The organism is Streptomyces sp. NPDC101160, assembly GCF_044768205.1.
In the GTDB taxonomy this organism is placed as follows: domain Bacteria; phylum Actinomycetota; class Actinomycetes; order Streptomycetales; family Streptomycetaceae; genus Streptomyces.
The window spans coordinates 1-55,936 of record NZ_JBIWPJ010000006.1 but is presented as its reverse complement, the minus strand read 5'-3'; the positions used below and the strand labels follow the sequence as shown (position 1 = coordinate 55,936).

The 55,936-nt window shown below is 72.7% G+C and carries 52 protein-coding genes and 2 pseudogenes (1 of these 54 cut by a window edge); 34 read left to right on the top strand and 20 right to left on the bottom strand.

Features of this window, described 5'->3' with window-relative positions:
* Positions 1-668, bottom strand: the 5' portion of a protein-coding gene (locus ACIRSU_RS19625) for an ABC transporter ATP-binding protein (protein ID WP_403793732.1). It extends 334 nt beyond the left edge of the window; only the first 668 of its 1,002 coding nucleotides appear in the window; the start codon lies at positions 666-668; its stop codon lies beyond the left edge, outside the window.
* Positions 669-823: 155 nt separating this feature from the next.
* On the opposite strand from ACIRSU_RS19625, the gene ACIRSU_RS19620 reads away from it, so the two are divergent.
* The 4 genes from ACIRSU_RS19620 to ACIRSU_RS19605 all read left to right on the top strand — a co-directional run bounded on the left by ACIRSU_RS19620 (position 824) and on the right by ACIRSU_RS19605 (position 4,423).
* Entirely contained in the window at positions 824-1,528 is a 705-nt protein-coding gene (locus tag ACIRSU_RS19620) for an ABC transporter permease (RefSeq protein ID WP_403793730.1), read from the top strand.
* Position 1,529: 1 nt separating this feature from the next.
* Positions 1,530-2,195, top strand: a complete 666-nt coding sequence (locus ACIRSU_RS19615) for an ABC transporter permease (RefSeq protein WP_403793729.1) — start codon at positions 1,530-1,532, stop codon at positions 2,193-2,195.
* Positions 2,196-2,228: 33 nt separating this feature from the next.
* Positions 2,229-3,227, top strand: a complete 999-nt coding sequence (locus ACIRSU_RS19610) for an ABC transporter substrate-binding protein (RefSeq protein ID WP_403793727.1) — start codon at positions 2,229-2,231, stop codon at positions 3,225-3,227.
* A 131-nt stretch (positions 3,228-3,358) separates the two neighbouring features.
* Positions 3,359-4,423 carry a hypothetical protein gene (locus ACIRSU_RS19605; RefSeq protein ID WP_403793726.1) on the top strand — a complete coding sequence of 355 codons (1,065 nt, stop codon included), beginning with the start codon at positions 3,359-3,361 and terminating at the stop codon, positions 4,421-4,423.
* 89 nt (positions 4,424-4,512) lie between these two features.
* On the opposite strand, the gene ACIRSU_RS19600 is transcribed toward ACIRSU_RS19605, so the two are convergent.
* Together ACIRSU_RS19600 and ACIRSU_RS19595 are read right to left on the bottom strand one after the other, a co-directional pair.
* Positions 4,513-5,655 (bottom strand): NADH-quinone oxidoreductase subunit D, encoded by a 1,143-nt coding sequence (locus tag ACIRSU_RS19600; RefSeq protein ID WP_403793724.1) that lies wholly within the window; start codon positions 5,653-5,655, stop codon positions 4,513-4,515.
* A 5-nt stretch (positions 5,656-5,660) separates the two neighbouring features.
* Positions 5,661-6,677: an SAM-dependent methyltransferase gene (locus tag ACIRSU_RS19595; protein ID WP_403794868.1), complete on the bottom strand. Its 1,017-nt coding sequence runs from the start codon at positions 6,675-6,677 to the stop codon at positions 5,661-5,663.
* A 187-nt stretch (positions 6,678-6,864) separates the two neighbouring features.
* Between ACIRSU_RS19595 and ACIRSU_RS19590 the strand changes: the two genes are divergently transcribed.
* The 3 genes and pseudogenes from ACIRSU_RS19590 to ACIRSU_RS19580 all read left to right on the top strand — a co-directional run bounded on the left by ACIRSU_RS19590 (position 6,865) and on the right by ACIRSU_RS19580 (position 9,396).
* Positions 6,865-8,067, top strand: a complete 1,203-nt coding sequence (locus ACIRSU_RS19590) for a sensor histidine kinase (RefSeq protein ID WP_403793722.1) — start codon at positions 6,865-6,867, stop codon at positions 8,065-8,067.
* A gap of 18 nt (positions 8,068-8,085) precedes the next feature.
* On the top strand, positions 8,086-8,760 hold the full coding sequence (locus ACIRSU_RS19585) for a response regulator (protein ID WP_403793720.1): 675 nt from the start codon (positions 8,086-8,088) through the stop codon (positions 8,758-8,760).
* A gap of 1 nt (position 8,761) precedes the next feature.
* Positions 8,762-9,396, top strand: a pseudogene (locus ACIRSU_RS19580) (AAA family ATPase).
* Positions 9,397-9,569: 173 nt separating this feature from the next.
* Here ACIRSU_RS19580 and ACIRSU_RS19575 read toward each other — a convergent pair.
* Positions 9,570-10,799, bottom strand: a complete 1,230-nt coding sequence (locus ACIRSU_RS19575; RefSeq protein WP_403793718.1) for a threonine aldolase family protein — start codon at positions 10,797-10,799, stop codon at positions 9,570-9,572.
* A 164-nt stretch (positions 10,800-10,963) separates the two neighbouring features.
* Here ACIRSU_RS19575 and ACIRSU_RS19570 point away from each other — a divergent pair, with 164 nt between their 5' ends.
* The 10 genes from ACIRSU_RS19570 to ACIRSU_RS19525 all read left to right on the top strand — a co-directional run bounded on the left by ACIRSU_RS19570 (position 10,964) and on the right by ACIRSU_RS19525 (position 18,977).
* Positions 10,964-11,914, top strand: a complete 951-nt coding sequence (locus ACIRSU_RS19570) for a Rossmann-like and DUF2520 domain-containing protein (protein ID WP_403793717.1) — start codon at positions 10,964-10,966, stop codon at positions 11,912-11,914.
* On the top strand, positions 11,911-12,921 hold the full coding sequence (gene panC / locus ACIRSU_RS19565; RefSeq protein WP_403793716.1) for a pantoate--beta-alanine ligase: 1,011 nt from the start codon (positions 11,911-11,913) through the stop codon (positions 12,919-12,921). Before ACIRSU_RS19570 ends, panC begins: the two co-directional genes overlap by 4 nt.
* A gap of 13 nt (positions 12,922-12,934) precedes the next feature.
* The gene (locus ACIRSU_RS19560; RefSeq protein ID WP_403793715.1) at positions 12,935-14,650 is read left to right on the top strand and encodes an L-aspartate oxidase; all 1,716 of its coding nucleotides are present in this window, start codon (positions 12,935-12,937) and stop codon (positions 14,648-14,650) included.
* A complete protein-coding gene (gene nadC / locus ACIRSU_RS19555) occupies positions 14,647-15,663 on the top strand; it encodes a carboxylating nicotinate-nucleotide diphosphorylase (RefSeq protein ID WP_403793713.1) in 1,017 nt (338 codons plus the stop codon). Before ACIRSU_RS19560 ends, nadC begins: the two co-directional genes overlap by 4 nt.
* Positions 15,663-16,469: a type III pantothenate kinase gene (locus ACIRSU_RS19550; RefSeq protein WP_403793711.1), complete on the top strand. Its 807-nt coding sequence runs from the start codon at positions 15,663-15,665 to the stop codon at positions 16,467-16,469. Before nadC ends, ACIRSU_RS19550 begins: the two co-directional genes overlap by 1 nt.
* Before the next feature lie 120 nt (positions 16,470-16,589).
* Positions 16,590-17,210 carry a hypothetical protein gene (locus ACIRSU_RS19545; protein WP_403794865.1) on the top strand — a complete coding sequence of 207 codons (621 nt, stop codon included), beginning with the start codon at positions 16,590-16,592 and terminating at the stop codon, positions 17,208-17,210.
* Positions 17,211-17,224: 14 nt separating this feature from the next.
* Positions 17,225-17,404, top strand: a complete 180-nt coding sequence (locus ACIRSU_RS19540; RefSeq protein ID WP_403793710.1) for a hypothetical protein — start codon at positions 17,225-17,227, stop codon at positions 17,402-17,404.
* Positions 17,405-17,525: 121 nt separating this feature from the next.
* A complete protein-coding gene (locus ACIRSU_RS19535; protein WP_403793708.1) occupies positions 17,526-17,963 on the top strand; it encodes a BlaI/MecI/CopY family transcriptional regulator in 438 nt (145 codons plus the stop codon).
* A gap of 9 nt (positions 17,964-17,972) precedes the next feature.
* Positions 17,973-18,494, top strand: coding sequence for an amino-acid N-acetyltransferase (locus ACIRSU_RS19530; protein ID WP_403793706.1), 522 nt, complete (start codon positions 17,973-17,975; stop codon positions 18,492-18,494).
* Positions 18,495-18,638: 144 nt separating this feature from the next.
* Entirely contained in the window at positions 18,639-18,977 is a 339-nt protein-coding gene (locus ACIRSU_RS19525; RefSeq protein WP_403793704.1) for an Lsr2 family protein, read from the top strand.
* Here the strand turns inward: ACIRSU_RS19525 and ACIRSU_RS19520 are convergent.
* Positions 18,956-19,654, bottom strand: coding sequence for an SCO3374 family protein (locus ACIRSU_RS19520; protein ID WP_403793702.1), 699 nt, complete (start codon positions 19,652-19,654; stop codon positions 18,956-18,958). The two genes, ACIRSU_RS19525 and ACIRSU_RS19520, sit on opposite strands and share 22 nt — an antisense overlap.
* A gap of 452 nt (positions 19,655-20,106) precedes the next feature.
* Between ACIRSU_RS19520 and ACIRSU_RS19515 the strand changes: the two genes are divergently transcribed.
* A complete protein-coding gene (locus ACIRSU_RS19515) occupies positions 20,107-22,626 on the top strand; it encodes an ATP-dependent Clp protease ATP-binding subunit (RefSeq protein WP_403793700.1) in 2,520 nt (839 codons plus the stop codon).
* 94 nt (positions 22,627-22,720) lie between these two features.
* Here ACIRSU_RS19515 and ACIRSU_RS19510 read toward each other — a convergent pair whose 3' ends face one another.
* Entirely contained in the window at positions 22,721-25,504 is a 2,784-nt protein-coding gene (locus tag ACIRSU_RS19510) for an NACHT domain-containing protein (protein WP_403793699.1), read from the bottom strand.
* Entirely contained in the window at positions 25,501-25,842 is a 342-nt protein-coding gene (locus ACIRSU_RS19505; protein ID WP_403793697.1) for a trypco2 family protein, read from the bottom strand. The genes ACIRSU_RS19510 and ACIRSU_RS19505 overlap by 4 nt, the downstream gene beginning before the upstream one ends.
* A 465-nt stretch (positions 25,843-26,307) precedes the next feature.
* Between ACIRSU_RS19505 and ACIRSU_RS19500 the strand changes: the two genes are divergently transcribed.
* Entirely contained in the window at positions 26,308-27,033 is a 726-nt protein-coding gene (locus ACIRSU_RS19500; RefSeq protein ID WP_403793695.1) for a M23 family metallopeptidase, read from the top strand.
* 52 nt (positions 27,034-27,085) lie between these two features.
* Here ACIRSU_RS19500 and ACIRSU_RS19495 read toward each other — a convergent pair whose 3' ends face one another.
* Positions 27,086-27,649, bottom strand: coding sequence for a TetR/AcrR family transcriptional regulator (locus ACIRSU_RS19495; protein WP_403793693.1), 564 nt, complete (start codon positions 27,647-27,649; stop codon positions 27,086-27,088).
* Between the two features lie 105 nt (positions 27,650-27,754).
* Here ACIRSU_RS19495 and ACIRSU_RS19490 point away from each other — a divergent pair, with 105 nt between their 5' ends.
* The 3 genes from ACIRSU_RS19490 to ACIRSU_RS19480 all read left to right on the top strand — a co-directional run bounded on the left by ACIRSU_RS19490 (position 27,755) and on the right by ACIRSU_RS19480 (position 30,473).
* Positions 27,755-29,362: an MDR family MFS transporter gene (locus ACIRSU_RS19490; protein ID WP_403793692.1), complete on the top strand. Its 1,608-nt coding sequence runs from the start codon at positions 27,755-27,757 to the stop codon at positions 29,360-29,362.
* Between the two features lie 165 nt (positions 29,363-29,527).
* Positions 29,528-29,998 (top strand): helix-turn-helix transcriptional regulator, encoded by a 471-nt coding sequence (locus ACIRSU_RS19485; RefSeq protein ID WP_403794863.1) that lies wholly within the window; start codon positions 29,528-29,530, stop codon positions 29,996-29,998.
* A 25-nt stretch (positions 29,999-30,023) separates the two neighbouring features.
* Complete coding sequence (locus ACIRSU_RS19480; protein ID WP_403793691.1) at positions 30,024-30,473, top strand: VOC family protein; 450 nt, start codon at positions 30,024-30,026, stop codon at positions 30,471-30,473.
* A 12-nt stretch (positions 30,474-30,485) separates the two neighbouring features.
* Here the strand turns inward: ACIRSU_RS19480 and cseC are convergent, their stop codons facing one another.
* From cseC to ACIRSU_RS19450, 6 genes are all read right to left on the bottom strand, one after another.
* Positions 30,486-31,799 (bottom strand): two-component system sensor histidine kinase CseC, encoded by a 1,314-nt coding sequence (gene cseC, locus ACIRSU_RS19475; protein ID WP_403794860.1) that lies wholly within the window; start codon positions 31,797-31,799, stop codon positions 30,486-30,488.
* A gap of 121 nt (positions 31,800-31,920) precedes the next feature.
* Positions 31,921-32,622, bottom strand: coding sequence for a two-component system response regulator CseB (gene cseB, locus ACIRSU_RS19470; protein ID WP_403793689.1), 702 nt, complete (start codon positions 32,620-32,622; stop codon positions 31,921-31,923).
* A gap of 67 nt (positions 32,623-32,689) precedes the next feature.
* A complete protein-coding gene (locus ACIRSU_RS19465; protein ID WP_403793687.1) occupies positions 32,690-33,367 on the bottom strand; it encodes a hypothetical protein in 678 nt (225 codons plus the stop codon).
* Between the two features lie 43 nt (positions 33,368-33,410).
* Positions 33,411-33,992, bottom strand: coding sequence for a SigE family RNA polymerase sigma factor (locus tag ACIRSU_RS19460; RefSeq protein WP_403793685.1), 582 nt, complete (start codon positions 33,990-33,992; stop codon positions 33,411-33,413).
* A 184-nt stretch (positions 33,993-34,176) separates the two neighbouring features.
* On the bottom strand, positions 34,177-35,157 hold the full coding sequence (locus ACIRSU_RS19455) for an A/G-specific adenine glycosylase (RefSeq protein ID WP_403793683.1): 981 nt from the start codon (positions 35,155-35,157) through the stop codon (positions 34,177-34,179).
* A gap of 33 nt (positions 35,158-35,190) precedes the next feature.
* Positions 35,191-35,853, bottom strand: a complete 663-nt coding sequence (locus tag ACIRSU_RS19450; RefSeq protein WP_403793681.1) for a phosphatase PAP2 family protein — start codon at positions 35,851-35,853, stop codon at positions 35,191-35,193.
* Positions 35,854-36,093: 240 nt separating this feature from the next.
* On the opposite strand from ACIRSU_RS19450, the gene ACIRSU_RS19445 reads away from it, so the two are divergent.
* Positions 36,094-36,960 carry a hypothetical protein gene (locus ACIRSU_RS19445; RefSeq protein WP_403793680.1) on the top strand — a complete coding sequence of 289 codons (867 nt, stop codon included), beginning with the start codon at positions 36,094-36,096 and terminating at the stop codon, positions 36,958-36,960.
* A gap of 80 nt (positions 36,961-37,040) precedes the next feature.
* On the opposite strand, the gene disA is transcribed toward ACIRSU_RS19445, so the two are convergent.
* Positions 37,041-38,099 (bottom strand): DNA integrity scanning diadenylate cyclase DisA, encoded by a 1,059-nt coding sequence (gene disA / locus ACIRSU_RS19440; protein WP_403794858.1) that lies wholly within the window; start codon positions 38,097-38,099, stop codon positions 37,041-37,043.
* A gap of 269 nt (positions 38,100-38,368) precedes the next feature.
* Complete coding sequence (gene radA / locus ACIRSU_RS19435) at positions 38,369-39,772, bottom strand: DNA repair protein RadA (protein WP_403793678.1); 1,404 nt, start codon at positions 39,770-39,772, stop codon at positions 38,369-38,371.
* Between the two features lie 174 nt (positions 39,773-39,946).
* Between radA and ACIRSU_RS19430 the strand changes: the two genes are divergently transcribed.
* A complete protein-coding gene (locus ACIRSU_RS19430) occupies positions 39,947-41,680 on the top strand; it encodes a hypothetical protein (RefSeq protein ID WP_403793676.1) in 1,734 nt (577 codons plus the stop codon).
* Between the two features lie 70 nt (positions 41,681-41,750).
* On the opposite strand, the gene ACIRSU_RS19425 is transcribed toward ACIRSU_RS19430, so the two are convergent.
* The gene (locus ACIRSU_RS19425) at positions 41,751-42,527 is read right to left on the bottom strand and encodes a hypothetical protein (RefSeq protein WP_403794855.1); all 777 of its coding nucleotides are present in this window, start codon (positions 42,525-42,527) and stop codon (positions 41,751-41,753) included.
* A 149-nt stretch (positions 42,528-42,676) separates the two neighbouring features.
* Between ACIRSU_RS19425 and ACIRSU_RS19420 the strand changes: the two genes are divergently transcribed.
* From ACIRSU_RS19420 to ilvD, 4 genes are all read left to right on the top strand, one after another.
* The gene (locus ACIRSU_RS19420) at positions 42,677-43,603 is read left to right on the top strand and encodes a Ppx/GppA family phosphatase (protein WP_403793674.1); all 927 of its coding nucleotides are present in this window, start codon (positions 42,677-42,679) and stop codon (positions 43,601-43,603) included.
* Between the two features lie 129 nt (positions 43,604-43,732).
* Entirely contained in the window at positions 43,733-44,557 is an 825-nt protein-coding gene (locus tag ACIRSU_RS19415) for a sugar phosphate isomerase/epimerase family protein (RefSeq protein WP_403793672.1), read from the top strand.
* A complete protein-coding gene (locus tag ACIRSU_RS19410) occupies positions 44,554-45,180 on the top strand; it encodes a TetR family transcriptional regulator (protein WP_403793670.1) in 627 nt (208 codons plus the stop codon). Before ACIRSU_RS19415 ends, ACIRSU_RS19410 begins: the two co-directional genes overlap by 4 nt.
* Positions 45,181-45,314: 134 nt before the next feature.
* Positions 45,315-47,168, top strand: a complete 1,854-nt coding sequence (ilvD, locus tag ACIRSU_RS19405) for a dihydroxy-acid dehydratase (RefSeq protein WP_403793668.1) — start codon at positions 45,315-45,317, stop codon at positions 47,166-47,168.
* 83 nt (positions 47,169-47,251) lie between these two features.
* Here ilvD and ACIRSU_RS19400 read toward each other — a convergent pair whose 3' ends face one another.
* Positions 47,252-49,441 carry a PQQ-binding-like beta-propeller repeat protein gene (locus tag ACIRSU_RS19400; RefSeq protein WP_403793666.1) on the bottom strand — a complete coding sequence of 730 codons (2,190 nt, stop codon included), beginning with the start codon at positions 49,439-49,441 and terminating at the stop codon, positions 47,252-47,254.
* 138 nt (positions 49,442-49,579) lie between these two features.
* Between ACIRSU_RS19400 and ACIRSU_RS19395 the strand changes: the two are divergent.
* The 5 genes and pseudogenes from ACIRSU_RS19395 to proC all read left to right on the top strand — a co-directional run.
* Positions 49,580-49,822, top strand: a pseudogene (locus ACIRSU_RS19395) (SH3 domain-containing protein); the annotation flags it as partial.
* Between the two features lie 46 nt (positions 49,823-49,868).
* Entirely contained in the window at positions 49,869-50,375 is a 507-nt protein-coding gene (locus ACIRSU_RS19390; protein ID WP_403793664.1) for a hypothetical protein, read from the top strand.
* 83 nt (positions 50,376-50,458) lie between these two features.
* Positions 50,459-51,259 (top strand): ABC transporter ATP-binding protein, encoded by an 801-nt coding sequence (locus tag ACIRSU_RS19385; RefSeq protein ID WP_403793662.1) that lies wholly within the window; start codon positions 50,459-50,461, stop codon positions 51,257-51,259.
* Positions 51,259-51,996 (top strand): ABC transporter permease, encoded by a 738-nt coding sequence (locus ACIRSU_RS19380; protein ID WP_403793660.1) that lies wholly within the window; start codon positions 51,259-51,261, stop codon positions 51,994-51,996. Before ACIRSU_RS19385 ends, ACIRSU_RS19380 begins: the two co-directional genes overlap by 1 nt.
* A gap of 85 nt (positions 51,997-52,081) precedes the next feature.
* Entirely contained in the window at positions 52,082-52,891 is an 810-nt protein-coding gene (gene proC, locus ACIRSU_RS19375) for a pyrroline-5-carboxylate reductase (RefSeq protein WP_403793659.1), read from the top strand.
* Positions 52,892-52,896: 5 nt separating this feature from the next.
* On the opposite strand, the gene ACIRSU_RS19370 is transcribed toward proC, so the two are convergent.
* Positions 52,897-53,490, bottom strand: coding sequence for a cysteine hydrolase family protein (locus ACIRSU_RS19370; protein ID WP_403794852.1), 594 nt, complete (start codon positions 53,488-53,490; stop codon positions 52,897-52,899).
* 84 nt (positions 53,491-53,574) lie between these two features.
* On the opposite strand from ACIRSU_RS19370, the gene ACIRSU_RS19365 reads away from it, so the two are divergent.
* Entirely contained in the window at positions 53,575-54,585 is a 1,011-nt protein-coding gene (locus ACIRSU_RS19365; RefSeq protein WP_403793658.1) for a GlxA family transcriptional regulator, read from the top strand.
* Here the strand turns inward: ACIRSU_RS19365 and trpS are convergent.
* Positions 54,543-55,553: a tryptophan--tRNA ligase gene (gene trpS / locus ACIRSU_RS19360; protein WP_403793657.1), complete on the bottom strand. Its 1,011-nt coding sequence runs from the start codon at positions 55,551-55,553 to the stop codon at positions 54,543-54,545. The two genes, ACIRSU_RS19365 and trpS, sit on opposite strands and share 43 nt — an antisense overlap.
* Positions 55,554-55,936: the final 383 nt, after the last annotated feature.

Genomic DNA, 55,936 nt, shown 5'->3' with positions numbered 1-55,936 from the left:
CGGGCGGGGGTGTCGAACTGCTCGATGCGGCCCTGCCCGTAGACGGCGATGCGGTCGCCGAGCCGGACCGCCTCGGCCAGGTCGTGGGTGACGAGCAGCACCGTCTTGCGGACGGTGGCCTGGAGGTTCAGGAACTCGCTCTGGAGCCGTTCGCGGACCACGGGGTCGACGGCGCCGAAGGGCTCGTCCATCAGGAGGACGGGCGGGTCGGCGGCGAGCGCGCGGGCCACGCCGACGCGCTGGCGCTGGCCGCCGGAGAGCTGCTCGGGGTAGCGGTGCCCGTGGACGGCGGGGTCGAGGCCGACCAGGTCGAGGAGTTCGGCGGCGCGCTCGCGGGCCTTCGCCTTCTTCCAGCCGAGCAGGGCGGGCACGGTGGCCGTGTTGTCGAGGACGGTGCGGTGGGGGAAGAGGCCGACCTGCTGGATGACGTAGCCGATGGTGCGGCGCAGCCGGACCGGGTCGACTGCGGCGACGTCCTCGCCGCCGAGCAGGACGCGGCCCGAGGTGGGCTCGACGAGCCGGTTGACCATCTTCATCGTGGTGGTCTTGCCGCAGCCGGACGGTCCGACCAGGGTGACCAGCTCTCCCTCGGCGACCTCGAAGGAGAGGTCGTCGACCGCCGTGGTGCCGTCCGCGTACCGCTTGGTCACGTGCTCGAACCGGATCATGGTTCCCCATTCTTACCGTTTGCGGCCCGCAATGTGTGAAGGAAGTATTTCCACACGGTGGCACTTCCGGCGGGAAGCCCGGCGATTGTCAGTGGCGGAGGTTAGGGTCGCAGACGGATGTTCGACGAGCGCGCGGCGACGGGGGGTGCATGCGCATGGCCGGGGCGAACTGCCTGGTGACGAACGACTGGATCTGCGGGGAGTATCTGCGCACCCGCTCCCAGGAGTTGACCGACGCCACGATCCAGCATGTGGGAATCACCGTCGTGTCGGTGCTCCTCGGGATCGTCGTCGCCTTCCCGCTCGCGCTGCTCGTGCGGGCCCGGCCGCGGCTCGCCGGACCCGTCCTCGGGCTCACCACCCTGCTCTACACGATCCCTTCGCTCGCGATGTTCTCGCTGCTCCTGCCCTTCCTGGGGCTGTCGTCGGCGCTGGTCGTCACCGGACTGGTGCTGTACTCGCTGACGATCCTGGTGCGCGGCGTGCTGGCCGGGCTCGCGGCCGTGCCCGCCGAGACCCTGGAGGCGGCCCGGGGCATGGGGTACGGGCCGGGGCGGCTGCTGTGGGAGGTCGAACTGCCGCTGGCGCTGCCCGCGTTGATGGCCGGCATACGGACGGCGACGGTCTCCACGATCGCGCTCACCACCGTCGGCTCGCTCGTCGGCCGCGGTGGCCTCGGCAATCTCATCGAGGACGCGCTGCCCTCGTTCTTCAAGGCGCAGGTGCTCACCGCCGCGGTGCTGTGCGTGCTGCTCGCGGTCACCGCCGACCTGCTGCTCCTCGGACTCCAGCGGCTCCTGACGCCCTGGACGCGGATACGGGCGGCGGGCGGCTGGGCGCCGGCGGGCGGGGGTGCGTGAGATGGGCTTCTTCGCGGACACCTGGACGTGGCTGACCACCGGCGCCCACTGGTCGGGCGAGAGCGGTGTGTGGCACCGGCTCGCCGAGCACCTGTACGTGAGCGGGGCGGCGCTGCTGCTCGCCTGTGCCGTCGCGCTGCCGCTGGGCCTGTGGCTCGGGCACCTCGGCAGGGGCGGCGCGCTCGCGGTCAACGTCTCCAACGCCGGCCGGGCCGTGCCCGTCTTCGCGGTACTCGCCCTGTTCATGGTGTCGCCGCTGCGCAACGCCGGTGACATACCGACGGTGATCGCGCTCGTCCTGTTCGCGATACCGCCGCTGCTCACCCACGCCTATGTGGGCGTACGGGAGGTGGACCGCGCGGTCGTCGAGGCTGCCCGCGGCATGGGCATGAGCGGCGGGCAGCTCTTCCGCGGGGTCGAACTGCCCCTCGCGCGGCCGATGCTGATGACCGGTCTGCGCTCGGCCGCCGTGCAGGTGGTCGCCACCGCGACCATCGCCGCGATGGCCGGCCAGGGCGGCCTCGGCCGGATCATCACGGCCGGCTTCAGTACGTACAACACACCGCAGGTGGTCGCCGGAGCCCTGCTCGTGGCCCTGCTCGCGCTCCTCGTGGAGGCGCTGCTGGTGGCCGCCGACCGGCTCCTGGGCCACCGGGCACCGCGGTGACCCCCGCCCGCCGGAACGACGTCGAACAACGAAATGGGTGATCTTGTGAGCAGGAACTCGCGCATCGCGGGTGCGGTACTGGGCCTCGCGGCCCTGACGGTGTCCCTGACCGCCTGCGGCGGCGACAGCCTGGAGAAGTCGAAGGACGGCGGCTCGGCGGCGACCGGCGGCAGCGGCGGCGGCAGCAAGGGCTCGATCGTCGTCGGCGCCGCGTCCTTCACCGAGTCGAAGGTCCTCGCCGAGCTGTACGCGCAGCTCCTCGACGACGCCGGATACGACGCGAGCGTCACCACGGTGCAGAATCGCGAGCTCTACGAACCGTCCCTGGAGAAGGGCGAGATCGACGTCGTACCGGAATACGCGGCGACGCTCGCGGAATTCCTCAACGCGAAGGTGAACGGGCCGAAGGCGCCCGAGGAGAAGCCGGTCGCCTCCGGAGACCCGGCCGCCACCACCGAAGCCCTGAAGAAGCTCGCCGAGCCGCGCGGACTGAAGGTGCTCGCGGTCGGCGGGGCCGTCGACCAGAACGCCTTCGCCGTGAGCCGGGAATTCGCGGAGAAGAACAAGCTGAGCACGCTTTCCGATCTCGGCCGCGCCAAGCTGAAGGTGAAGATCGCGGCCGGTGACGAATGCGCGATACGGCCCTTCTGCGCGCCGGGTCTGAAGAAGACCTACGGCATCGACGTCGCCGGTGTCGATCCCAAGGGAGTCGGCACCCCGCAGGCCAAGCAGGCCGTCAAGGACGGGGTCGACCACCTCGTCCTCACCACCACCACGGACGCCACCGTCGACTCCTTCGGACTTGTCTTCCTCACCGACGACAAGAAGCTCCAGAACGCCGACAACGTGCTGCCCGTCGTCAATGCCAAGGACGCCGGATCGCCGCAGATAGCCGCCGCCCTCGACAAGATCACCAAGGTCCTCACGACGGCGGATCTCGCCGAACTGAACCGCAAGGTGGACGCCGAGCGTGCGAAGCCCGAGGACGTCGCCAAGAGCTATCTGGAGTCGAAGGGGCTGCTCAAGAAGTAGGCGCCGGACAAGGAGAGTCGGCCGGGCCCGGCCGGGAAAGGGGACGGCCCGGGCCGGCTACGGCGAGAACTCGCCAACAGATTGCCGGGGCGGCCCCCCATACGGCGCCTACGCACGGTAAATTTCAGGCCATGCCACGTGGACGTCACCGCCATTCCCCACCCCTGCACAAGCTCCTGCCGCCCTCCGCGGTCGCCGGGGCTTCGGTCGTCTGTGCCGCGGGCGCCTGGCTGATCGGTGACGCCGTGGTGCTGCGGCTGCTCGTCGCCGCCACGGCGGCCGCCGCCGTCACCGGCGCCGTCCTCATGCGCAGTTGGGACCGGAGCGCCGGCCGCCAGGTCGCCGAGCTGACCCGGGCCCGCACCGCCGACCAGTGGAAGCACGACGAACGGATCGCCGAGCTCGAGGCCGACCTGGAGGAGTCGCGCGAGCTGCGCACCCGCCTCGACGCCAAGCTCCGCGCCAAGCGCGTGGAGCTGGCCGGCCTGCGCAGCGAGCACGCCGACCTGCTGCGCCGCTACGCCACCGCCGAGACCGAACGCGCCAGCGCCCTGGAAGGCCGCCGCGTCCTCGCCCTGGAGAGCAGCTCGGCCACCGCCTCCCCGGCCAAGGCGCTGCCCCCGGCCGGCTCCACGCCGACCCCGGAGGCGTACCGCAGGGCCGCGGAGGCGCTGCGCAACCTGGAGGCCCGCGCGGAGCAGCAGCACGCGGAGGCCGAGGCGGAGGCGGAGACGGAGCCCGAGGCGCCGACGGCCGAGCCCGAGACAGCCGAGCCCGAGACAGCCGAGCCCGAGGCCAGGGCCGAGGCAGGGGCCGGGGCCGAGGCCGTCGAGCCGAAGGCCGCACCGACCCCGGCCGAGCAGCACGCCCGGACCGTGGGCCTGCGCACCGTGCCCGCCGCCGCCGCGATCGTCCCGTACGCCGCCCGCCGCCCCGTTCCGCGCCCCGCCGGCGGTTTCGACTACTTCGGCACGCACGCGGGCGCCGGCGCGAAGAAGGCGGCGGCCGCGATCGAGGCCGTGCAGAACACCGACCTCGCCGACGTCGTCGGCGAGGAGGTCCTCGCGGAGGCCGCGGAGGCCGCCGAGCGGCGCCCGGCCGGGCAGCGGGCGATCGGCCAGGTCATCGACCTGACGGCGCACGACGAGACCGAGCAGCTGGACGTGACGGAGCTGCGCGGCGCGGTCAACTCGTAACCGCACCACGTACGGCGAAGGCGCCGGCGGACCACGGTCCGTCGGCGCCTTCCGCGTAGATGCCCGCCTCAGGTGTCTGCTTCGGGTGCCTACTTGTCGATGTCGCCGACGACGAAGAACATCGACCCCAGGATCGCCACCATGTCCGCGACCAGCGTCCCCGGCAGCAGCTCGACCAGCGCCTGGATGTTGTTGTACGACGCCGAGCGCAGCTTGAGCCGGTACGGGGTCTTCTCGCCCTTGGAGACGAGGTAGTAGCCGTTGATGCCGAGGGGGTTCTCGGTCCAGGCGTAGGTGTGGCCCTCCGGCGCCTTGAGGACCTTCGGCAGGCGCTGGTTGATCGGCCCCTGCGGCAGCTGGTCGAGCCGGTCCAGGCAGGCGTCGGCCAGGTCAAGCGAGTTGTGCGTCTGGTCGAGCAGGCACTCGAAGCGGGCCAGGCAGTCGCCCTCCGACCGGGTCACCACCCGCAGCACGTCCGCCAGCTCCCCGTACGCGAGGTACGGCTCGTCCCGGCGCAGGTCGAAGTCGACGCCGGAGGCGCGGGCGATCGGCCCCGACACCCCGTACGCGTGCACGGTCTCCGGGCGCAGCACCCCGACCCCGCGGGTCCGGCCGCGGAAGATCTCGTTGCCGAGCACCAGCCGGTCGTACACGTCCATCCGCGACCGCACGTCCGCGACGGCCTGCCGCGCCCGTCCCAGCCAGCCCGCCGGCAGGTCCTCCTTGAGGCCGCCGACCCGGTTGAACATGTAGTGCATGCGGCCGCCGGAGACCTCCTCCATCGCGGCCTGGAGCTCCTCGCGCTCGCGGAAGGCATGGAAGACCGGGGTGATACCGCCCAGTTCGAGCGGGTACGAGCCGAGGAACATCAGGTGGTTGAGGACCCGGTTCAGCTCGGCGAGCAGCGTCCGCGTCCACACGGCCCGCTCCGGCACCTCCATGCCCAGCATCCGCTCGACGGCCATGACCACGCCGAGCTCGTTGGAGAACGCGGACAGCCAGTCGTGCCGGTTGGCCAGCATGATGATCTGCCGGTAGTCCCGCGCCTCGAACAGCTTCTCGGCCCCGCGGTGCATGTATCCGATGACCGGCTCGGCCTCGCGCACCACCTCGCCGTCGAGCACCAGCTTCAGCCGGAGCACTCCGTGCGTGGAGGGATGCTGCGGCCCGATGTTCAGCACCATGTCGGTGCTCTCCGCCGCGCCGCCGATGCCGACCGTCGTCTCCGTCATGCCGCTCAGTATCCCCCGTGCCCGGAATCGCCCGGGACCCCCGGGACCCCTTGGGCACCCTGCGCCTCATGGGCCCCACGCGCCTCGCGGGCCCCCGGCACCCGCTGGACGAGCCATAGGAAGTCGCCGAGCCCGCCCGCCGCGGTCAGCTCCGCTGCCTCGCCCGCCGCGGCGAGCGCGCGGACGTAGCCGGCCGGGTCCGTCGAGGCGAGGGAGAGCGGCGGGCGGGTGCCGGTCACGCCGAGCCCGTGCAGCGCCTCGCGCTGGGTGCGCAGCTCGGTGTCGACGGACGGCACGGCGGCCGCGCAGGCGTCCAGGGCCACATGAGCGGTCAGGTCGCGGCTGCCGTCGGGGGCCGGGGGGAGCTCGCGGCCGGCGCGGAAGGCGGTGAGGGTGCCGAAGGGGGGACGGGCGGCGCGCAGGTGGGCGTAGTCGACGGCGATCGCCGTGCCCGCCGCGAGGGAGCCGACGGCCGCGGCCCAGGCGGCGTCCCGGGGACGGCCGATCTCGGCGCGCTCGCCCGGTTCGCGCAGCGGCCACCAGCGGTCCAGCCACGCGGCGTCGGCGCCGGTGACGAGCGCGCCAGGCCGTTCCGTACCGTCGGCGCGCACCAGCACGTACCGGACGGTCCCGTCCTCGTCGACCATCGCGATGTCGACCGGCACGTTGTCGAGCCACTCGTTGGCGAAGAGCAGCCCGCGCACCCCGCCCTCCGGGATCCGGTCGGTCCAGGTGATCCGCGGGTCCAGGCCGTCCGGCCGGCCGGCCCGCTCGACCCCGTACGCCCGGATCCGCAGCCCCGGCGGCGCGGCGGCGAGCACGCCGGTGATCAGCTCGCCGCGTCCGGCGCCGACGTCAATGAAGTCGACCTCGTCCGTGTCCAGCTCCTCGGCGATCGTGGCGAGCAGCCGGGCGACGGCGCCGGCGAAGAGCGGGGAGGCGTGCACCGACGTACGGAAGTGGCCGGCGGGGCCCTCGGGGCGCAGGAAGAAGCCGTCGGGGCCGTACAGGGCGCGCTCCATGGCGGCCCGCCACCCCTGCCACTCACCCGCCCCGTCGGGCGTCCCGCCCGGCGTCCCGGCCGCTGCCTCGTCCGTCTCGTCGTCCGTCACGTGCCCCAGTCTCCACCTTGGGGAGTAGGTGCCGTAGCGGAAGGATGGGACCCACGGTTGACCCCTGCACCTATCTCTCTTCCCTACGCTTTGCTGTGTGCAGCGTCTCTACGACTTCCTCCGCAGACACCCGACAGGCGTCGACACCTTCTGGGCCGTCGTCCTCTTCGGGATGTCCGCGCTCTGGGTGGACACGTCCGCCCCGAGGATCGGCCAGCCGCTCGTGTACGGCGTCGTGGCCGCGCTGTTCTCGCTGGTCGTCGCGTTGCGCCGGCGCATGCCGGAGAAGATGCTGCTGCTCGCGGTCGTGCTCGGGCTCGTCCAGCTGGCGCTGGGGATCGTCCCGTTCATGCCCGACTTCGCGATGCTCGTGATCATCTACACGGTCGCGGCGCACGACGGCCCCCGCTGGGCCTCCCGGCTCGCGCTCGCCGGCGGGCTGAGCGCGGCCTTGCTGTCCCAGCTGCGCTGGCCGGTGGAGGCGTCGCACACCTCCGCCGGCACCGTCTTCTTCGTCGTCATCATGACCGTGCCGTTCGCGCTCGCCTGGGTCCTCGGCGACTCCGTGCGCACCCGCCGCGCCTACTTCGCGCAGCTGGAAGAGCGGGCCTCGCGCCTGGAGAAGGAGCGCGAGGCGCAGGCCAAGGTCGCCGTCGCCGCCGAGCGGGCCCGGATCGCCCGCGAGCTGCACGACGTCGTCGCCCACAACGTGTCGGTGATGGTGGTGCAGGCGGACGGCGCCGCGTACGTCATGGACTCCTCGCCGGAGACCGCCAAGCAGGCCCTGGAGACCATCTCCTCCACCGGCCGGCAGGCGCTCGCCGAGATGCGGCGGCTGCTCGGCATCCTGCGCACCGGTGAGCACCAGGAGGCGGGGGAGTACGTGCCCCAGCCGGACGTCAAGCAGATCGAGGACCTGGTCGAGCAGGTCCGCGGCACCGGCCTCGCGATCGACTTCAAGATCGAGGGCAATCCGCGCCCGCTGCCCAGCGGCGTCGAGCTCACGGCGTACCGGATCGTGCAGGAAGCCCTCACCAACACGCGCAAGCACGGCGGCCCCGACGCGGGCGCGAGCGTGCGGCTCGTCTACTTCGACGACGGCCTCGGGCTGCTCGTCGAGGACGACGGACGCGGGGCGCCGCAGGAGATGTACGAGGACGGCGGCGCCGACGGCCGCGGTCACGGCCTGATCGGCATGCGGGAGCGGGTCGGCATGGTCGGCGGCACCCTGGACGCCGGTCCGCGCCCCGGCGGCGGCTTCCGCATCAGCGCTCTGCTCCCCCTCAAGACCGCTCACTGACGACCTTTAAGGATCTCCATGTCCATCCGCGTGATGCTCGTCGACGACCAGGCGCTGCTGCGCACCGGTTTCCGCATGGTGCTCGCCGCCCAGCCGGACATGGAGGTCGTGGCGGAGGCCGGTGACGGTGTGGAGGCGCTGCAGGTCCTGCGGTCCGCGGAGGTCGACGTGGTCCTGATGGACGTGCGCATGCCCAAGCTGGACGGGGTGGAGACGACGCGCCGGATCTGCGCCGAGCCGGACGCGCCGAAGGTGCTGATCCTGACCACCTTCGACCTCGACGAGTACGCGTTCTCCGGGCTGAAGGCGGGCGCCAGCGGCTTCATGCTGAAGGACGTGCCGCCGGGCGAGCTGCTCGGCGCGATCCGCTCGGTGCACAGCGGCGACGCGGTGGTGGCCCCGTCCACCACCCGCCGCCTGCTCGACCGCTTCTCGCCGATGCTGCCGTCGACGGGCCGGGAGCGATCCGCCGACAGCGCGGTCGACAAGCTGACCGAGCGCGAGCGCGAGGTCATGCTCCTGGTCGCACAGGGCCTGTCGAACGGCGAGATCGCGGCCCGGCTCGTGCTGTCCGAGGCGACCGTGAAGACGCACGTGGGCCGCATCCTCACCAAGCTGGGCCTGCGCGACCGGGTGCAGGTCGTGGTCCTCGCGTACGAGACCGGGCTTGTGCGGGCGGGCGGCGGGCGCTGACGTGCTGCTCTGGATCAACGGGCCGTTCGGCGGCGGCAAGACCCAGACCGCGTACGAGCTGCGGCGCCGCCTGCCGGGCAGTGTCGTCTGCGACCCGGAACACATCGGCTTCGGCCTGCACCGCACCCTGCCGGCGGAGCTGCGCGGTGCCCGCGGCCGGAGGCCGCTGATAGATGCCGCCAGGACCTGCCGGCCTGGCGGCAGGGCGTGTACGAGGTCCTGGACCCGGCGCTGCGGCGGCACGACGGCCCGGTGCTCGTGCCCATGACCCTCGTCGAGCCCGCCTACTTCGCCGAGATCGTCGGCCGCCTGCGCGACGCGCACGGCGAGGCCCGGGTGCGTCACTTCGCGCTGCTCGCGGAGCGCGAGACGGTGCTGCGGCGGCTCACCGAGCGGGGCCTCGGGCGCGGGCTGAAGCGGGAGAGCTTCGCCGTGCGGAAGCTGGACGGCTGCCTGGCCGCCCTGGCCGGCCCGGAGTTCGCCGACCACATCCGTACGGACGAGCTGACGGTCCCCGAGGTCGCCGACCGGATCGCCGGACTCGCCGGCCTGCGGATCGCCCCGAACACGGACGGCCCGCTGCGCCACCGGCTGCGCCGCGTGCGGATCGGGCTCTCCCACATCCGCTTCGACTGACGTCGGCCACCTCGGCACCGGCTCCAGGAAGTCGCTGCCGAGCCGGGCGACCACGGAGAAGTCCCGCTGGTGCAGCACACAGCGACCCCGGCGCCGGGTGGTGAGCGGTCCGGCCTTCTTCAGGACGGAGAGGTGGCGGGAGACCTCGGGGGCGACTCCCCGTCCCTCCGGGCTCAGTCCGGAATCCGCGACAGGAACTCCCGCGTCGCCTCCTTCACGTCCTCCTTCGTCCACTCCAGCCCCGGCGCGCCCACCGTCACCTCCGTCATCGCCATGCCCGGCGGGCCGCCCACGGGGGCGGGGAACCAGCGGCGGAAGAGGGTGGTCCCGGTGTCCTCGGCGAGGGAGAGGGCGGCTGCGGTGAGGGTGTCGGGGTCGTAGGGGAGCCAGACCTGGAACTGGTGGGTGTGGGGTATCCCGGGGTGGACCCGGAACCAGCCGACGCCCGCCTCCGTGAAGGCCTCGCGCAGCGCGTCCGCGACGACGCGCGCGTGCGCCACGTACGAGGGCAGCGCGGGCAGCTCCGTGTCCAGGCCGCGCAGGGCGGAGAGGGCCGCCGGGTACTGCGAGAAGATCTGGCCGCCGTACCGGTGGCGCCACAGCTTGGCCTCCGCCACCAGCTCCTCGGGGCCGGCCAGGACCGCACCGGACATGCCGCCCAGCGACTTGTAGAACGACACGTACACGCTGTCCGCGAGGCCCGCGATCTCCGGCAGGCTCCGGCCGAAGTGGGTCGTGCACTCCCACAGCCGGGCCCCGTCGAAGTGGACCACCGCGTCCCGCTCCCGGGCCGCCTCGACGACGTCGACGAGCTCGTCCCACGTGGGCAGGACGAAGCCCGCCTCGCGCAGCGGCAGCTCCACCATCAGCGCCCCGAACGGCTCCGGGAGGTCGCGCACCTCGTCGGCCGTGGGCAGCCGGGGCTCGCCCGTGGGGTGGATCGTGCGCAGCCCGCTCACGGTGCCGAAGGCGTCGCTCTCGTGGCCCTCCGGATGGGCGAGCGGGTGCAGCGCGACGACCGCGTTGCCGGTGCGGCCGGCCCAGCTGCGCAACGCGACCTGCTGGGCCATGGTGCCGGTGGGGAAGAAGGCGGCGGCCGGGAAGCCCAGCTCCGCCGCGACCCGCCGTTCCAGCTCCTCGACGACCAGGTCGCCGTACGTGTCGACCGGCTGGTCCGCGTACGGCGTGGCCGCGGCCCAGTCGGCCAGCTCGCGCAGCCGCGCGGCGACGGTGCCGTCCGGCGAGGCGTCCTGCAGCTTGCGCGCCGCCCCGCCCCACACCCGGGCCCGGTGGACCCGGGCAGGCAGCTCCTGCTCCGGACCCTCCCTCTGATCGTCCCGCTGCTCCCGCACGTGCTCCTCGGCGCCCTGCTGTTCCATGTCCATGGCCCGATCATGGGCCATGGACGACTCCCCCTCCACGGAGATATCCCCACCCCCGGTCCGATCGTCATACCGCCACCCACACCCTGTGGACAGCCCGCGGGATGGCGTCGAAACGCTGGCGTAGCATGACCAGAAATCGTCCGGTACCCCCCGCGGACTGGAACGGAAGGCCGATCCGAACAGTGAACGCACCACCACCCGAGCCCGCCGAGCCCACGGCGCACCCCCGGCACGCGGACCGCGCCGAGGACCGCCCCGCCCGGCTCACCGTCGGAGTCGTCGGCGCCGGCCGCGTGGGTCCCGCCCTCGCCGCCGCCCTCCAGCTCGCCGGACACCGCCCGGTCGCCGTCTCGGCGGTCTCCGACGCCTCCCGCCGCCGCGCCGCGGCCCTGCTCCCCGACGTGCCCGTCGTCGAGCCGGCCCAGGTGCTCGCGCTGGCGGACCTGGTCCTGCTCACCGTCCCCGACGACGCCCTGCCCGGTCTCGTCGAGGGCCTCGCCGAGACCGGCGCCGTGCGGCCCGGCCAGCTCCTGGTGCACACCTCGGGGCGGTACGGGGTGCGGGTCCTCGACCCGGCCCGGCGCGCCGGCGCGCTGCCGCTCGCGCTGCACCCGGCCATGACCTTCACCGGCACCTCCGTGGACGTCCAGCGGCTCGCCGGCTGCTCCTTCGGCGTCACCGCGCCCGAGGAGCTGCGGCTGGCCGCGGAGGCCCTGGTGATCGAGATGGGCGGCGAGCCCGAGTGGATCGCCGAGGAGAACCGGCCGCTCTACCACGCGGCCCTCGCCCTCGGCGCGAACCACCTGGTCACCCTGGTGGCCCAGGCCATGGAGCTGCTGCGATCGGCCGGCGTCGCCGCCCCGGACCGGATGCTCGGCCCGCTGCTCGGCGCGGCCCTGGACAACGCGCTGCGGTCCGGCGACGCGGCCCTCACCGGGCCGGTCGCCCGCGGCGACGCGGGCACCGTCGCCGCGCACGTCGCCGAGCTGCACAAGCACGCGCCCGGCACCGTCGCCGGCTATCTCGCGATGGCCCGCGCCACCGCCGACCGGGCGCTCGCGCACGGCCTGCTCAAGCCCGAGCTGGCCGAGGACCTGTTGGGCGTGCTCGCCGAGAAGGACGACCACCGATGACTCTCACCCCGGTCCGTACGGCCGCCGAGCTCCGCTCCCTGAAGGGGGGCGAGGGCCGCCGCGCCGTGGTCATGACCATGGGCGCCCTCCACGACGGGCACGCCACCCTGGTCCGGACCGCCCGCGAGCGGGTCGGCGCCGACGGCACCGTCGTCGTCACCGTCTTCGTCAACCCGCTGCAGTTCGGCGCGGGCGAGGACCTCGACCGCTATCCGCGCACCCTGGACGCCGACCTGGCCCTCGCCGAGGAGGCCGGCGCCGACGCCGTCTTCGCCCCGGCCGTCGACGAGGTCTACCCGGGCGGGGAGCCGCAGGTGCGGATCACCGCGGGCCCCATGGGCGAGCGCCTTGAGGGCGCATCCCGGCCCGGCCACTTCGACGGCATGCTCACCGTCGTCGCCAAGCTCCTCCACCTCACCGCGCCCGACCTGGCCTTCTTCGGCCAGAAGGACGCCCAGCAGCTGGCCCTGATCCGCCGGATGGTCCGCGACCTGAACTTCCCGGTCGAGATCGTCGGCGTGCCGACGGTCCGCGAGGCCGACGGCCTCGCCCTGTCCAGCCGCAACCGCTACCTGTCGGCCGGGGAGCGCCGTACGGCCCTCGCGCTGTCCCGCGCGCTGTTCGCGGCCCGCGACCGGCTCGCCGCCCAGGAGGCGCTGCGTGCCCGCGCGGAGTCGCTGCCCGGCGCCCAGGGGCGGGGCGAGACCCGCGCCGAGGCGCTGTCCCGGCTCGGCGAGGCCCGCGCCGCCGCCGACGCCCACGCGATCGCCCAGGCCGCCGAGGCCGGTGGCGCCGACGCCGTACGGGCCGCGGCCCTCGCGGTGCTCGACGACGCGGGGAAGGCCGAGCCGCCGCTCACCCTGGACTACCTGGCCCTGGTCGACCCGGCCGACTTCACGGACGTCGCCGACGGACACGAGGGCGAGGCGATCCTCGCCGTCGCCGCGCGGGTGGGGACCACGCGGCTCATCGACAACATCCCCCTGACCTTCGGAGCCACGAAGTGATCGGAGTTGCCAAGTGACCGGAATACGGCTGCACGCGCCCGCCCCCGGCTGGTCGATCGACGCCGACGTCGTCGTGGTCGGCTCCGGCATCGCCGGTCTGACCGCTGCCCTGCGGTGCACGGCCGCCGGGCTGCGCACCGTCGTCGTCACCAAGGCGCTGCTCGACGCCGGCTCCACCCGCTGGGCCCAGGGCGGCGTCGCCGCCGCGCTCGGTGAGGGCGACACCCCCGAGCAGCACCTCGACGACACCCTCGTGGCCGGCGCCGGGCTCTGCGACGTGCAGGCCGTGCGCGCCCTGGTCACCGAGGGCCCCGACGCGGTGCGCCGGCTCATCGAGACCGGCGCCGCCTTCGACCTGACCGCCGACGGCGCGATCGCGCTGACCCGCGAGGGCGGCCACCACCGCCGCCGGATCGTGCACGCCGGCGGCGACGCCACCGGCGCCGAGATCTCCCGCGCACTGGTCGAGGCGATACGGGCGCGGGGCGTACGCACCATCGAGCACGCCCTCGTGCTCGACCTGCTCAAGGACGACGCCGGACGCACGGCCGGCGTCACCCTGCACGTGATGGGGGAGGGTCAGCACGACGGCGTCGGTGCTGTCCACGCCCCCGCCGTGGTCCTCGCCACCGGCGGCATGGGCCAGGTCTTCTCCGCGACCACCAACCCGTCTGTCTCCACCGGCGACGGCGTCGCCCTCGCGCTGCGCGCCGGGGCCGAGATCTCCGACCTGGAGTTCGTCCAGTTCCACCCGACGGTGCTGTTCCTCGGCGCCGGCTCCGAGGGCCAGCAGCCGCTGGTCTCCGAGGCGGTACGCGGCGAGGGCGCCCATCTCGTCGACGCCGACGGGGTCCGCTTCATGCTCGGGCAGCACGAGCTGGCCGAGCTGGCGCCGCGCGACATCGTCGCCAAGGCGATCACGCGCCGGATGCAGGAGCAGGACGCCGAGCACATGTACCTCGACGCCCGGCACTTCGGCGCCGAGATGTGGGAGCAGCGCTTCCCGACGATCCTGGCCGCCTGCCGGGCGCACGGCATCGACCCGGTCACCGAGCCGATCCCGGTCGCCCCGGCCGCCCACTACGCCTCCGGCGGCGTCCGCACCGACCTGCACGGCCGCACCACCGTGCCCGGCCTGTACGCGTGCGGCGAGGTCGCCTGCACCGGCGTGCACGGCGCCAACCGGCTCGCGTCGAACTCGCTCTTGGAGGGCCTGGTCTTCGCCGAGCGGATCGTCGCCGACATCGCCGCGCACGGCCCGCACCGCGAGGGCACCCCGGTCGTCGACGACACGACCACCATCCTGACCCTGCTCGCCCCCGAGGCCCGCCGCGAGCTCCAGCTGACCATGACCCGGGGCGCGGGCGTGCTGCGCTCCGCCGCGAGCCTGGCCGAGGCGGCCGGCGCCCTCGAAGGGCTGCGCCAGGGCGCGGAGGACGGACGCAAGGCCGCCGAGCCGGGCGTCGAGTCCTGGGAGACCACCAACCTGCTGTGCGTGGCCCGGGTCCTGGTCGCCGCCGCGCGCGAGCGCGCCGAGACCCGCGGCTGCCACTGGCGCGAGGACCACCCCGACCGCGACGACGCGACCTGGCGGCGGCATCTCGTCGTACGCCTGAGGCCCGACCGGAGCCTGGCGGTCACCCGTACCGCCACCGCAGACTTCCCGCCCGTCACCCCCGAGGCGGGCGCCCCCGTAACCCCCGACGCACCCAGGGAGCAGCTGTCGTGAGCACGCCCGAGGAAGCACGTCCGACGCCCGTGGACGTCCCCCTGATCCACATCAACGCCCCGGCCGAGCCGGCCGGTGGCTGCGGCGACGGCTGCGGCTGCGGCGAGGCCGACGAGTTCGAGTGCGGGCTCGACCCGGCGCTCGCCGAGCTGCTCGCCGACGCCGGGCTCGACCCGGTCCAGGTCGAGGACATCGCGCACCTGGCCATCGCCGAGGACCTGGACGGCGGCGTGGACGTGACGACCGTGGCGACCGTCCCCGAGGACGCCGTCGCGACCGCCGACTTCACCGCCCGCGAGGCCGGCACGGTGGCCGGCCTGCGGGTCGCCGAGGCGGTGCTCTCCATCGTCTGCACCGACGAGTTCGAGGTCGAGCGGCACGTCGAGGACGGCGCCCGGGTCGAGGCCGGCCAGAAGCTGCTCAGCGTCACCGCCCGCACCCGCGACCTGCTCACCGGTGAGCGCAGCGCCCTGAACATCCTGTGCCGCCTGTCCGGCATCGCCACGGCCACCCGCAAGTGGGCCGACGCCCTGGAGGGCACCGGCGCGAAGGTCCGCGACACCCGCAAGACCACCCCGGGCCTGCGTGCGCTGGAGAAGTACGCGGTGCGCTGCGGCGGCGGCGTCAACCACCGCATGTCGCTGTCGGACGCGGCCCTGGTCAAGGACAACCACGTGGTGGCGGCCGGCGGTGTGGCGCAGGCGTTCAAGGCCGTGCGCGAGCAGTTCCCGGACCTGCCGATCGAGGTCGAGGTCGACACGATGCACCAGGTCCGCGAGGTCCTCGACGCGGGCGCCGACCTGATCCTGCTCGACAACTTCACGCCGGTCGAGACCGAGGAGGCGGTCGCCCTGGTCGCCGGCCGGGCGGCCCTGGAGTCCTCCGGCCGGCTCACCCTGGAGAACGCGGCGGCCTACGCGGCCACCGGCGTCGACTACCTCGCGGTGGGCGGCCTCACCCACTCCTCCCCGATCCTCGACATCGGCCTCGACCTGCGCGAGGTCGACGCCTGATGCTGCTCACCATCGACGTCGGCAACACGCAGACGGTGCTCGGGCTCTTCGACGGCGACGAGATCGTCGAGCACTGGCGGATCTCGACGGACCCGAGCCGCACCGCCGACGAGTGGGCGGTCCTGCTGCAGGGCCTCATGGGCATGCATCCCCTGCTCGGCGCCGAGCTGAGCGACGGCATCGGGGGGATCGCGATCTGCGCGACGGTCCCCTCGGTGCTGCACGAACTGCGCGAGGTGACCCGCCGCTACTACGGCGACGTCCAGGCCGTCCTCGTCGAGCCGGGCGTCAAGACTGGCGTCCCGGTCCTCACGGACAACCCCAAGGAGGTCGGCGCCGACCGCATCATCAACTCGGTCGCGGCCGTCGAGCTGTACGGCGGACCGGCGATCGTCGTCGACTTCGGCACGGCGACGACCTACGACGCGGTCACCCGGCGCGGCGAGTACGCGGGCGGCGCGATCGCCCCGGGCATCGAGATCTCCGTCGAGGCGCTGGGCGTGAAGGGCGCGATGCTCCGCAAGATCGAGCTGGCCCGCCCGCGCAGCGTCATCGGCAAGAACACGGTCGAGGCCATGCAGTCCGGCATCGTCTTCGGGTACGCGGGCCAGGTGGACGGCGTCGTCGCGCGGATGAAGCGCGAGCTGGCCGGCCCGGACGGGAACCCGTCGGACGTGACCGTGATCGCCACGGGCGGCCTGGCGCCGATGGTGCTCGCCGACTCGAAGGAGATCGACGCGCACGAGCCGTGGCTGACCCTGATCGGCCTGCGGATGGTCTACGAGCGGAACACAGCGCGGCAGTAGAGCCCGGCCCGGGAGTCCGGGGCGGGCACCGACCCGCCCGGGAAGATCGAAAAGCGGCAGATTTGTCCGATTAGCGCGTATCTTCGGCCCATGCCCACGCCCTACGGACCCCGCGGCGGCATGGCGTTCAGCGCGGACGAACTGCGCGTGCTCCGCCGCGCCCTCGCCACCGCACTCAACCCTGCCCCTTTGCCGGACGACGACGTCCAGGACTGCCTGCGCCTGGCCGATTCCGTGGACGAGGCGGTGCGCGAGGCCGGCCGGCTGCGCGCCTTCCTCCTCGCCGACCTGGTCCGCTACCGCCAGGCCCTGCCCGGCTCGCTGGCCGGCTATCTGGAGCTGCTCCAGAACGCCCTGGCCGCCGGGTACGACCCCCAGGCGGACGACCTGGCCGCCCTGCGGGCGCTGCGCGGCAACCCGGCCGCGGCGGCGCTGCTCGCCCGCTGCCAGGTCCTGGCGGAACGATCCGTCAGAGCCCGCCTCGCCCGCGTCGCCCAGGCCCAGGCCCGTACGCCGCTGGTCCCCGCGCCCGCCCCGCGCGTCCGGCTGCTCGCGCTGCCCGGCGGCCGGGCAGCCGCCGACGACCAGGGCCAGGGCCCCAGGCCGCCCGCGCCCGCCAAGCCGGCCGCCCCCGGCCCCAAGGCGCCCGCGCCCGGACGCCCGGCACCCAAGCCCTCCGAGGTGTTCCCGCCACGCCGCCCCGTACCCCCGCCCCCGCCCGAGGAACGCGCGGCCGGATAGCTACTCTGGACGCCATGGACTACGTATCCGCGCTCCTGCCCCCCGTCGTGATGGCCGCGTTCTTCATCGGCCTCGTCGTCACGATCGTCAAGAGCCAGGGCGGCCCGAACAAGGCCAAGGAGGATGCGGCCGTGGACGCCGCCCTCGCCCGCGCCGAGGCCGCGCAGCAGCAGGGCGGCGCCGCCGCCTCGTAGCGGGGTCCGCGCCCCCGAGGACGTACGGCCGCCGCCAGGCCGTGCGTCCTTTTTGCTGCCTTCCGGGGCGTTTTCTCCACTAAAAGACATGTATGCGGTGATCTCGCACTAAGGTGGCATTGTGCCCCGTCCATTGGGAGAGCTGGAAGACGCCGTCATGACCCGCGTCTGGCAATGGAACCGCCCGGTGACCGTCCGGGAAGTCCTGGAGGATCTCCAGCAGGAACGGTCCATCGCCTACACCACCGTCATGACGGTATTGGACAATCTCCATCAGAAGGGCTGGGTGCGCAGGGAAGTCGAAGGCCGCGCCTATCGATATACGGCGGTCTCCACGCGGGCCGCCTACTCGGCCGCACTGATGAACGAGGCGTGGGGGCAGAGCGACAACCCGGCCGCGGCCCTCGTCGCGTTCTTCGGGATGATGTCGCCCGAACAGCGCGAGGCGCTGAACGACGCCATCCGCATCGCCCAGCGGGACACCCCCGAGCCGGCGGCCGCCCCCGCAGCCGCCGAAACCGCAGAGGGGGGCGGGGGAAGCGCGGAGTCCGGGCGATAACGTCCCCCCATGTCATCCGCTTCCACCAATGCCGTGACCGTGCGCCGTGCCCGCACCTCCGACGTCCCCGCCCTGCGCCGGCTCGTCGACCCGTACATCCGGCGCGGCATCCTCCTCGACAAGGCCAATGTGACCCTTTACGAGGACATCCAGGAGTTCTGGGTCGCCGAACGCGACGAGGACGCCACGGTCGTCGGCTGCGGCGCCCTGCACGTGATGTGGGAAGACCTCGCCGAAGTGCGCACGCTCGCGGTCGATCCCGACTTCAAGGGCGCCGGAGTGGGGCATCAGGTGCTCGACAAGTTGCTGCACACCGCGCGGTGGCTCGGTGTACGCCGGGTTTTCTGCCTGACCTTCGAAGTCGACTTCTTCGCGAAGCACGGCTTCACCGAGATCGGGGAGACTCCCATCGACGGAGATGTCTACAGCGAGCTCCTGCGTTCCTATGACGAGGGAGTCGCGGAGTTCCTCGGACTCGAACGAGTGAAGCCGAACACCTTGGGCAACAGCCGGATGCTTCTGCACCTGTGAGCCGCGCGTGGATCGGAGCGTCTATGTCCGAATCGCGCACGTTTCCCGCGTTCCCAGGGTTCTGAACCTCTCCCAGGGGTTTGTGTTTTTCCGGGAAAAGCGGTTTCCTTTCCGCGTACTGCATTTTCGATGAAGGGAAATCCGGTGGCACAGAAGGTTCAGGTCCTTCTTGTCGACGACCTCGACGGCGGCGAGGCGGACGAGACCGTGACGTTCGCTCTGGATGGCAAGTCCTACGAGATCGACCTCACCACCGCCAACGCGGACAAGCTCCGCAGCCTGCTCGAGCCGTACGCCAAGAGTGGCCGTCGCACCGGCGGCCGCAGCGCCGGCACCCGTGGCAAGGGCCGCGTCGTGGCCTCCGCCGGCAGCCCGGACACCGCGAAGATCCGCGCGTGGGCCAAGGAGAACGGCTACAACGTGAACGACCGCGGCCGCGTGCCCGCCGACATCAAGGCGGCCTACGAGGACGCCAACCGCTGAGTCGTCGACTGAGGCGCGGCTGAGGCGTCAGCCCGCGGCTCGCTGCTGAGCGGCCGTCCCCGCCCCCGGCTCCGGCCGGTGGGCCGGGCAGCACTCAGCAGCCGTACCCGGTGGCATTCCGCTGCGGCGGCGGCCACGAGCCGCACCAGGCAGGGGACGCCGTCCGCACCGCCCCGGGGCGAGGGCCACAGGGCCGGCAGCGAGGCCTCGACCTCGCGCCCCGGCTCAGGGGCCCTCAGCCACACCGCGGCGCCGCCCGCCTGGCTCGGGCCGGAGCCCGTACGACCGGTGGGCCGCCATCCCGGGGGGACGGGGGCGGTCATCCGGCCGTCGGTGCCGAGCGTCGCCAGATCCAGTGAGATCCCGCCCCACTCCAGCCAGTCGAGCAGCCCCGGCAGCTCCTCCGCGCTCCCGGCCGCCACGAGCAGCCGCATCCGGCGCCCCATGAGCGCCACGGGGCCGGTGGCCACGCCCGCCCGGCGCAGCACGCCCCGACCGGCCTCGGCGGGCAGCTCCAGGACGTCGAACCGCAGCCCCGTCACGAGCTGCAGCGGAGGCCCCGCCACCGACGCCCAGCCGAGCTCCCGCTCGTACCAGCGCGCCGCGGCGGCCGCCGCCGCGGTCGGCGCCGAGCCGCCGTCGAGCGGCGCACGGGGCGAGGGCACGGTGAAGGGCATACCGGGGGAACGCCGCCGGGTCGGCTTTGGTCACGCACGGTCCTTGATCGGGAGCGCCGAGTGTCCATGATGGGGGCGTACGCACGCATTCGAGCGCGCAAGGTTGTTCGCCCGTAGCGGAGGGAACCGGGGTGCGCGGCATGGAGTGTCCGTGCTTACGGGTAAGACATTCCATGTGAGGAGGGGCGTCTCGCGGGCAAGAAGCGTCTCACGTTCGCCATCGGCGTACTGAAGGCACGGGTAACAGCTTGGCCTGCGGGAACATCGTCTCGCACCATCGAGTTGGAGCATTTGTCGGCTGTTCGGCAGGCGGTCTCCCCAAGAACTGAGGGGGTGATCCGGACGGATGTCGGCAGTTGGAATGAGCGGTCCCCGCTTGCGGGACTAAGCTGCGGAAGGACAGGGAGGGGATCGACCCCTAACTGACTGACCGCTCTGAGGAGCGATTAACGATGTTCGAGAGGTTCACCGACCGCGCGCGGCGGGTTGTCGTCCTGGCTCAGGAAGAAGCCCGGATGCTCAACCACAACTACATCGGCACCGAGCACATCCTCCTGGGCCTTATTCACGAGGGTGAGGGTGTCGCCGCTAAGGCCCTGGAGAGCCTCGGGATTTCGCTCGAGGCGGTCCGCCAGCAGGTGGAGGAGATCATCGGCCAGGGCCAGCAGGCCCCGTCCGGGCACATCCCCTTCACTCCTCGTGCCAAGAAGGTCCTGGAGCTGTCGCTCCGCGAGGCCCTCCAGCTCGGCCACAACTACATCGGCACCGAGCACATCCTGCTCGGCCTGATCCGCGAGGGCGAGGGCGTCGCCGCCCAGGTGCTCGTGAAGCTGGGCGCCGATCTCAACCGGGTCCGGCAGCAGGTCATCCAGCTGCTCTCCGGCTACCAGGGCAAGGAAGCCGCCACCGCCGGCGGCCCTGCCGAGGGCACGCCCTCGACGTCCCTGGTCCTCGACCAGTTCGGCCGCAACCTCACCCAGGCGGCCCGCGAGTCCAAGCTCGACCCGGTCATCGGGCGCGAGAAGGAGATCGAGCGGGTCATGCAGGTGCTGTCCCGCCGGACCAAGAACAACCCGGTCCTCATCGGCGAGCCCGGCGTCGGCAAGACGGCGGTCGTCGAGGGCCTGGCCCAGGCCATCGTCAAGGGCGAGGTGCCCGAGACCCTCAAGGACAAGCACCTCTACACCCTGGACCTCGGCGCGCTGGTCGCCGGCTCCCGCTACCGCGGTGACTTCGAGGAGCGCCTGAAGAAGGTCCTCAAGGAGATCCGCACCCGCGGCGACATCATCCTGTTCATCGACGAGCTCCACACCCTGGTGGGTGCGGGCGCCGCCGAGGGCGCGATCGACGCCGCCAGCATCCTCAAGCCGATGCTGGCCCGCGGTGAGCTCCAGACCATCGGTGCCACCACCCTCGACGAGTACCGCAAGTACCTGGAGAAGGACGCCGCCCTCGAGCGCCGCTTCCAGCCCATCCAGGTCGCCGAGCCGTCGCTGCCGCACACGATCGAGATCCTCAAGGGTCTGCGCGACCGCTACGAGGCCCACCACCGGGTCTCCATCACGGACGAGGCCCTCGTCCAGGCCGCGACCCTGGCCGACCGCTACATCTCCGACCGCTTCCTGCCGGACAAGGCGATCGACCTGATCGACGAGGCCGGCTCCCGGATGCGCATCCGCCGGATGACCGCGCCGCCGGACCTCCGCGAGTTCGACGAGAAGATCGCCGCCGTCCGCCGGGACAAGGAGTCCGCGATCGACTCGCAGGACTTCGAGAAGGCCGCGTCCCTGCGCGACAAGGAGAAGCAGCTCCTCGCCGCGAAGGCCAAGCGGGAGAAGGAGTGGAAGGCCGGCGACATGGACGTCGTCGCCGAGGTCGACGGCGAGCTGATCGCCGAGGTCCTCGCGACCGCCACCGGCATCCCGGTCTTCAAGCTGACCGAGGAGGAGTCCTCGCGTCTGCTCCGCATGGAGGAAGAGCTCCACAAGCGCGTCATCGGTCAGAACGACGCGGTCATCGGCCTCTCGCGCGCCATCCGGCGTACGCGGGCCGGCCTGAAGGACCCGAAGCGCCCCGGTGGCTCGTTCATCTTCGCCGGCCCGTCCGGTGTCGGTAAGACCGAGCTGTCCAAGGCGCTCGCCGAATTCCTCTTCGGCGACGAGGACGCGATGATCTCCCTCGACATGTCGGAGTTCAGCGAGAAGCACACGGTTTCCCGTCTCTTCGGTTCCCCGCCCGGATACGTGGGCTACGAAGAGGGCGGCCAGCTCACCGAGAAGGTGCGCCGCAAGCCGTTCTCCGTGGTCCTCTTCGACGAGGTCGAGAAGGCCCACCCCGATATCTTCAATTCCCTTCTCCAGATCCTGGAGGACGGTCGCCTGACCGACTCCCAGGGCCGGGTCGTGGACTTCAAGAACACGGTCATCATCATGACGACCAACCTCGGGACCCGGGACATCTCGAAGGGCTTCAACCTCGGCTTCGCGGCCCAGGGCGACACGAAGTCCAACTACGAGCGGATGAAGGCGAAGGTCAGCGACGAGCTGAAGCAGCACTTCCGCCCGGAGTTCCTCAACCGTGTCGACGACATCATCGTCTTCCCGCAGCTGACGCAGGAGGACATCCTCAAGATCGTCGACCTGATGATCAGCCGCGTCGACGAGCGCCTGAAGGACCGGGACATGGGCATCGAGCTCTCCCAGTCGGCGAAGGAGCTCCTCGCGAAGAAGGGGTACGACCCGGTCATGGGCGCCCGGCCGCTGCGCCGGACGATCCAGCGCGAGATCGAGGACACCCTGTCGGAGAAGATCCTCTTCGGCGAGCTGCGCCCCGGCCACATCGTGGTCGTGGACACGGAGGGCGACGGCGAGGAGCGCAAGTTCACCTTCCGCGGCGAGGAGAAGTCGGCCCTGCCGGACGTCCCTCCGGTGGAGGCGGCGGGCGGCGGCCCGAACCTCTCGAAGGACGCGTGACGTAACGCTGCGCTGAGCCTGAACGGCTGAAGGGGCGGCCCCGGAACCTGGTGGTTCCGGGGCCGCCCCTTTGCGTGGTGCGGCGACCCCTCGCCTATGCGACGGTCAGGCGGTCGCCGAGGGCGGCCGCGCCGAGGATGTCCTTGCGGGGGACGCCGGTGACCCAGACGCGCAGCCCCGGCCGGGACCGGAGTGGAGTGAGGTCGACCGGCTCCTCGCCGGACCGCAGGACGTCGAGCGTCAGATGGCGCAAGGCCGGCAGATCGGCGACCGGGTCCAGAGCCGTCACCCTGGGACAGCCGCTGATGTACAGACGGTCGAGCCGGCCGCAGTCGAGCGAGCGGAGCACGCCGAGCGTGCTCAGGCGGTGATTGAAGGCGAGGGCGAGGGACGTCAGGGGCCGCGTGCCCAGGCCCTCGACGATCTCGGCTTCGGCGAAGTCCCCCACCAGGAGGACCGCCGTGAGGTGGGGCAGTTTCCTGAGCAGCCGAAGTTGTACGGAGCTGCTGACTCCGACGCTCTTCGTCGGCTCCAGCCGCGAGAGCACCTGCTGGACGAAGGGCTCCTGCGGGAAGGACGACCAGTGCTCCGCGAAGTGAGCTGCCTCGCCCGCCTCCGCGAAGGAACGTGCGTAGGGCAGCGCCGCGGTCCCACCGACCAGTGCGATGAGGTTGGCGACCATCCCCGTGGTGCCCGCCGGCACGTCCCCCGGCCCCGGCAGCAGCGGCAGCAGCTGTGGGCCGAGCCTGGCCAGCTGCCTCATCTGCTCGGGGCCCCGCGGCGGGATCACCGACCGCACCGCCTTCTCCACCCGCCTCCGCAGCGCCTCCTCCAGCCACGCCTTGTGCTGCGCGGCCAGTGCCGCCAGCACGTACAGCGTCGTCTTCAGGTCCTTCTTCCGGGTCGCGGAGCCCGCCTTCAGCAGGCCCTCCACCAGGACCGGCAGCTCGCGGCGCTTGCAGTGGCCGGCGGCCAGCAGCAGCACGTCGTGCCACTGCTGGTCGTGGGCGTGCTGCAGCAGCTCCTTCAGCAGGTCGTCGTCGACGAACTCCTTCGCCGCGAGGAAGTCCTGGAAGGTGCGGTGGGCGAACTGGAAGACGTCGTCCGTGCGCTCCTGGAGAAGGCCGCTGCGGTTGATCAGGTGAGTGAGGATCTCCTCGGGCGTGCCCTGGGCCCGGACGTCGGGCATGCCGGGGAGGGCCCGCTCCAGGCGCTGGAGGGCCTGGTCGCGGGTGAACTCGGTCTGACCGCCGCGGACCAGCCAGGCGGCGAGGCGCTGGAGGAGCTCCTGATGCTCCTCGACGGACATCCGGATGCCGTCGGGCGCGTCGACGCGGCGGTGCTTGTCGCGGGTGCCGAGGAGCATCGTGAGGGCGGAGTCGTACAGCTCCCAGCGGGTCTCGGGCAGGAAGCCCTCGCGCAGCCGGTGCAGGGCGCAGATGACGGCGCAGAGCAGCGGCGTACGGGCGAGCTCGGCCAGGTTGGGGTTGTGGCGGAACTGCTGGGCGAGGTCGCGTTCGAGGTCGTCGAGGGCGGCCCGGTCACGTGCGTCGGCGTCGAGCCGGGCGGCCTCGTGCCAGGCGGCGACGAACGCCTGGATGTCCTCGGCGCGCAGCGGGAGGAGGGTGAGCTCCTCGAAGTTCTCCGCGCCGAGCCAGTCGGGGGCGACGGCGTGCGGACGTACGGTCGCGACGCAGCGGGTGTCCGGGTAGCGGGCGAGCAGTCCGCTGAGCCAGGTGTAGGCGTCGTCGCGGTCGTCCTGGGTGACCTCGTCGAGGCCGTCGACGAGGAGTAGGGCGCGACCGGCGGCGAGGACCCGGCCGGCCCAGCCGTCCGGCGGCGTGTCGATGACGACGTCGCCGACGCGGACGAGCTCGGAGGGGGCGGGGAAGCCGGCGCCGCGGGCGCGCAGGGAGCGCAGCGGTACGACGAAGGGAACGAGCCCGTTGAGGTCGGCCAGCTCGGGGCCGAGCGTACCGGCGGCGGCGTGGGCGGCCAGCCACCACATGAGGGTGGTCTTGCCGGCGCCCGCTTCGCCGCGGAGCAGGACGCGCGGCCGGCTGGCGAGCAGGTCGTCGATCCTGCGCGGTACGGGGACGGAGTCCCGGTCGCGGGTGCTGGCCTCCAGCGACAGGTAGGCGGTGTCGAGGTCCCACCTGGAGGCGCGTCTGCCGAGTTCGTCGAGGCCGAAGATCCGGGTGTGGCGGTAGGCGTCGCCGACGGCTTCGGCGTACTCCTCCTCGTAGTGCTGGTCGCCGGGGTGGGTGGCGGTGACGGGCCGGGGCGGGGCGAAGTCGTCGGGGAGCCAGCGGTACGCCTCCTTGTCGGCGAGGAGCGCCGTGAGCGGGAGGCATTCGAGGCGGCGGTGGCCCCGGCCGCGCGGGACGGCGCGGACGATGCCGAGGAGTCCGTCGTCGGCATAGACAGGGGCGCCCGAGAGGCCGGAGAGCGGGGAGGGGCCGTCCACGGTCTCGATGACGGGCGGGCCGTCGAGCTCGACGGTGAGGGTGTGGCGCAGGAGCCCGGCCATGGGCAGGACGGTGCCCGTGAACTGGTCGAGGTCCGGTCTGCGCTCCTCGTACCGCTGGATGCGAGGGAAGCCCAGGATCACGCAGCCGGGGATCGGGCGGTCGGTGGCGACCTTGCTGAGCCGGGGGGTCGGGCCGAGGCGCTGCTCGCTGACCAGCAGGGCGGCGTCGAGCCGCTCGTCGGACCAGACCACCCGTAACTTCTGGGGTTCTCGCTGCGCGCCGGCCACGACGGCGCTGTGGACGCCGCCTATGACGTGGGCGGCGGTCAGGATCACGTTCCGGGCGAGGAGCACTCCGGTGCCCTGTTGCCTGCCCTGGACGGCGAAGACGGACTGGCTGCTCCTCACCGGCCCTCAGTCCCGGTTCCGGGGCCACCGAAGTCCGACAGGTCCGCCTCGTCCTCGTTCCCCACCAGCCACGCCGTGCCCGTCGCCGCGTTCCTCGGCCTGAGGGTGAAGGAGACCCGGTGGGTCTCGCCGCGCGTGCGGGAGGCGTCGGCGCCCGCCTCGACGACCCAGGCCTTCACCTTGGTGCCGCCCTTGAGCTCCCTGCGGAGCTCGATCGTGAAGTCCATCTGGATGTCGCCGACCTCGAAGGCGACGGGGTGGCCGGTGGCGCGGTTGGCGGCGTCGACGAGCTGGTCGCGTACGGAGGCGATGGCGTCGGCGAGTTCGATCTCGGTCATGGCATGGAAGCTAGCGCCGCCGAGAGGGGGCCGGAGGGGGTTCCGAGGGCTTCGGTTGCGTGACCCAGGTCGCATTCGGGGCCGCCGCGTGGTGACAAGGCGCACAGGCGTTTTCGGCGGTACTAGCCGGAATAGTGGTGTGATTCCGGGAGGAAACGGGACGTTCACGGGTCAACCAACGGGACCGTGGTCCCGCCCCGTACCGGAGTGGAGGGCACGCGGGCTGCCGGGCGGCGGGGGCGGTCGCGACATGGGTCTAAACGGGTCTACGCGTGTCGATTTCTCCCGTTTCGTACGGCCTCGGCGGAGCCGTCAAGAGGTGAACGCGGCCGGAGATCGCTACGACGCAATGTCGTAGATGGGGTGTTTTGGCCAGGCCGGGGGCCCGGGTTACCAAGGATGAGCAAGCCCGGTGCTGAGCCGCTCTCACGCCGGGTCCCGTTCTGTCCGGAGGTTCTCCCCCGTATGTCGAAGCGCGTCACGAAGCCCAGCATCCGTACCACCGCCGTCGCCCTCGCCGCCGCGGGTCTGGGAGCGTCGCTGGTGGCCGGTGCCGGCTCCGCGTTCGCCGCCGAGGGCAAGGCCGCCGTCGCGGGCACCACGAACGTCGCCGCGTCCGCCGCCGTCGCCCAGCAGGCCACCGTCCAGGCCCACGTCGCCGCCCAGGCGAAGGCCGCCGCCGCCAAGGCCGAGGCCGCCCAGGTCAAGGCCGCGCAGATCAAGGCCGCCGCCGCCAAGGCGCAGGCGAAGACCGTGGCCGCCAAGAAGGCCGCCTCCTGGGTCAAGCCGGTCACCTCCTACGCGCTGTCCGCCACCTTCAACCAGGGCGGCGCCATGTGGGCCCACAAGCACTCCGGCCAGGACTTCGCCGTCCCGGTCGGCACCCCGGTCCACGCCGCGGCCGCCGGCACCGTCGTGAAGGCCGGCCCGTACGGCGGCGGCGACGGCCCCGCGTACGGCAACGCCATCGTGATCAAGCACGCCAACGGCACGTACTCGCAGTACGCCCACCTGTCGAAGATCCAGGTGAACATCGGCCAGAAGGTCTCCGCCGGCCAGCAGATCGCCCTCTCGGGCAACACCGGCAACTCCTCCGGCCCGCACCTGCACTTCGAGATCCGCACCACCCCGAACTACGGCTCCGCCGTGAACCCGGTCGCGTTCCTGCGCGCCCACGGCGTCACGGTCTGACGCCTGCGCTGACGCCTGCACTGGTCGGCGCCTGCGCTGAGCCCCGCGGGGCTCAGCGGCCCGACTGGGCCTGCTCGATCAGATCGAGGGCGACCTCGAGGACGGCTTCCTGCTTCTCCTCGGGGTCGCCCTCGACGTTGTTCATGAAGAACGTGCCCGCGTGCAGCGTGAAGATCGCGCTGACACAGCGGACCTTGTCCGTCATCACCGAGCCCGGCTCCTGGAGCAGGTCGTTCAGCGCGAGCATGCGCTCCTTGAAGGTGAGCCCCACGCTGAGCTTGCTCACCGCCGCCTGGTTCTCCTGCATGAAGCGGAAGAGCGGGGCCGCGGCGAGCAGCGCCACCTGGTAGCGGCGCAGCACCTCACGCTTGGTCTCCAGGGTGCTGGGCTGCTCGCGCCCCCACTCGATCAGCTCGTCCATGGGGCGGGTGAGGTCCTCGAAGATGCCGACGAGGATGTCTTCCTTGGTCTTGAAGTGGTAATAGAGCGCGGCCTTGGTGACGTCGAGGCGTTCCGCGATCTCGCGCAGCGAGGTCTTCTCGTAGCCCTGCTCGGCGAAGAGCTCGAGGGCCACGTCCTGGATGCGCTGGCGGGTGTTGCCTCGGGCCTGGGCCATGGTCTCTCGCTTCCCACAACAAAACTTACTTGACGACCGGCAAGTTACGGGTCTACTTTCCACAGTGTAGTAACTAGCCGGGCGGCAAGTAAGGGAAGACGGGACATGGCGACGAAACCGATAGCTCAGACAGTCGAGGGGGAGACGGAGCAGCAGGCGCCGGCGCAGGCACAGCCGCGCAGCGTCCGGGTCGTCCTCCTCGCCCTCATGATCGCGATGCTTCTCGCGATGCTGGACAACATGATCATCGGCACCGCGATGCCGACGATCGTCGGCGAGCTCGGCGGCCTGGAGCACCTCTCCTGGGTCGTCACCGCCTACACCCTGGCCACCGCCGCCTCCACCCCGATCTGGGGCAAGCTCGGCGACATGTTCGGCCGCAAGGGCGTCTTCCTCGGCTCGATCGTGCTCTTCCTGATCGGTTCCGCGCTGAGCGGCATGGCCCAGGACATGGGCCAGCTCATCGGCTTCCGCGCCGTCCAGGGCCTGGGCGCCGGCGGTCTGATGGTCGGCGTCATGGCGATCATCGGTGACCTGATCCCGCCCCGTGACCGCGGCAAGTACCAGGGCATGATGGCCGGAATCATGGCGCTCGCCATGATCGGCGGCCCGCTCGTCGGCGGCTCCATCACCGACCACTGGGGCTGGCGCTGGGCCTTCTACATCAACCTGCCGCTCGGCGTCGTCGCCCTCGCGATGCTCGCCACCGTGCTCCACCTGCCGAGGAAGGAGCGTGCCGCCGGCACCCGGATCGACCTCCTCGGCGCCGCCCTGCTGACCCTCGGCATCACCGCGATCGTGCTCGTCACCACCTGGGGCGGCACCGAGTACGCCTGGGGCTCGGCCACCATCGTCGGCCTCGCCGTCGGCGGAGTCGTCGCCCTCGCGGCCTTCCTCTTCGTGGAGACCCGCGCGAGCGACCCGATCATGCCGCTGCACATCTTCCGCAGCCGCAACTTCACCCTGATGTCCGTGATCGGCTTCCTCACCGGCTTCGTGATGTTCGGCGCGGTGCTCTTCCTGCCGCTGTTCCAGCAGTCCGTGCAGGGCGCCTCCGCGACCAACTCCGGCCTGCTGCTCCTGCCGATGCTGCTGTCGATGATGGTCGTCTCGCTGGTCGTCGGCCGGGTCACCACCAGCAGCGGCAAGTACAAGATCTTCCCGATCATCGGCGGCGCGCTCATGGTCGTCGGCCTGTACCTGCTCTCCACGATGGACACCGGCACAACCCGCCTCACCTCCGGCGTCTACATGGCCGTGCTCGGCGCCGGCATGGGCTTCCTGATGCAGATCACGATGCTCGTCGCGCAGAACAGCGTCGAGATGAAGGACATGGGCGTCGCCTCCTCCTCGACCACCCTCTTCCGGACCCTCGGTTCGTCCTTCGGCGTCGCGATCATGGGTGCCCTGTTCAACCACCAGGTCCAGCACGAGATGGCCGCCCGCGGCGGTGCCGGCGGCTCGCAGCTGACCGAGCGCTCGGCCCAGCTCGACGCCGCCAGCCTCGCCAAGCTGCCCGCCGCGCTCCGCGAGGCGTACCAGCACGCGGTCGCCGCCGGCACCCACTCGGCGTTCCTGGTCGGCTCGGCCGTCGCCGTGCTCGGCTTCGTCCTCGCCTTCTTCGTCAAGGAGGTCGCGCTGCGCGGCGCCGGTGCCACGAAGAAGGACGGCTCGGTGGAGGACAGCGCCCCGAAGGTCGCCGAAGCGGTCTGATCTCCTCCCGCTGCTCGACGGCCCCCGGTGTCCTCACGGACGCCGGGGGCCGTTGTCGTCGGTCGATTGTCAGTGGCGCGTGCCACGCTTTGGTACGTGGAGACCAGCACCCACGCGGGTGCGCGCCCGGCCCTGCTCCGCCGGCTGCGCCTCGCCAAGGACGTCATGGACCGCGACTGGGCCGAGCCGCTCGACCTGGACGCGGTGGCGGCGCGTGCCGGCTATTCGCGGTTCCATTTCGTACGGGTCTTCAAGGCGGCGTACGGGGAGACGCCCGGCCAGTACCTCTCGCGCCGCCGCATCGAGCGGGCCGAGGAGATGCTCCGCACCGCCGACCTGACCGTCACCGAGATATGCAACCTGGTCGGCTTCAGCAGCCTCGGCACGTTCTCCACCCGCTTCAAGCAGCAGACCGGGCTCAGCCCGAGCGAGTACCGCGCCCGGCACGTGGGCCGCGGGACCGCGCTCATACCCGGCTGCTTCGCGCTGCTGTACGCGGGCGCGTTCCCGGGGCGGCGCCGTCCCGACGGCCAGGGAAGCGGTTCCGACGACCCTGGTTCCGAGGACCGTGGATCCGACAACCGTGGTTCCGAGGACCGCGGTTCCGGCGACCGCAATTCCGGAGAAGCGGGCTGAGAGGAGGGCCGCCTACGGTGGACGCATGATCAAGGGACTGGGCATCACCACCGTCTGGACGCTCGACCAGGAGCGCACCAGGAAGTTCTTCACCGAGAAGCTCGGCTTCGAGGTCCGGGACGACGTCGCCATGGGGCCGATGCGCTGGGTCACCGTCGGCGCCAAGGACCAGCCGGACGTCGAGCTGGCCCTGATGAGCCCCGACGGGCCCGCCATGGACGAGGAGTCCGCGACGGCCCTGAAGACGCTCATCAGCAAGGGCGTCCTGGGCGCCGGGGCGTTCCGCACCGACGACTGCCGGGGGGACTACGAGACGTTCAGGGCGAGGGGGGTGGAGTTCGTACAGGAGCCGAAGGAGCGGCCGTACGGGATCGAGGCGATCTTCCGCGACGACAACGGCAACTGGTACTCGCTGACCCAGCGCAGCGAGGAGCTGGACTTCTCCAAGGACTTCGGGACCGCGCCCGAGCGGTGACCGGACGGCCGGTCAGTCGGTCAGCCGCAGCACCGGGAAGCTGCCCGTGTCCGTCGGGGCGTGCTCCGGCAGCCAGAGCACGGCGATCGCGCCGCCCGCGCCGTCCGGGGTGCCCTCGGGGGCCGCGTTGCGGAAGGTCAGCCGGGCGCCGAGGACGCGGGCCTGGCCGGTCGCGATGGTCAGGCCCAGGCCGTGGCCCTGGCCCGCGCGGTCGCTGCTGCCCGTACGGAAGCGGCTCGGGCCCTCGCGGAGCAGCGCCTCGGGGAAGCCGGGGCCGTGGTCGCGGACCCGGACCACCCGGCCCTCGACGGTGACCTCGACCGGGCCCCTGCCGTGCTTGGCGGCGTTGGCCAGGAGGTTGCCGAGGATGCGTTCCAGGCGGCGCGGGTCGGTGTTGACCCAGGACTCGTGGACGACGCGGATCACCGCGTCCGGGTCGAGCGCCCGCACCCGCCGCTCCACGAACTCGCCGAGCGCGATCTCCTGCAGCTCGGCCCGCTCGGACGCGCCGTCGAGCCGGGCCACCTCCAGGACGTCCTCGACGAGGGTCCGCATGGCCTGCGCCCGGTCCCGTACGAGCTCGGTCGGGCGGCCCGGCGGCAGCAGTTCGGCGGCGGTGAGCAGCCCGGTGACCGGGGTGCGCAGCTCGTGCGCGATGTCGGCGGTGACCCGCCGCTCGGCCTCGATGCGCTCGTTCAGCGCGTCGGTCAGCGCGTCGATCGCCCGGGCCAGCTCGTCGGTCTCGTCCCGTACGACGCCGCCGATGGCGTCCCGGACCCGGAGGTCCGTGTTGCCCTGGGCGACCCGGCCGGCCGCCGCGGCGGCCTTGCGCAGCCGGCGCGAGAGCTGGCCGCCGATGAGCACGCCGAGCGCGCAGCCGCCGAAGACCACCGACACCGAGCCGATGATCAGGGCCCGGTCGAGGTCCTTCATGATCGTGGCGCTGCGGTCGGCGAAGGGCACGTGCAGCGAGAGGACGTCGCCGTTGGCGAGCGGCACGGCCGCCCAGACGTCCGGCGCGCCGCCGTTGTGCTCCTGGACGTAGGTGCCGCGGCGCTTGTCCCGCATCAGCTGGTCGAGCTGGGGCGGCAGCGCCGGGTCGTTGATCTTGGTGCCGAAGCGCGGCTCCTTGGGCTTCGACGTCTCGTACACGCGCTGGGCGAAGAGCAGCCGCCACATCTGCACGTCACGGGCGTTGTCGAGCATGGAGACCCGGGCCGCGTTGTGGACGACCAGGCTCAGCGTGACCGCGATGAGCGCGCCGACCGCCGCGATCGCGACGGCGATCTTCCAGCGGACACCGGTCCGCAGACCGCCCGCCCGCAGACCACTCGCCCCGGCTCGCAGACCACTCGCCCCGGCCCGCAGGCCGCCGGCCCGCAGACCACTCGCCCGCGGCCCGGTCGTGCGCAGCTCGCGCGTCTGCCCCTTCACGTCCACCGGCCGGTCAGCCCTTGAGCTTGTAGCCGAAGCCGCGGACCGTCTCGATCCGGTCCTGGCCGATCTTGGTGCGCAGCCGCTGCACATGGACGTCCACCACCCGGGTGTCGCCGCCCCAGCCGTAGTCCCAGACCCGCTCCAGGAGCTTGTCCCGGGACAGCACCGTGCCCGGCGCCGACGAGAACTCAAGGAGCAGCCGCATCTCGGTCGGGGTGAGCGCGACCGGCACGCCGGCCCGGCGCACCTCCATGCCCTCGGTGTCGACCTCCAGGTCACCGAAGGCGAGCACGCCGCCCGCGGCCGCCGCCGTGGTCCCGGCGCCGTCACCGGCCTCGCCCGCGTGGTTGAAGCGGCGCAGCACGGCGCGGATCCGGGCCATCAGGACGGAGCCGTCGAAGGGCTTGGTGACGTAGTCGTCCGCGCCGGCCTCCAGGCCGAGGACGACGTCGATGGAGTCGGCCCGCGCCGACAGCATGATCACCGGCACGGTCGACTCGTCGCGGATCCGCCGGCACAGGCTGACGCCGTCCATGCCGGGCAGCATGACGTCCAGGAGCGCGATGTCGGGCCGGTCGGCCCGGAAGGCGTCGAGGCCGGAGAGCCCGTCGGGCACGGCGGTCACCGTGAAGCCGTCCCGCTCCAGGGCGAGCTGGGTGGCCTCACGGATGACGTCGTCGTCCTCGACGAACAGGACATGGGTCTCGGCCATGGGTGGTGCCTTCCGCGTACGCGCTCTGTGGGGGGTCGGATCGGGTGCTGAGGCGGGGAGCCGGGGGCTAGCTGGACGGAGCCGGCGCGGGCTCGGTCCCGTCCAGTCCGCCGTCCCCGGCCGCCTTGCTGAAGTCGTTGTGCACCCAGTCGTGCTGGCTGAACCTGTTCCCCGTCCAGCGGTAGGTGATCACGTCCTCGCCCGAGGGGTACGCGACCGGGTCGCCCTTCGCGTACACCTGCTTGGTGACGATGAGGTCCCCGCGGTCGATCGTCCCGTACACCGCCGCGTCCTCGGCCATGAACACGTTCGTGTACTTGTCGTTCTCCTCGCGGTACACGTACATGCCGATGCCGACCATGTCGCCGCAGCTCATCACGTTGACGACGATGTCGGGCGCCCCGGAGTTGGTGAGGTTCCCGTAGGAGGTGTCCACCGGGTAGACGTCCGCCGTGCACGGCTTCAGGTCGGACTTCAGCCGCTCCCCGATCTTCGGGTCGCTCTTCAGCAGGGCGATCGGATCGACCTTCGGGGGAGCCTGCTTGGAGTACTCGCCGGGCGCGTTCGACGACGAAGGGGCCTGCGGGGCCGTCGACGCGACCTCGCCGGAGCGCGCCGCACCCTCGTCGCGCGAGCCGGTGCCGCCGGTCGAGCAACCGGCGACGAGCACGCCGACGGCGGCGAGCCCGGCCATCGCCGTGACGCTCGCCGCCCGTTCCGTGGGTCTGGCACTCAGGCCGCGCACCGCTCCTGCTTCCGCTCGTCGCCTCGCCGTCCGGCCGCGGTCGTCACGCCGCCGCCCGGATCGACCCGTCCGTCCGCTCCAGGACACCCGTGTCCAGGGCGCGGGCGTCGCCCTCGGCGGCCCGGCTCTCCAGCTCCTGGCGCAGTCGGGCCAGGGCGCGGTGGAGCGTGCTCTTCACCGTACCGGTCGACATGCCGAGCGCGGCAGCGGTCTCCTCCGTGCTCATCTGCTCCCAGTGGCGCAGCACGACCACGCTGCGCTGCTTGGGCGCGAGCACCTTCAGGATGTCCATGAGGAGGGCGCGGTCGGCGTGCTGCTCGGTCGGGTCCTCGACCCGCGCGTCGGGCATCTGCTCGGTCTCGGTGGGGACCTCCTCCAGCTTGCGGGCCCGCCACCACTCGGTCCGAGTGTTGATCATGACCCGGCGGAGGTAGGCGTCCGCGAGCGACTTGTCGGCGATGCCGTCCCAGCGCCCGTACGTGCGGACCAGCGCGGTCTGCAGCAGGTCCTGGGCGTCGACCGGGTCGGGCACGAGACGACGGGCACTGCGCAGCAGCGCGTCCTGCCGCGTGCGTACGTACTCCTCGAAATCGAGCACCTTGCCGAGCGTCTCGCCATGCGCCATCCCGAACCGCCTCCGATCCCCGTGACCAGACCCATCAGACCTGTTTCCGTTACGTCGAAGACGCTACGGAGCGCTTGTCACGGGGCTGTCCGGGCGAGCCGTCGGCGGGCGCACGGCTGTCCATCGGTTGTGTAACAGCGGCGGATCCGGAGGTTTCGGTTCGGGTGCTCGGGGAGAAGGGCGCTCAGCTCAGCGGGAGCCGGTACCGGCCGCCCTCCAGCGGTTCGACCAGGCCGTCGGCGACCAGGCCGTCCAGTGCCCGGGCGCGCTGCACCGGCTCGTCCCAGACCGCGTCCAGGTCCGCCTGCTCCACCGGGTCCACGGCCTCGCGGAGTACGGCGAGCAGCTTGCCGCGCACCTGCCGGTCGGTGCCCGCGTACGTCTGGCCGCGGCGCGGCGGGCCGTCGTGGGCCGGCTTGCCGGCGAGCAGCCAGGCGCAGCGGTCGGCCAGCGGGCAGCGCCCGCAGTCCTCGTTCTTCGCCGTGCACACCAGCGCGCCCAGCTCCATCGAGGCCGCCGCCCAGCGGGCCGCCGTCGGCTCGTCGTCGGGCAGCAGGGCCCGGGCGAGCCGGCGCTCGGCGGCGGTGGTGGCGTTCGGCGGGTACTGCACGCCGGTCGCCGCCCGCGCGAACACCCGGCGCACGTTCGTGTCGAGCACCGGATGGCGCTGCCCGTACGCGAACGAGGCCACGGCCGCCGCCGTGTACTCCCCGATCCCGGGCAGCGCGAGCAGCTGCCCGTGGTCCTTCGGCACGTCGCCGCCGTGCCGCTCCGTTATGGCGACGGCCGCCGCGTGCAGCCGCAGCGCCCGGCGCGGATAGCCGAGCCGGCCCCAGGCGCGGACGGCCTCGCCGGGCGCCTCGGCGGCCAGGTCGGCGGGGCGCGGCCAGCGCGCCAGCCACTGCTCGTACACCGGGAGCACCCGGACGACCGGGGTCTGCTGGAGCATGAACTCGCTGACCATCACGCCCCACGCCCCCGCCTCCGGGCGGCGCCACGGCAGGTCGCGGGCGTGCCGGTCGAACCAGGCGAGGACGGGCCCGTGCAGCGCGTCGGGCGCGTGCAGCTCGCCGGGCGCGTGCGGCGCGTCGGGCACGGCGAGGTCGGAGGAGCGCGCGGCGGACGGCGCGACAGGGGTCTCGGGGGTGGTGTGGATGGAAGTCATGGCACTTCCGATCCTGGCATGCTCCCGAGTCGATCAGTACGCGCCGTGGCGTGCGCCTCCGGGGCGCGCGGAGGCACGAACGCGCGGACCGCGCCCCACGCACCACATGACTGCGCTGCTCCGGCTGGACCGGGCCGTGTCGACCAGGGCCCGGGCCGGGCGGCGGGCCGCCTTCATGACGACGAACGCGACCACGGCGCCGGTCAGCAGGCCGACCGTGACGTCGTGCGGGTAGTGGACGCCGACGAAGACCCGGGAGAAGGCCATGAGCAGGGCCATCGGCGCGGTCAGCCAGACGATGCCGCGCCACGACAGCGCGAGCGCCACGGCGGCGGCCCCGGCGATGGCGGAGTGGTTGCTGGGGAAGGACCAGTCGCCGTGCGGCGGGCAGGCGACGAGCGAGGCGGGTGCCCCGGCGACCGCGCGGCACGGTCGCTCCTCGTCGACCAGCGACTTCAGCGCCTCGTTCACCACGTAGCCGAAGGCGGTCGCGAGCGGGGCGAGCAGCGCGAGCGCCATCGCGTCGGCCGACCCGCGCCGCATCCGCCACCAGCCGGCCACGAACAGCACTCCGAAGAGCAGCAGCCCGAGCTCGGTCCACACCTCCGCGATCTTCTGGAACCAGTGCGGGGTGGAGTGGGCGAAATCGACGATGTCGAGATACAGCCCGTCGGTGAGGTGAGGGAGGTTGTCCATGGTCGATGACGTTAACCCGCTTCCGGAGGAGCTCGCTCCGGCCGAGGGCCGACGGCCGTCCCCGAGGAGAGCAGGGGGTGCCGCGGGCGTCACGGACCGTGCCGGGAACAACGCGGACGGCGCCCGTGGAGTTCCCGCTCCGGACCGGACCGCGTCCCGGATGTGATCATCGGCAAAACTTGGCGTCTGGGGCGGCATGGGGGGCGGGAGTTGGGGCTGATCTCTCGTAAGGTTCGTGACGTGGGATCACTGCGCAATCCGGTCGGGCCGCTTCCCTCCTCCATCTACTGGCGTCGGAGGGCCGTGGCGCTGTGCCTGGTTGCCCTGCTCGCGCTGATCGCCGCCTGGGCGTTCACGTCCGGCGGCGGCGGAGGCAAGAAGCCGGACGACAACGCCAACGGCTCCTCTCCCGCGCCGTCGATCACTCCCGGTCCCTCCGGCTCCGGTCCGGCGATCAGTCAACACCCGGGCGGCCGCGACGAGTCGGGCTCCGGTGACGGCTCCGGTTCGGGTTCCGGCTCCGGCTCCGGTGACACCGAGGGCGGTGGCGACGCCGGCCGCGACACGGGCGGCGGCGACGGCGGTACGGACGCGGGCGCGGACTCCGGGGCCACCGGCGGCAAGAACGGCGACACGGACGGCGCGGGCGGCGACGGCGGCGCTGGTACGGGCGCCGGACAGCAGGTTCCGGCCAATTCCCCGCTGCCGAACTGCGCGCCCGGCGCACTCCAGTTGAGGCTCACGGGCGCCAAGAACGCCTACGAGCCGGGCGAGAAGCCGCGCTTCAAGCTGGCCGTCACCAACACGACCGGCGCCGACTGCAAGACCGATCTCGGTCCGAAGAACGCGGTGTTGACGGTCCGTGACACCACGGGCGTGCTGTGGTCCTCGAAGGACTGCCCGCGCCCCGCGACCCCGCTCTTCCTCAGGGTCCCGGCGCACACCACGATCACCCACACCGTGGAGTGGGACCGCCGCCGCAGCGCCCCGCAGTGCGCGACGACCGCCCCGGCCGGCCAGGCCGTCGGCCCCGGCAACTACCTGGCGGAGGCGTCGGTGCCGGGAGCGCGGGTGACGCCGGTGTCGTTCCAGCTCGCGAAGGACTGACCGGCCGGCTCGGAAGAGACACGAGGCCCCGGGACGGCGATCCGTCCCGGGGCCTCGGCGTATGCGCAGGTGGCGGCGGACTAGACGTACCGCTCCAGGATCGACGACTCCGCGAGCCGCGACAGGCCCTCGCGGACGCTGCGCGCCCGGGCCTCGCCGACGCCGTCCACGGTCTGCAGGTCGTCCACGCTCGCCGCGAGCAGCTTCTGCAGCCCGCCGAAGTGCTCCACGAGCCGCTCGATGATCGCGCCCGGCAGCCGCGGCACCTTGGCGAGCAGCCGGTAGCCGCGCGGCGAGACCGCCGAGTCCAGGGTCTCCATGGAGCCGCTGTAGCCCATGGCACGGGCCACTATCGGCAGTTCGAGCAGCTCGGCGTGGGTCAGCGCGTCCAGCTCGGTCAGCGCCTCGGCGACCGTGCGCGAGCGCTTGGCAGTCGGCTCCGGCACGTAGTCGCGGATGACGAGCTCGCGCTCCGGCTCCACGCCCGCGATCAGCTCGTCGAGCTGGAGCGAGAGCAGCCGGCCGTCGGTGCCCAGCTCCACCACGTACTCGGCGATCTCGGTGGCGATCCGGCGCACCATCTCCAGACGCTGCGCCACGGCCGTCACGTCCCGGACCGTCACCAGGTCCTCGATCTCCAGGGCGGAGAGCGTGCCGGCCACCTCGTCCAGGCGCAGCTTGTAGCGCTCCAGGGTCGCCAGGGCCTGGTTCGCGCGGGACAGGATCGCGCCCGACTCCTCCAGGACCCGGCGCTCGCCGTTCACGTACAGAGCGATCAGGCGCATCGACTGCGACACGGAGACCACGGGGAAACCGCACTGCTTGGAGACCCGGTCCGCCGTGCGGTGCCGGGTGCCGGTCTCCTCGGTCGGGATCGACGCGTCCGGGACCAGCTGCACGCCGGCCCGGAGGATCTTGGAGATGTCCTTGTCGAGGACGATCGCGCCGTCGAGCTTGCACAGCTCGCGCAGCCGGGTGGAGGTGAAGTCGACGTCGATGACGAAACCGCCGGTGCACATCGACTCGACGGTCTTGTCCATGCCGAGGACGATCAGACCGCCGGTGTTGCCACGGAGGATCCGTTCGAGCCCGTCGCGGAGGGCGGTGCCGGGGGCGACGGCACTGAGCGACGCACGCATCAGTGCCTCGTTGTCCTTGGCTGCCACTGCACTCCTCCGGCTCGTACGGATGGGCGAGACCAGGGCAAAGTCTAGCGACACCGCCCCGCAGCCCTCCGCGACCAGCCGAGCCCGTCCCGGCGGCACCTGCCCTTCCGCTCGCCTTTCGCTCCCCTTCGGCCGCCCTTCCGCTCGCCTTCCCCTCGCCTTTCGCTCCCCCTCGGTCGCCCTTCCGCTCGCCCTCGGTCGCCCTTCCGCTCGCCCTCGGCCGCCCTTCCGGTACGCCTCCGCTAGCCCTCCGCCCCCTCGGGAGCCCTTGGCCTGCGGCTGCGCGGCAGCACCCGCAGGGCGTCGCCCATGTCCGCGACCTCGATGACCTTCATGCCCGCCGGCACCTTCCCCGGGTCGCCCGGGACCAGCGCGTGCGTGAACCCGAGCCGGTGCGCCTCCGCGAGCCGGCGCTGCACACCGGTCACCCGGCGCACCTCGCCCGCCAGCCCGACCTCGCCGATCGCGACCAGGTTCTTCGGCAGCGGGGTGTCGCTCGCGGCGGAGGCGAGCGCGAGGGCGATGGCCAGGTCGGCGGCCGGTTCGGACAGCTTCACGCCGCCGACGGTCGCGCTGTAGATGTCCCGCTTGCCGAGCGCGCTGATCCGGCCGCGCTGCTCCAGGACGGCCAGCATCATCGACACCCGGGAGGTCTCCAGACCGGAGGTGGTCCGGCGCGGCGACGGGATCTGCGAGTCGACCGTCAGCGCCTGCACCTCGGCCACCAGCGGCCTGCGCCCCTCCAGCGTCACGGTGAGACAGGTGCCGGGCACGGCCACGTCACGGCGGGTCAGGAAGAGGCCCGACGGGTCGGCGAGCCCCGTGATGCCCTCGTCGTGCAGCTCGAAGCAGCCGACCTCGTCCGTCGCCCCGTACCGGTTCTTCACGCCCCGGACCAGGCGGAGCCGCGCGTGCCGGTCGCCCTCGAAGTGCAGCACCACGTCCACCAGGTGCTCCAGGAGCCGGGGGCCCGCGATGGTGCCGTCCTTCGTCACATGCCCGACGAGCAGGGTCGACATGCCCCGCTCCTTCGACGCCCGGATCAGTGCGCCGGCCACCTCGCGGACCTGCGCCATGCCGCCCGGGGCACCGTCGATCTCCGGCGAGGCCACGGTCTGCACCGAGTCGAGGACCAGCAGCGACGGCTTCACCTCGTCCAGATGCGCGAGCACGGTCGACAGGTCGGTCTCGGCCGCCAGATAGAGGTGGTCGCTCAGCGCCTTGATCCGGTCGGCGCGCAGCCGGACCTGGCTCGCGGACTCCTCGCCCGTCACATAGAGGGTGCGGTGCTCGTCGCTCGCCGCCTTCGCCGCCACGTCGAGCAGCAGCGTCGACTTGCCGACGCCCGGCTCGCCCGCGATCAGCACCACCGCGCCGGGGACGAGACCGCCGCCGAGCACCCGGTCCAGCTCGTCGACGCCCGTGCTGCGGGCGGTCGCCTGCCGCCCGTCGACCTGCCCGATCGGCAGCGCGGCGGAGGACACCCGCCCGGCGGCGGTCGTCCGCACGGCGGGCGCGCCGTACTCCTCGACCGTCCCCCAGGCCTGACACTCAGGGCAGCGGCCGAGCCACTTCGCGGTCTGCCAGCCGCACTCGGTGCAGCGATAGGACGGCCGGTCCTTGGCGGTTTTGGTACGAGCAGCCATGCCGCACACGGTAGCGGGACCCACTGACAACCCCGCCCCGCCCGCTCGCCCCAGCCGCCGCCGACGGGCCCGCGCTCCGGCTCGTGTCCCCTTTCGAGTGGTCGCTTCACCCGTATGGATTAAAAGCGCGCAAGCGGTGCGAAGACCCCCCTCCCTCCTGCCTACCGTCGCCGGGTGACGAGCAGCAGGCTGGAAGACACAAGGGAACACCCCACCCGCCCCACCGGCGGTCCCCGCACCCTCGGCCAGCGGCCGCCCGCCCGGTACGAGGAGTACCTGGACGGCCTGTTCACCTACTGCCTCTCGGTTCTGTGCGACCACGACACCGCCACCGCCGTCCTCGGCGACGTCCTCGCGATCGCCGAGCGGCACCACGGCCGCTGCCCCTCCGACGAGCCCGGCCGCCGCGCCTGGCTGTACGCGCTGGCCCGCTGGGCCTGTCTGCGCAGCCTCGGCGAGCAGCGGAGCCGGCGGCAGGGCGGCGCGCACACCGGCCGTCCCGCCGTGGCCGAGCCGGAGCCGCCGCGCGTGGCGCCGGAGGTCGCCGAGCGGCGCCGGGCCGAGCTGGCCGCGCTCGCCTGGCCCGAGGCGGCCGGCACGACGCCGGAGCAGCGCGAGGCCCTGGAACTGGCGGTACGGCACGGGCTCGGCCACCGCGAGGTCGCCGCCGTGCTGTCGCTCGACCCGGTCGCGTGCCGTGAGCTGCTGCAGTCCGCGGCCTGCGAGGTGGAGCGGACCCGGGCCGCGCTCGCGGTCGTGGAGACGGGCGACTGCCCGACCGTGGCCCGGCTCACCGACGACCACCAGGTGCTGCTTTCCGCGGCCCTGCGCGCCGAGCTGGTCCGGCACGTCGACGACTGCCCGCGCTGCCGCCGGGCCGCCGAGCGCGCGGGGGCCGGCGCGCCCTGGCCGGGCGCCCCCACCGCCGTCCGCCTCCCGATCGTGGAGGCGCCGCGGGCCGCCGCGTACGTGGCGATGCTGCACGTCCCGCGCGCCCGGGCCGGGGCCCCGCGGTTCGGGCCGACGGGCTTCCCGATGGACCCCAAGGACCACGCGGCGCGCCGTGACCGGATGCGCACCCGGGCCGTCACCACGACCGTCGTCGCCGCGGTCGTCGCCGCGCCGGTGCTCGCGCTGTGGGCCTCGTACCGCGGCACGCCGGTCGCGGGGGAGGGCCAGGACGGCGCCCGGATCAGCGCGCGGGACGCGGACGCGACGGGCGCCGCGCACTCCGGCGGCGCCGACGGGCGCCCGTACGAGCGCTACGAGAACACCGGCAACGCCCGTACGACCCCCGACCCCCGCTTCACCCGCGGGAGCCGCGCCCCGGACGTGACGGTCGAGGTGATCAGCCCCGGCGCGCCCGCCGCCCCGACCCGGCCCGGGCAGCCCGCGCCGGCCCGGATCGCCGTCGCCGCGCGCGGCAGTGGCGGGACGACCCTGCTGACGCTCACCAACGAGGGCGGGCAGCCGGGCGCCTGGGCGCTCTGGTCGGACGCGCCCTGGTTGTACGTGAGCCGGGCGTCGGGCACGCTGCGCCCCGGCGAGTCGGTCACCGTGCGGATCTTCGTCGACCGCGCCGGCGAACCGGCCGGTGCCTGGAGCGCGCGGGTCGGCGTCAACCCGTCGGGCGCGGTGGTGCGGATCGGCGGCTACGGGGCGACCCCGCCGCCCCCGACGACGACCGAGCCCACGTCCCCGCCGCCGAGCACGACGGACCCGACGACCCCGCCGCCCACCAGCGAGCCGCCGACCACTCCGCCGCCGTCGACGACCGAGCCCACGACGGACCCGACGACCGGGCCGCCGACGACGGACCCGACCACGGACCCGACGCCCGCGCCGAGCGACTCGTCGTCCACGGGCGGGTCGCCGACGAGCACCGACCCGGCCCCCGCGGGCGGCTAGGCCTGTTCGGCGGATCAGGGTCGGACAGGCCCTGGTCCGCCGGGTCGGCGGGGTGCGGCGATGCGGGCGGCTAGTCCGCCGGGTCGGCGGGGTGCGGCGCCACCAGTGGCAGTTGCGACGCGAGCCGCGCCTCGCACAGGCCGACGAGCACCTCGTACGCCGCCTTGCCCATCATCTCGACGAGCTCCGGCTTGTACGAGACGTAGACCGGGTCCTTGCCGACGTGCGCCGAGCTCGCGGTGGTGCAGTACCAGTGCAGGTCGTGGCCGCCCGGGCCCCAGCCGCGCCGGTCGTACTCGCCGATCGACACCTGGAGCACCCTGGTGTCGTCGGGCCGGTCGATCCAGTCGTACGTGCGCCGCACCGGCAGCTGCCAGCAGACGTCCGGCTTGGTCTCCAGCGGCTCCCGGCCCTCCCGCACGGCCAGGATGTGCAGCGAGCAGCCCGCGCCGCCCGCGAAACCGGGCCGGTTCTGGAAGATGCAGGAGCCCTTCCAGCGGCGGGTCTGCCGGTCGCCGTCCTCGTCGACCTGCGTCCAGCCCGTCTCCGTGCCGACGTCGTGGAACTCCCACAGGTCGGGCGTGAGCCGGGCCACGTGCTCGGCGACCCGCTTCTCGTCGTCCTCGTCGGAGAAGTGCGCGCCCAGCGTGCAGCAGCCGTCGTCCGCGCGCCCCTCCTGGATGCCCTGGCAGCCGTTGCCGAAGATGCAGGTCCAGCGGGAGGTGAGCCAGGTCAGGTCACAGCGGTAGACCTGCTCCTCGTCCTCCGGGTCGGCGAACTCCACCCAGGCGCGCGGGAAGTCCAGGCCCTTCTCGTCGGGTTCCTGGTCCTTGGCCCGCTTCTTCACGGCCTTCGCGGCGTGCGAGAGCCTCGCCTGCCCGGCGGCGTCCTTGGCAGTGTCCTTTGCGGTGTCCGTGCTGTCTTTGCCCGGCTTGACCTTTTTCGTCTTTGGCACAAGACCAAGCGTATGCGGGCGCGCGCAGTAGCGTTTCGTCCATGAGACTCGGAGTCCTCGACGTCGGTTCGAACACAGTGCACCTGCTGGTGGTGGACGCCCACCCCGGCGCCCGCCCGCTGCCCGCGCACTCCCACAAGGCGGAGCTGCGCCTCGCCGAGCTCCTCGACGAGCGCGGCGCCATCGCCGAGGCGGGGGTCCGGCGGCTCGTCGGCACGGTCCGCGACGCGCTCATCGCCGCCGAGGACAAGGGCTGCGAGGAGGTGCTGCCGTTCGCCACCTCCGCGGTGCGCGAGGCCAGCAACGCCGACGCCGTCCTCCAGCAGGTGTACGAGGAGACCGGCATCGCGCTCCAGGTGCTCAGCGGCGAGGAGGAGGCCCGGCTCACCTTCCTGGCCGCCCGCCGCTGGTTCGGCTGGTCCTCCGGCAAGCTCTTCCTCCTCGACATCGGCGGCGGCTCCCTCGAAGTCGCCTTCGGCATCGACGAGGAGCCCGACGCCGCCGTCTCCCTGCCGCTCGGCGCCGGCCGGCTCACCTCCGGCTGGCTGCCCGGCGACCCGGCGGATCCGGCCGACGTGAAGTCGCTGCGCCGCCACGTCCGCGCGCAGATCGCCCGTACGGTCGGCGAGTTCAGCCGCTTCGGCTCCCCGGACCATGTCGTGGCCACGTCCAAGACCTTCAAGCAGCTGGCCCGTATCGCGGGCGCGCCGGGCTCCGGCTTCGGCCTCTACGTGCAGCGCAACCTGTCGCGGAAGTCGCTGGAGGAGTGGGTGCCGCGGCTCGCCGCGATGACGGTCGCCGAGCGGTCCGCCCTGCCCGGCGTCTCCGAGGGCCGGGCCGCCCAGCTGCTCGCGGGCGCGCTGGTCGCGGAGGGCGCGATGGACCTGTTCGAGGTCGAGGAGCTGGAGATCTGCCCGTGGGCGCTGCGCGAGGGCGTGATCCTGCGGAGGCTCGACCACCTGCCGTAAGACCGGCGCGGGCCGGGGGCGCGCGTACGGGTACGGGTACGGGGGCGCGGTTACCGGGAGCGGGGGGCCGGACCCGGAGGTGACCGGAACCACCCCCCGGCCCCCAGGCCCGCCCCGTACCCTGTCTCCGTGGCAGAACCAGCGGTGCGCATCCCGGATGCGAAGGTCGCCCTGTCGACGGCCTCGGTCTATCCGGAGTCGACGGCGACGGCCTTCGAGGTCGCCGCGCGCCTCGGTTACGACGGCGTCGAGATCATGGTGTGGACCGATCCGGTCAGCCAGGACATCGAGGCGCTGCGCCGGCTCTCGGACCACCACCAGGTCCCGATCCTCGCCGTGCACGCCCCCTGCCTCCTGATCACCCAGCGCGTCTGGTCCACCGACCCGTGGGTCAAGCTCCAGCGTGCGCAGGCGGCGGCCGAGAAGCTGGGCGCGTCGACCGTGGTCGTGCACCCGCCGTTCCGCTGGCAGCGCCAGTACGCGCGGGACTTCGTGACCGGCATCTGGCGGATGGCGGACGAGACGGACGTGCGCTTCGCCGTGGAGAACATGTACCCCTGGCGGTACAAGGACCGCGAGATGCTCGCGTACGCCCCCGAGTGGGACGTCACCAAGGCCGACTACCGGCACTTCACGATCGACCTCTCGCACACCGCGACCGCCCGCACCGACACCCTCGCCATGGTCGACCGCATGGGCGACCGGCTCGGCCACGTCCACCTCGCCGACGGGCGCGGCTCGGCGAAGGACGAGCACCTGGTCCCGGGCCGGGGCAACCAGCCGTGCGCGGAGCTGCTCGAGCGGCTCGCCCACAACGGCTACGACGGCCATGTCGTCATCGAGGTCAACACCCGGCGCGCGATGTCCTCCGCCGAACGCGAGGCCGATCTCGCCGAGGCGCTGGCCTTCACCCGGCTCCACCTGGCCGCCGCCTCCCGGGGCACGCACGCGTGAGCGACGGTTCGACGGGCGGTGCTCCCCGGCGGCGCGGCCGTCCCTCGCGTACGGCCGCGGACGACGGCGGACCGGGCGCGCGGGAGCGGATCCTGGAGGCGGCGCGGGAGCTGTTCGCGGAGAAGGGGTACGACAAGACCTCCGTCCGCGGCATCGCGAAGGCCGCCGGGGTCGACCCGGCGCTCGTGCACCACTACTACGGGACGAAGGACGAGGTCTTCGCGGCGGCGATCGAGGTGTCGTTCGAGCCGACGGCCGTCGTCCCGGCGATCGTCGCGGGCCCGCGCGACGCGATCGGCGAGCGGCTGGCCCGCTTCTTCGTCGGCGTCTGGGAGAACCCGGCGACCCGCGCCCCGCTCCTCGCGATCATCCGCTCGGCGCTGACGCACGAGGCGGCGGCGAAGGTGCTGCGGGGCTTCGTGCTGCGCCGGCTCCTGGAGCGGATCGCGGCGGACCTCGACGTACCGGAGCCGAAGCTGCGGGCGGAGCTGGCGGCCTCGCACATGATCGGGATCGCGATCCTGCGGTACGTGATCCAGGTGGAGCCGCTGGCGTCGGCGGACCCGGAGGAGATCGTGGCCCAGGTGTCGCCGACGCTGCAGCGCTACCTCACGCAGCCCTGACCCTTCGGCCGCCGCCCCTCGGCCCCTGACCACGAGCCGAACATTTATCTCGCATGCCGGACGCGGTTGTCCGGATCTTGGAGTCGAAGCGTACGCTCGACTGCAAGCACACCCATCACGAGGAGCGAGCGACGATGCCCGAGCTGAGGTCCCGCACAGTCACCCACGGCCGCAACATGGCGGGCGCCCGCGCCCTTATGCGCGCCTCCGGTGTACCGGGCGCGGACATCGGACGGAAGCCCATCATCGCGGTGGCGAACTCCTTCACCGAGTTCGTCCCCGGCCACACCCACCTGCAGCCGGTGGGCCGGATCGTCTCCGAGGCCATCACGGCCGCCGGCGGCATCGCCCGCGAGTTCAACACGATCGCCGTCGACGACGGCATCGCCATGGGCCACGGCGGCATGCTCTACTCGCTGCCGTCCCGCGACCTGATCGCGGACAGCGTGGAGTACATGGTCGAGGCGCACTGCGCCGACGCCCTGATCTGCATCTCCAACTGCGACAAGATCACCCCGGGCATGCTGATGGCCGCCCTGCGGCTCAACATCCCGACCGTCTTCGTCTCCGGCGGCCCGATGGAGTCCGGCCGCGCGACGCTCGTCGACGGCACGGTCCGCACGCTCGACCTGGTCGACGCGATCTCCGAGGCCGTCAACGACAAGGTGTCGGACGAGGACATCCTCCGCATCGAGGAGAACGCCTGTCCGACCTGCGGGTCGTGTTCCGGCATGTTCACCGCCAACTCGATGAACTGCCTCACCGAGGCCATCGGCCTCTCCCTGCCCGGCAACGGCACGGTCCTCGCCACCCACACCGCCCGGCGCGCGCTGTACGAGAACGCCGCCCGCACGGTCGTGGACCTCACGCGCCGCTACTACGACGAGGACGACGCGTCCGTCCTGCCGCGCAACATCGCCACCCGCGCGGCGTTCGAGAACGCCATGGCCCTCGACATCGCCATGGGCGGCTCCACCAACACGATCCTCCACCTGCTCGCCGCCGCCCAGGAGGCCGAGCTGGACTACGGCCTGACCGAGATGGACGCCATCTCGCGCCGCGTGCCCTGCCTGGCGAAGGTCGCGCCGAACGTCGCGCCCCGCGGCACGTACTACATGGAGGACGTCCACCGGGCCGGCGGCATCCCCGCCATCCTCGGCGAACTGCACCGCGCCGGCCTGCTCAACGAGGACGTCCACGCCGTCCACAGCCCCTCCCTCGCCGACTGGCTGAAGAACTGGGACGTCCGCGGCGGCTCCCCCTCCGAGGACGCCGTCGAGCTGTGGCACGCGGCCCCCGGCTGCGTCCGCTCCGCCACCGCCTTCTCCCAGTCCGAGCGCTGGGACACCCTCGACGTGGACGCGGAGGGCGGCTGCATCCGCGACGCCGCCCACGCCTACTCCAAGGACGGCGGCCTGGCGGTCCTGCGCGGCAACCTCGCCGTCGACGGCTGCGTCGTGAAGACGGCGGGCGTCGACGAGTCGATCTGGACCTTCGAGGGCCCGGCCGTCGTCTGCGAGTCGCAGGAAGAGGCCGTCGAGAAGATCCTCAACAAGCAGGTCAAGGACGGCGACGTCGTCGTCATCCGCTACGAGGGCCCCAAGGGCGGCCCCGGCATGCAGGAGATGCTCTACCCGACGTCCTTCCTCAAGGGCCGCGGCCTCGGCAAGACCTGCGCCCTCGTCACCGACGGACGCTTCTCCGGCGGCACCTCCGGCCTCTCCATCGGCCACGCCTCCCCGGAGGCCGCCTCCGGCGGCACCATCGCCCTCGTCGAGGACGGCGACCGCATCCGCATCGACATCCCCACCCGTGCGATCGAGCTCCTGGTCGACGACGCGACCCTGGCCGCCCGCCGCGATGCCCTTGGCGGCGTCTACGCCCCGAAGAACCGCGAGCGCAAGGTCTCGGCGGCGCTGCGCGCGTACGCGGCGATGGCGACGAGCGCGGACAAGGGCGCGGTGCGGGACGTGACGAAGCTGGGCTGACGCCCGCGGCGTGACCGAGTAAGGACGAAGGGGGAGCGGCCGACCGCTCCCCCTTCGTTCTTCCTGCTTCGTCGTACCGTCCGTCACCAGTGGGCGGGGTCCCGCCCGTCCACCGCGAACACCGACCCGTCCGGCGCCGTCCCGTACACGCGGTCGCCCGTCACCACCGGCGTCGGCACGGAGGCCGTGAAGCCCAGCCTGCCGTCGTGGAGCCGGGGCTCGGTCTGGCCGAGGACGGTGCCGCGCGCGGTGTCGACGGCGAACAGGCGCCCGTCGGCCGCCGAGAAGTAGAGGCGCGTGCCGTCGGCCGAGAGGACCGGCTGGGAGACGTGCCCGGCGGAGGTCTCCAGCTGCCACAGCGTGCGGCCGCCGGCGCCTCCGCCGGAGCCGGCCGTGTCGACGGCGACGAGCGCGCCGGTGTGGTCGAGGAGGTAGACCGCGGTGCCGTGGGCGGCGATCCGCGGGTCCTCCATGCTGAAGGGCAGCGGCACGCGGTTCGTGGTCCCGCGCGCCGGGTCGTGGCGGACGACCGCGCCGGTTCGGCCCTGGAACCCCTGGGACGTCAGGAAGAGCGTGCCGTCCGCGCCCGTCGCGCCCGCCACGAGGTTGCCGGGCAGGCGGTGCTGGTGGACGACTTCGCCGCTCCTCGCGCGCACCGAGGTGACCAGGGTGTGGGCGCCGTCGGCGGACGCCTCGAAGACGTGCACGAGGCCGGTCGCCGGGTCGTACGGACCGGTCTGCGGGGCACTGTTCCCGCGCAGCGGGTGCTGCCAGAGCCTGCGGCCGGTCGCGCCGTCGAGGGCGGTGAACGTGCCCGAAGGGGAGCCGAGGAGCAGGGTGTCGCCCGCGGCGAGCGGGTCGGCGAAGTACGCCGACATGTCCGCGCTCCAGCCGGGCCTGCCGGTGCGCGGATCGTAGGTCGTGTAGCGGTCGCCGCTGACCGTTCCGAGCCGCCCGCCGGCGAGCACGGGCGCGACGGCGTCCGTGCCGTCGCCACGGCTCGGCACCGACCAGGCCTGCTTGCCGGTGCCCGCGTCGAGCCGCGCCACCGCGGTCGTGCCGCGCGCGGCGCAGAACAGGGCGCCGTCGTACGGAGCCACGGCGCAGACCGGCGCCGCGGCGCCCGCGCCGGGCAGCGCGGTCCGCCAGACGTCGAGCGGCCGCGACGCGGCCGTCCGCTGCGCCCGTTCCTCGCCCTCGCTCCCGCCGAGCTGTACGGCCAGCAGGACGCCGCCCGCCGTCAGCGCCGCGAGCACGGCCGCGGCCACGACGGCGAGCGGCCGGCGGCGGGAGCGCCGCGGTGCCTCGACCGCCTCGGCGCGGGGGACCGTGGTGGCGGCCGAGTCGACACCGGAAGCCCTGAGCGCACGCGTGTCGGTGTCCCCGGCCACCGCAGGCATCGGCGAGGATGCCCGGCGCTGCGCCGGTATGAACGCCGCCGCCTCGTACGACGGCGGCAGCAGCGCCGCCATGACCTCGTCCGGCGTCGGCCGCTCCGCCGGCTCCTTCGCCAGGCAGCGCGCGACGAGCGGCGCCAGCTCCTCCGGGACGCCCGTCAGGTCCGGCTCGTCGTGCACGACCTGGTACGCCACGATGTACGGGCTGTCCGAGTCGAACGGCCCGCGCCCGGTCGCCGCGTGCACCAGGACCGAGCCGAGCGCGAAGACGTCCGCCGCGGGACCGACCTGCCGGGGCCGCTGGAACTGCTCGGGCGCCATGAACGGCGGCGAGCCGATCAGCTTGCCCGTCTCCGTGTGCAGATCGCTGTCCGCGGGCCGCGAGATGCCGAAGTCGATGACCTTCGGTCCGCTGTCCGTGAGCAGCACGTTGCCCGGCTTGAGGTCCCGGTGCACCACCCCGGCCCGGTGGATGTCGCGCAGCGCCTCCGCGAGCCCGGCCGTGAGCCGGCGCAGCTCGGCGGGGCTCAGCGGGCCGTTCCTCTTGACCTGTTCGGCGAGCGTCGGCCCGGGCACGTAGAGCGTGGCCATCCAGGGCCGCGGCGCGTCCGGATCGGCGTCGACGACCGGCGCCGTGAACGCGCCGCTCACCCGCCGCGCCGCGGTCACCTCCTGCCGGAAGCGGGCCCGGAACTCCGGGTCCGACGCATAGGTGGCGTGGACGATCTTGACCGCGAGTCTCAGCCCGGAGGCCGAGCGGGCCAGCCGGACGATGCCCATGCCGCCGGAGCCGAGGACGGCCCCGAGCCGGTACTCGCCCGCGTACTCAGGATCTTCCGCTTCCCGGCCGACGCCGGTGCCGCGCAACGGTGGCATAGCCCCACCCCGTGTGTTTCCCCGTCAGTGCCGTGCGCGCGCACGACGCACGGAGCCTAGACCATGGCGCATCGAATCCGGACATGGCTTGGTAGCCTGCGCGCGTCGTCCGAACGGGGGAGAGCTCGAATGTCCAATCGCTATCAGATCGCGTCCGGATACCGGGTGAACGTACGGTCCGGCCCGAGCACCAAGTACCCGATCGTGCGCACGCTGCCGGCCGGTTCCTATGTGACGATCTACTGCCAGACGCCGGGCGAGTGGATCAGCGGCCCGTACGGCACCACCAACCTCTGGGACAACATCGCCGACGGCGACTACGTCTCCGACGCCTACGTGCACACCGGCAGCGACGGCTACGTCGCCCCGCGCTGCTCCTGACCCCTCTTCACGGGGGGCGGGGACGACCGAGCGGGATAATCGACTCGTGAGCGACGAGAACCGCACCCCCGCCCCCGAGAAGCCGGCCGGCCCCCAGCCCGAGGACATCCGCTTCTTCGGGACCACCTGGCTGGACCACTCCGGCCACTACGGGCTGCGCCGCGCCGCCGTCGCCGTCGGGTCGCTCGCCGCCGCGGTCGCCGGCTGCCTCGTGCTCCGCTTCGCGTACCAGGGCCTGGAGATCGCCGAGGTCGGCGGCTTCGTCAGCGTCCTGGTCGTCGTCATGTTCGCGATCTGCAGCGCCATCGCCTTCCGCAGGACCTGGGAGGGCTTCTCCCGCCGCCCGGCCGACCCGGCACGCGAGGACGCGCTGCGCAGCGTGAAGGCGATCGGCTTCATCGGCTCGCTGCTCGCGTACTTCTTCCGCGCGCTCTCCGAGGCGCCCGGCGAGAGGCTGCACCGCACGGAGTACGAGACCGCCCGCGCGCAGTACGAGAAGCGCCGCGCCGGCCGTGCCGGCAACCCCTCCCAGCGCAAGAAGCCCAAGCGCTAACCCACTCCAGGGCTCCAGGGCTGCAGGGCTGCAGGGCTCCCGGGTCCTTGACGTGCGGCACCTCCAGGCCCACTATTCATCACATGATGAATAAAGCGGTCGACGGTCCCGTCGACGGCGCCATCACCGCCTCCGGCCTCACCGTCGTCCGCGGCGACCGCACCGTCCTGCGCCACCTCGACTTCACCGTCCCCCGCGGCCGCATCACCGGCCTCCTCGGCCCCTCCGGCTGCGGCAAGACCACCCTCATGCGCGCCGTCGTCGGCACCCAGGCCAAGGTCACCGGCACCCTCGACGTCCTCGGCCGCCCCGCCGGCGACCCGGCCCTGCGCGCCCGCATCGGCTACGTCACCCAGGCCCCGTCCGTCTACGACGACCTCACCGTCCACCAGAACCTCGACTACTTCGCCTCGGTCCTGCTCCCCGGCCGCGCCCACCGCGACCAGCGCCGCACCGCCGTCGACCGGGCCATCGAGGACGTCGACCTCGCCTCCCACGCCCACGCCCTCGCCGGCCGGCTCTCCGGCGGCCAGCGCAGCCGCGTCTCGCTCGCCGTCGCCCTGCTCGGCACGCCCGAACTGCTGGTCCTCGACGAACCGACCGTCGGCCTCGACCCCGTACTCCGCCGCGACCTGTGGGACCTCTTCCACCGCATCGCCGCCGACCGCGGCACCACGCTCCTCGTCTCCTCCCACGTCATGGACGAGGCCGAGCGCTGCCACCGGCTGCTGCTGCTCCGCGAGGGCGAACTCCTCGCCGAGGACACCCCCGACGCACTGCGCCGACTGGGCGGCACCGCCACCGTCGAGGAGGCGTTCCTCCACCTCGTCGACGCCGCCGCGGCCCGCGCCCGCACCCGCACCCGTACCGAGGAGCCCCACTGATGAACGGTGCCCGCACCCTCGCCACCGCCGCCCGCGTGCTGCGTCAGCTCCGCCACGACCCGCGGTCGATCGCCCTGATGCTGCTCGTGCCGTGCGTGATGCTCTTCCTGCTCCGCTACGTCTTCGACGGCAGCCCGCAGACGTTCGACGCCATCGGCGCCTCGCTCCTCGGCATCTTCCCGCTCATCACCATGTTCCTGGTGACGTCCATCGCCACCCTGCGCGAACGCACCTCCGGCACCCTCGAACGCCTCCTCGCCATGCCGCTGGCCAAGGGCGACCTCATCGCCGGCTACGCGCTCGCCTTCGGCCTCGTCGCCATCGCCCAGTCCGTCCTCGCCACCGGCCTCGCCCTGTGGTTCCTCGGCCTCGACGTCATCGGCTCGCCCTGGCTCCTGCTCCTGGTCGCCCTGCTCGACGCGCTGCTCGGCACCGCCCTCGGCCTCTTCGTCTCGGCGTTCGCCGCGTCCGAGTTCCAGGCCGTCCAGTTCATGCCGGCCGTGATCTTCCCGCAGCTGCTGCTCTGCGGCCTGTTCACCCCGCGCGACCGGATGGCCCCGGCCCTGGAGGCGATCTCGGACGTGCTGCCCATGTCGTACGCCGTCGACGGCATGAACCAGGTCCTGCGCCACACCGACATCACCGTGGACTTCGTACGGGACGCCCTCGTCGTCGCCGGCTGCGCGGTCCTCGTCCTCGGCCTCGGCGCCGCCACCCTCCGCCGCCGCACCGCATGACCGTTCCGTGGACAGCCGACGCGCCGGACAGGGCCCGGTGCGAGGATGACGACACGTAACCCCCTCCGGCGAGGTGAACAGAACGATGACCCAGACCGTCGCAGTCCTCGGCACCGGCAAGATCGGTGAAGCGCTCCTCAGCGGCATGATCCGCGCCGGATGGCGCCCCGCGAACCTCCTGGTCACCGCCCGTCGCGCCGAACGCGCGGCGGAACTCCACGCCCGCTACGGCGTCGAGGCCGTCAGCAACGCCGACGCCGCCAAGCGCGCCGACACCCTCATCCTCGCCGTGAAGCCCCAGGACATGGGCCGGCTGCTCGACGAGCTCGCCCCGCACGTCGCCGCCGACCGCCTCGTCATCAGCGCCGCCGCCGGCATCCCGACCGCCTTCATCGAGGAACGCCTGACCACCGGCACCCCCGTCGTCCGCGTCATGCCCAACACCCCCGTCCTCGTCGACGAGGGCATGTCCGTGATCTCCGCCGGCAGCCACGCCACCCCCGAGCACCTCTCCCACACCGAGGAGATCTTCGGCGGCGTCGGCAAGACCCTGCGCGTCCCCGAGTCCCAGCAGGACGCCGCCACCGCCCTCTCCGGCTCCGGGCCCGCGTACTTCTACTACCTGGTCGAGGCCATGACCGACGCCGGCATCCTGCTCGGCCTGCCCCGCGCCCAGGCCCACGACCTCATCGTCCAGGCCGCCATCGGCGCCGCCGTCATGCTCCGCGACAGCGGCGAGCACCCGGTCAAGCTCCGCGAGGCCGTCACCTCCCCCGCCGGCACCACCATCTCCGCCATCCGCGAGCTGGAGAACCACGGCGTACGGGCCGCCCTCATCGCCGCACTGGAAGCCGCCCGCGACCGCAGCCGCGAGCTCGCCTCCGGCAACGGCTGAACCGACTACACGGCCGTCCCCTTCAGGACGTCCTCCGCGGTCACGACCCGGGCGAACTTCCCGCCGTGCAGCGACACCGCCGTCGCCCGGGTCAGCTCCTCCGCCGACCGCGTCCACCCGAAGGGCCCGGCCAGGTCGAAGGTGTGCATCGCGTCGATCGGGAACAGCACGTCGTAACCGAGGTTCCCGCCCATCCGCGCGGTGGTCTCGTTGCACATGTTCGTCTGGATGCCGACGATGACGAACTGCCCGATCCCGGCCTCCTTCAGCCAGGTGTCCAGGTCCGGCTCCCCGTAGAAGACCGAGTTCACGGTCTTGGTGACCAGCAGCTCCGGCCCGGTGCCCCTGCCCCGCCGCTCCTCGACGAAGTCCTTGAAGGCGTTGCCCTCGGACTCCGGCGCCAGCGGCGAACCAGCCCGCGGAGAGTCGTGCCGTACGAAGACGACCGGGCGTCCCGTCTCCTGCCACCGGTCGATGATCGCCGCCATGTTCCGCTCGGCGTCCGCGTTGTCCCGCCGGCCCCAGAAGGCGTCCTCGAACCCCTTCTGCACGTCGATGACGATGAGCGCCGCGTTCGCTTCGACCTTGATGTTCTCCATGATCTCCATGCCCACGATCCTGCTGCCCCGGGCCCTTCCGCCCCAGAGGCGGAAAAGCCGTCGATCGATGGTTTACTGCCAAGCGTGACAGAAGCCGTCCAGCGCATCGCCCTCCTCGCCTTCCCCGGCATCCGCGCCTTCGACGTCTCCGTCGTCACCGAGGTCTGGGGCACCGACCGCCGCGACCGCGGCGTCCCGCCCTTCACCCTCCTGCGCGCCGCCGCCGACCCCGCCGTCCCCGTCCCCCTCCGCGGCGGCCTCAGCCTCACCCCCGACACCCCGCTCGACAGGCTCGACGCACTCACCCCCGCCGACCTCGTCCTCGTCCCCGGCATCGAGGACCCCGACGCCGACGTCCCCGCTCCCGTCCTCGACGCCCTGCGCCGCGCCCACACCGCCGGCATCCCCGTCGCCTCCCTGTGCGCCGGCGCCTTCGTCCTCGGCCGCGCCGGCCTCCTCGACGGCCGCCGCGCCGTCACCCACTGGCGCCACGCCCGCACCCTCGCCGACCGCCACCCCCGGGCCACCGTCGAACCCGAAGCCCTCTTCATCGAGGACACCGGCATCTGGACCTCCGCCGGCACGGCCGCGGGCATCGACCTCTGCCTCCACCTCGTCCGTACGGCACACGGCGCGGAAGTCGCCGCCACGATCGCCCGCTCCATGGTCACCGCGCCCTTCCGCACCGGCACCCAGGCCCAGTTCATCGAGCACCCCACCCCGCGCGCCGACCGCGACGCCGACGCCCTCGCCGCCGTACGCGCCCACGCCCTCGCCCACCTCGACGCACCGCACACCGTCGCGACCCTCGCCGCCCGCGCCGGCATGTCCGCCCGCTCCTTCGCCCGCCACTTCCAGGCGACCACCGGCACGACACCCGCCCGCTGGCTGATCGCCCAGCGCGTCGCCGCCGCCCAGAAACTCCTCGAACGCACCGACCACCCCCTCCCCGAGGTGGCCCGCCGCGCGGGCTTCGGGAGCGAGGTCACCATGCGCCAGCACTTCGCCTCGCACCTCGCCACCAGCCCGCGCGACTACCGTGCCGCCTTCCGTCACACGGCGGGCTCCGCCGGCAGCAGCCCGATCGCCCGATAGGCCCGGTCGACGACCGGCCGCGCCATCCCGTGTGCCCGCTCGGCCCCCTCCCGCAGCACCCCGGCCACGTACCCCGGATCCGCCGCCAGCTCCGCATGCCGCTCCCGCACCGGCCGCAGCAGCTCGACCACCGCCTCCGCGGTGTCCTTCTTCAGGGCCCCGTACGAGTCGTACGCGTCGGCCAGCTCGGCCGGACCCTTGCAGCCGGTGGCCGCGGCGAGCAGATCCACCAGGTTCGCGACCCCGGGACTCTCCTCCCGGTCGTAGACGACCACACGCCCGCTGTCCGTCACGGCCCGCATGATCTTCCGCCGCACCGTGTCCGCGTCGTCGAGCAGATAGATGATCCCGGACCCGTTCTCGTGCGACTTCCCCATCTTCGACGTCGGGTCCTGCAGATCCATCACCCGCGCCGCCACCACCGGGTTCACCGCCCTCGGCACCGTGAACACATGCCCGTACCGCTGGTTGAACCGCACCGCCAGGTCCCGCGCCAGCTCCACGTGCTGCGTCTGGTCCTCGCCCACCGGCACCTCGTCGGTCCCGTACGCCAGGATGTCCGCCGCCATCAGTGCCGGATACGTCAGCAGCGACAGCCGCACGCTCTGCCCGGCCTCCCGGGCCCGGACGCTCTTCTCCTTGTACTGGATCATTCGGCGCATCTCGCCGTCCGTGGCCACGCACTCCATCAGATACGAGAGCCGCGCGTGCTCGTCCACATGACTCTGTACGAAGACGGTGCACCGTTCCGGATCGAGCCCGGCCGCCAGCAGCAGCGTCGCCGCCTGCCGGCTCAGCCGGGTCACCCGCCCCGGATCGTGCTCCACGGTCAGTGCGTGCAGGTCCACCACGCTGAACAGCGCGTCCGCCCGGTGCTGGTCGACTTCGACCCACCGCCGCACGGCCCCCAGGTAGTTCCCCAGCGTCAGATGCCCGGTCGGCTTGACCCCACTGAAGATCCGCTTCATGGCCTTGGCTCTCCCTCTCCTGTCGGACGCCCGCCGACTCGTCGGCCGGGCTCCCGGAGGGGGATACGCGAACGGCCGCCGAGGCGGCGGCCGTTGTGTTGCATGCGCGAGTGCGGCCGCCGGGTCAGGCGGCCCACCACTGGGTGCTGTGCGCATGCGTAGTCATGCGCACAGGCTACCTAGCCGGACCCGGGTTGACACGGGATTCCCAGGTCCGTAGTGTTCTCCGAGTTGTCCGACGTGAGCACCGACCCCGGTCGGCCCCGGACAGCGATTCCGCAAGAACCACTCAACGCCTGACGGTGTGCTTTGTCGCGTCGCCGTCTTGTCTTTCCGTGCGTTTTTGCGAAATGAGGAATCCGCGTTCGAGGTTTGAGCGTGAG

Coding starts and splice junctions, on each gene's coding strand:
- ACIRSU_RS19400 (WP_403793666.1), bottom strand. CDS start 49,441: ATGCCACCGTTGCGCGGCACCGGCGTCGGCCGGGAAGCGGAAGATCCT.
- ACIRSU_RS19515 (WP_403793700.1), top strand. CDS start 20,107: ATGTTCGAGAGGTTCACCGACCGCGCGCGGCGGGTTGTCGTCCTGGCT.
- ACIRSU_RS19600 (WP_403793724.1), bottom strand. CDS start 5,655: ATGACGGAGACGACGGTCGGCATCGGCGGCGCGGCGGAGAGCACCGAC.
- ACIRSU_RS19540 (WP_403793710.1), top strand. CDS start 17,225: ATGGACTACGTATCCGCGCTCCTGCCCCCCGTCGTGATGGCCGCGTTC.
- trpS (WP_403793657.1), bottom strand. CDS start 55,553: ATGAAGCGGATCTTCAGTGGGGTCAAGCCGACCGGGCATCTGACGCTG.
- ACIRSU_RS19490 (WP_403793692.1), top strand. CDS start 27,755: ATGGCGACGAAACCGATAGCTCAGACAGTCGAGGGGGAGACGGAGCAG.
- ACIRSU_RS19455 (WP_403793683.1), bottom strand. CDS start 35,157: ATGACTTCCATCCACACCACCCCCGAGACCCCTGTCGCGCCGTCCGCC.
- ACIRSU_RS19370 (WP_403794852.1), bottom strand. CDS start 53,490: ATGGAGAACATCAAGGTCGAAGCGAACGCGGCGCTCATCGTCATCGAC.
- ACIRSU_RS19460 (WP_403793685.1), bottom strand. CDS start 33,992: ATGGCGCATGGCGAGACGCTCGGCAAGGTGCTCGATTTCGAGGAGTAC.
- ACIRSU_RS19450 (WP_403793681.1), bottom strand. CDS start 35,853: ATGGACAACCTCCCTCACCTCACCGACGGGCTGTATCTCGACATCGTC.
- ACIRSU_RS19575 (WP_403793718.1), bottom strand. CDS start 10,799: ATGGCCCATGATCGGGCCATGGACATGGAACAGCAGGGCGCCGAGGAG.
- ACIRSU_RS19420 (WP_403793674.1), top strand. CDS start 42,677: ATGAGACTCGGAGTCCTCGACGTCGGTTCGAACACAGTGCACCTGCTG.
- radA (WP_403793678.1), bottom strand. CDS start 39,772: ATGGCTGCTCGTACCAAAACCGCCAAGGACCGGCCGTCCTATCGCTGC.
- ACIRSU_RS19545 (WP_403794865.1), top strand. CDS start 16,590: ATGGCGTTCAGCGCGGACGAACTGCGCGTGCTCCGCCGCGCCCTCGCC.
- ACIRSU_RS19610 (WP_403793727.1), top strand. CDS start 2,229: ATGGGTGATCTTGTGAGCAGGAACTCGCGCATCGCGGGTGCGGTACTG.
- ACIRSU_RS19550 (WP_403793711.1), top strand. CDS start 15,663: ATGCTGCTCACCATCGACGTCGGCAACACGCAGACGGTGCTCGGGCTC.
- ACIRSU_RS19585 (WP_403793720.1), top strand. CDS start 8,086: ATGTCCATCCGCGTGATGCTCGTCGACGACCAGGCGCTGCTGCGCACC.
- disA (WP_403794858.1), bottom strand. CDS start 38,099: ATGCGTGCGTCGCTCAGTGCCGTCGCCCCCGGCACCGCCCTCCGCGAC.
- ACIRSU_RS19495 (WP_403793693.1), bottom strand. CDS start 27,649: ATGGCCCAGGCCCGAGGCAACACCCGCCAGCGCATCCAGGACGTGGCC.
- ACIRSU_RS19595 (WP_403794868.1), bottom strand. CDS start 6,677: ATGGAGCGCGCCCTGTACGGCCCCGACGGCTTCTTCCTGCGCCCCGAG.
- ilvD (WP_403793668.1), top strand. CDS start 45,315: ATGCCCGAGCTGAGGTCCCGCACAGTCACCCACGGCCGCAACATGGCG.
- ACIRSU_RS19530 (WP_403793706.1), top strand. CDS start 17,973: ATGTCATCCGCTTCCACCAATGCCGTGACCGTGCGCCGTGCCCGCACC.
- ACIRSU_RS19385 (WP_403793662.1), top strand. CDS start 50,459: ATGATGAATAAAGCGGTCGACGGTCCCGTCGACGGCGCCATCACCGCC.
- ACIRSU_RS19615 (WP_403793729.1), top strand. CDS start 1,530: ATGGGCTTCTTCGCGGACACCTGGACGTGGCTGACCACCGGCGCCCAC.
- ACIRSU_RS19505 (WP_403793697.1), bottom strand. CDS start 25,842: ATGACCGAGATCGAACTCGCCGACGCCATCGCCTCCGTACGCGACCAG.
- ACIRSU_RS19485 (WP_403794863.1), top strand. CDS start 29,528: ATGGACCGCGACTGGGCCGAGCCGCTCGACCTGGACGCGGTGGCGGCG.
- ACIRSU_RS19520 (WP_403793702.1), bottom strand. CDS start 19,654: ATGCCCTTCACCGTGCCCTCGCCCCGTGCGCCGCTCGACGGCGGCTCG.
- ACIRSU_RS19605 (WP_403793726.1), top strand. CDS start 3,359: ATGCCACGTGGACGTCACCGCCATTCCCCACCCCTGCACAAGCTCCTG.
- ACIRSU_RS19480 (WP_403793691.1), top strand. CDS start 30,024: ATGATCAAGGGACTGGGCATCACCACCGTCTGGACGCTCGACCAGGAG.
- proC (WP_403793659.1), top strand. CDS start 52,082: ATGACCCAGACCGTCGCAGTCCTCGGCACCGGCAAGATCGGTGAAGCG.
- ACIRSU_RS19380 (WP_403793660.1), top strand. CDS start 51,259: ATGAACGGTGCCCGCACCCTCGCCACCGCCGCCCGCGTGCTGCGTCAG.
- panC (WP_403793716.1), top strand. CDS start 11,911: ATGACTCTCACCCCGGTCCGTACGGCCGCCGAGCTCCGCTCCCTGAAG.
- cseB (WP_403793689.1), bottom strand. CDS start 32,622: ATGGCCGAGACCCATGTCCTGTTCGTCGAGGACGACGACGTCATCCGT.
- ACIRSU_RS19620 (WP_403793730.1), top strand. CDS start 824: ATGGCCGGGGCGAACTGCCTGGTGACGAACGACTGGATCTGCGGGGAG.
- ACIRSU_RS19500 (WP_403793695.1), top strand. CDS start 26,308: ATGTCGAAGCGCGTCACGAAGCCCAGCATCCGTACCACCGCCGTCGCC.